This window comes from Bifidobacterium sp. UTCIF-38, from assembly GCF_006454495.1.
Lineage (GTDB): Bacteria > Actinomycetota > Actinomycetes > Actinomycetales > Bifidobacteriaceae > Bifidobacterium > Bifidobacterium callitrichos.
In genome coordinates this window covers 1-57,043 of record NZ_JFAL01000001.1, presented here as the reverse complement: position 1 = coordinate 57,043, position 57,043 = coordinate 1, and the positions used below count along the sequence as shown (strand labels likewise).

General features: G+C 64.5%; 55 protein-coding genes, 3 tRNA genes and 1 riboswitch (1 of these 59 cut by a window edge). Of the genes, 47 read left to right on the top strand and 11 right to left on the bottom strand.

Features of this window, described 5'->3' with window-relative positions:
• The 5 genes from BW11_RS11985 to BW11_RS00260 form a co-directional block, all read left to right on the top strand.
• Positions 1 to 131 carry the final stretch of a lasso peptide biosynthesis B2 protein gene (locus BW11_RS11985; RefSeq protein ID WP_140444248.1) on the top strand. Its footprint begins 298 nt before the window's first position, so 131 of the gene's 429 nt are visible here — the last part of the coding sequence; its start codon lies off the left edge, out of view; its stop codon occupies positions 129 to 131.
• 235 nt (positions 132 to 366) lie between these two features.
• The gene (locus BW11_RS00275; protein WP_140444247.1) at positions 367 to 744 is read left to right on the top strand and encodes a hypothetical protein; all 378 of its coding nucleotides are present in this window, start codon (positions 367 to 369) and stop codon (positions 742 to 744) included.
• A gap of 51 nt (positions 745 to 795) precedes the next feature.
• The gene (locus tag BW11_RS00270) at positions 796 to 1,821 is read left to right on the top strand and encodes an ABC transporter permease (RefSeq protein WP_140444246.1); all 1,026 of its coding nucleotides are present in this window, start codon (positions 796 to 798) and stop codon (positions 1,819 to 1,821) included.
• A complete protein-coding gene (locus BW11_RS00265) occupies positions 1,818 to 2,888 on the top strand; it encodes a hypothetical protein (RefSeq protein WP_140476337.1) in 1,071 nt (356 codons plus the stop codon). The genes BW11_RS00270 and BW11_RS00265 overlap by 4 nt, the downstream gene beginning before the upstream one ends.
• A 14-nt stretch (positions 2,889 to 2,902) precedes the next feature.
• The gene (locus tag BW11_RS00260) at positions 2,903 to 3,577 is read left to right on the top strand and encodes an ABC transporter ATP-binding protein (protein WP_140444244.1); all 675 of its coding nucleotides are present in this window, start codon (positions 2,903 to 2,905) and stop codon (positions 3,575 to 3,577) included.
• A gap of 31 nt (positions 3,578 to 3,608) precedes the next feature.
• Here BW11_RS00260 and BW11_RS00255 read toward each other — a convergent pair whose 3' ends face one another.
• Together BW11_RS00255 and BW11_RS00250 are read right to left on the bottom strand one after the other, a co-directional pair.
• Positions 3,609 to 6,497 carry an ABC transporter permease gene (locus BW11_RS00255; protein WP_140444243.1) on the bottom strand — a complete coding sequence of 963 codons (2,889 nt, stop codon included), beginning with the start codon at positions 6,495 to 6,497 and terminating at the stop codon, positions 3,609 to 3,611.
• Positions 6,494 to 7,360 (bottom strand): ABC transporter ATP-binding protein, encoded by an 867-nt coding sequence (locus BW11_RS00250; RefSeq protein ID WP_140444242.1) that lies wholly within the window; start codon positions 7,358 to 7,360, stop codon positions 6,494 to 6,496. Before BW11_RS00250 ends, BW11_RS00255 begins: the two co-directional genes overlap by 4 nt.
• Positions 7,361 to 7,555: 195 nt before the next feature.
• On the opposite strand from BW11_RS00250, the gene BW11_RS00245 reads away from it, so the two are divergent.
• From BW11_RS00245 to BW11_RS00090, 32 genes are all read left to right on the top strand, one after another.
• Positions 7,556 to 8,590: a tyrosine recombinase XerC gene (locus BW11_RS00245; RefSeq protein ID WP_140444241.1), complete on the top strand. Its 1,035-nt coding sequence runs from the start codon at positions 7,556 to 7,558 to the stop codon at positions 8,588 to 8,590.
• A 364-nt stretch (positions 8,591 to 8,954) separates the two neighbouring features.
• Positions 8,955 to 10,598 (top strand): ABC transporter substrate-binding protein, encoded by a 1,644-nt coding sequence (locus tag BW11_RS00240; protein WP_140444360.1) that lies wholly within the window; start codon positions 8,955 to 8,957, stop codon positions 10,596 to 10,598.
• A 261-nt stretch (positions 10,599 to 10,859) separates the two neighbouring features.
• Positions 10,860 to 11,786 (top strand): ABC transporter permease, encoded by a 927-nt coding sequence (locus tag BW11_RS00235; RefSeq protein WP_043164276.1) that lies wholly within the window; start codon positions 10,860 to 10,862, stop codon positions 11,784 to 11,786.
• Between the two features lie 19 nt (positions 11,787 to 11,805).
• A complete protein-coding gene (locus BW11_RS00230; protein WP_043164274.1) occupies positions 11,806 to 12,774 on the top strand; it encodes an ABC transporter permease in 969 nt (322 codons plus the stop codon).
• A 21-nt stretch (positions 12,775 to 12,795) separates the two neighbouring features.
• On the top strand, positions 12,796 to 14,811 hold the full coding sequence (locus BW11_RS00225; protein ID WP_140444240.1) for an ABC transporter ATP-binding protein: 2,016 nt from the start codon (positions 12,796 to 12,798) through the stop codon (positions 14,809 to 14,811).
• Positions 14,812 to 14,886: 75 nt separating this feature from the next.
• Positions 14,887 to 15,744 (top strand): exodeoxyribonuclease III, encoded by an 858-nt coding sequence (locus tag BW11_RS00220; protein ID WP_140444239.1) that lies wholly within the window; start codon positions 14,887 to 14,889, stop codon positions 15,742 to 15,744.
• A 96-nt stretch (positions 15,745 to 15,840) separates the two neighbouring features.
• On the top strand, positions 15,841 to 16,719 hold the full coding sequence (locus tag BW11_RS00215; RefSeq protein WP_140444238.1) for a DUF3710 domain-containing protein: 879 nt from the start codon (positions 15,841 to 15,843) through the stop codon (positions 16,717 to 16,719).
• 52 nt (positions 16,720 to 16,771) lie between these two features.
• On the top strand, positions 16,772 to 17,485 hold the full coding sequence (locus tag BW11_RS00210) for a DUF3159 domain-containing protein (RefSeq protein WP_140444237.1): 714 nt from the start codon (positions 16,772 to 16,774) through the stop codon (positions 17,483 to 17,485).
• A 24-nt stretch (positions 17,486 to 17,509) separates the two neighbouring features.
• The gene (locus BW11_RS00205) at positions 17,510 to 18,775 is read left to right on the top strand and encodes a class I SAM-dependent RNA methyltransferase (protein ID WP_140444236.1); all 1,266 of its coding nucleotides are present in this window, start codon (positions 17,510 to 17,512) and stop codon (positions 18,773 to 18,775) included.
• Positions 18,772 to 19,338, top strand: a complete 567-nt coding sequence (locus BW11_RS00200) for a hypothetical protein (protein WP_140444235.1) — start codon at positions 18,772 to 18,774, stop codon at positions 19,336 to 19,338. The genes BW11_RS00205 and BW11_RS00200 overlap by 4 nt, the downstream gene beginning before the upstream one ends.
• A gap of 14 nt (positions 19,339 to 19,352) precedes the next feature.
• Positions 19,353 to 21,878, top strand: a complete 2,526-nt coding sequence (locus tag BW11_RS00195) for a cation-translocating P-type ATPase (RefSeq protein WP_140444359.1) — start codon at positions 19,353 to 19,355, stop codon at positions 21,876 to 21,878.
• 121 nt (positions 21,879 to 21,999) lie between these two features.
• A complete protein-coding gene (gene acnA, locus BW11_RS00190) occupies positions 22,000 to 24,717 on the top strand; it encodes an aconitate hydratase AcnA (protein ID WP_140444234.1) in 2,718 nt (905 codons plus the stop codon).
• Between the two features lie 122 nt (positions 24,718 to 24,839).
• Positions 24,840 to 25,802 carry a DNA polymerase III subunit delta gene (holA, locus tag BW11_RS00185; protein WP_181162428.1) on the top strand — a complete coding sequence of 321 codons (963 nt, stop codon included), beginning with the start codon at positions 24,840 to 24,842 and terminating at the stop codon, positions 25,800 to 25,802.
• A gap of 55 nt (positions 25,803 to 25,857) precedes the next feature.
• Positions 25,858 to 26,439, top strand: a complete 582-nt coding sequence (gene tsaE, locus BW11_RS00180) for a tRNA (adenosine(37)-N6)-threonylcarbamoyltransferase complex ATPase subunit type 1 TsaE (protein ID WP_140444230.1) — start codon at positions 25,858 to 25,860, stop codon at positions 26,437 to 26,439.
• Between the two features lie 61 nt (positions 26,440 to 26,500).
• Positions 26,501 to 27,358 (top strand): tRNA (adenosine(37)-N6)-threonylcarbamoyltransferase complex dimerization subunit type 1 TsaB, encoded by an 858-nt coding sequence (tsaB, locus tag BW11_RS00175; RefSeq protein WP_140444229.1) that lies wholly within the window; start codon positions 26,501 to 26,503, stop codon positions 27,356 to 27,358.
• On the top strand, positions 27,355 to 27,939 hold the full coding sequence (gene rimI, locus BW11_RS00170; protein ID WP_373453029.1) for a ribosomal protein S18-alanine N-acetyltransferase: 585 nt from the start codon (positions 27,355 to 27,357) through the stop codon (positions 27,937 to 27,939). Before tsaB ends, rimI begins: the two co-directional genes overlap by 4 nt.
• A complete protein-coding gene (gene tsaD / locus BW11_RS00165) occupies positions 27,936 to 28,979 on the top strand; it encodes a tRNA (adenosine(37)-N6)-threonylcarbamoyltransferase complex transferase subunit TsaD (protein WP_140444228.1) in 1,044 nt (347 codons plus the stop codon). The genes rimI and tsaD overlap by 4 nt, the downstream gene beginning before the upstream one ends.
• A gap of 98 nt (positions 28,980 to 29,077) precedes the next feature.
• A tRNA-Asn gene (locus BW11_RS00160) sits at positions 29,078 to 29,150 on the top strand.
• Positions 29,151 to 29,195: 45 nt separating this feature from the next.
• Positions 29,196 to 29,268: transfer RNA gene (locus tag BW11_RS00155), tRNA-Asn, on the top strand.
• Positions 29,269 to 29,430: 162 nt separating this feature from the next.
• Positions 29,431 to 29,619 (top strand): hypothetical protein, encoded by a 189-nt coding sequence (locus BW11_RS00150; RefSeq protein ID WP_140444227.1) that lies wholly within the window; start codon positions 29,431 to 29,433, stop codon positions 29,617 to 29,619.
• A 198-nt stretch (positions 29,620 to 29,817) separates the two neighbouring features.
• Positions 29,818 to 31,860: a threonine--tRNA ligase gene (gene thrS, locus BW11_RS00145; protein WP_140444226.1), complete on the top strand. Its 2,043-nt coding sequence runs from the start codon at positions 29,818 to 29,820 to the stop codon at positions 31,858 to 31,860.
• A 149-nt stretch (positions 31,861 to 32,009) separates the two neighbouring features.
• On the top strand, positions 32,010 to 32,765 hold the full coding sequence (locus BW11_RS00140; protein WP_107043201.1) for a YebC/PmpR family DNA-binding transcriptional regulator: 756 nt from the start codon (positions 32,010 to 32,012) through the stop codon (positions 32,763 to 32,765).
• 6 nt (positions 32,766 to 32,771) lie between these two features.
• Positions 32,772 to 33,356 (top strand): crossover junction endodeoxyribonuclease RuvC, encoded by a 585-nt coding sequence (gene ruvC / locus BW11_RS00135; RefSeq protein WP_043164250.1) that lies wholly within the window; start codon positions 32,772 to 32,774, stop codon positions 33,354 to 33,356.
• A 57-nt stretch (positions 33,357 to 33,413) separates the two neighbouring features.
• On the top strand, positions 33,414 to 34,037 hold the full coding sequence (ruvA, locus tag BW11_RS00130) for a Holliday junction branch migration protein RuvA (protein WP_140444225.1): 624 nt from the start codon (positions 33,414 to 33,416) through the stop codon (positions 34,035 to 34,037).
• A 9-nt stretch (positions 34,038 to 34,046) separates the two neighbouring features.
• Entirely contained in the window at positions 34,047 to 35,147 is a 1,101-nt protein-coding gene (gene ruvB / locus BW11_RS00125; RefSeq protein WP_043164244.1) for a Holliday junction branch migration DNA helicase RuvB, read from the top strand.
• A 68-nt stretch (positions 35,148 to 35,215) separates the two neighbouring features.
• The gene (yajC, locus tag BW11_RS00120; RefSeq protein WP_140444224.1) at positions 35,216 to 35,671 is read left to right on the top strand and encodes a preprotein translocase subunit YajC; all 456 of its coding nucleotides are present in this window, start codon (positions 35,216 to 35,218) and stop codon (positions 35,669 to 35,671) included.
• A 2-nt stretch (positions 35,672 to 35,673) separates the two neighbouring features.
• Entirely contained in the window at positions 35,674 to 36,255 is a 582-nt protein-coding gene (locus tag BW11_RS00115; RefSeq protein ID WP_140444223.1) for an adenine phosphoribosyltransferase, read from the top strand.
• 93 nt (positions 36,256 to 36,348) lie between these two features.
• Entirely contained in the window at positions 36,349 to 37,551 is a 1,203-nt protein-coding gene (gene sucC, locus BW11_RS00110; RefSeq protein ID WP_043164240.1) for an ADP-forming succinate--CoA ligase subunit beta, read from the top strand.
• A complete protein-coding gene (sucD, locus tag BW11_RS00105) occupies positions 37,551 to 38,474 on the top strand; it encodes a succinate--CoA ligase subunit alpha (RefSeq protein ID WP_140444222.1) in 924 nt (307 codons plus the stop codon). Before sucC ends, sucD begins: the two co-directional genes overlap by 1 nt.
• Positions 38,471 to 39,958 carry a DUF6350 family protein gene (locus tag BW11_RS00100; protein WP_140444221.1) on the top strand — a complete coding sequence of 496 codons (1,488 nt, stop codon included), beginning with the start codon at positions 38,471 to 38,473 and terminating at the stop codon, positions 39,956 to 39,958. The genes sucD and BW11_RS00100 overlap by 4 nt, the downstream gene beginning before the upstream one ends.
• A complete protein-coding gene (gene purH, locus BW11_RS00095) occupies positions 39,906 to 41,537 on the top strand; it encodes a bifunctional phosphoribosylaminoimidazolecarboxamide formyltransferase/IMP cyclohydrolase (RefSeq protein WP_043164235.1) in 1,632 nt (543 codons plus the stop codon). Before BW11_RS00100 ends, purH begins: the two co-directional genes overlap by 53 nt.
• A gap of 24 nt (positions 41,538 to 41,561) precedes the next feature.
• Positions 41,562 to 41,843 carry a DUF3017 domain-containing protein gene (locus BW11_RS00090; RefSeq protein WP_140444220.1) on the top strand — a complete coding sequence of 94 codons (282 nt, stop codon included), beginning with the start codon at positions 41,562 to 41,564 and terminating at the stop codon, positions 41,841 to 41,843.
• On the opposite strand, the gene BW11_RS00085 is transcribed toward BW11_RS00090, so the two are convergent.
• Positions 41,763 to 42,734 carry an MIP/aquaporin family protein gene (locus BW11_RS00085; protein WP_140444219.1) on the bottom strand — a complete coding sequence of 324 codons (972 nt, stop codon included), beginning with the start codon at positions 42,732 to 42,734 and terminating at the stop codon, positions 41,763 to 41,765. The two genes, BW11_RS00090 and BW11_RS00085, sit on opposite strands and share 81 nt — an antisense overlap.
• 160 nt (positions 42,735 to 42,894) lie before the next feature.
• On the opposite strand from BW11_RS00085, the gene BW11_RS00080 reads away from it, so the two are divergent.
• The 3 genes from BW11_RS00080 to BW11_RS00070 all read left to right on the top strand — a co-directional run bounded on the left by BW11_RS00080 (position 42,895) and on the right by BW11_RS00070 (position 46,704).
• Positions 42,895 to 43,668, top strand: coding sequence for a pseudouridine synthase (locus tag BW11_RS00080; protein WP_107043192.1), 774 nt, complete (start codon positions 42,895 to 42,897; stop codon positions 43,666 to 43,668).
• Positions 43,665 to 45,803 carry a bifunctional cytidylate kinase/GTPase Der gene (der, locus tag BW11_RS00075; RefSeq protein WP_140444218.1) on the top strand — a complete coding sequence of 713 codons (2,139 nt, stop codon included), beginning with the start codon at positions 43,665 to 43,667 and terminating at the stop codon, positions 45,801 to 45,803. The genes BW11_RS00080 and der overlap by 4 nt, the downstream gene beginning before the upstream one ends.
• A gap of 827 nt (positions 45,804 to 46,630) precedes the next feature.
• Positions 46,631 to 46,704, top strand: a tRNA-Pro gene (locus tag BW11_RS00070).
• Positions 46,705 to 47,000: 296 nt separating this feature from the next.
• Here BW11_RS00070 and BW11_RS11705 read toward each other — a convergent pair.
• From BW11_RS11705 to BW11_RS00055, 5 genes are read right to left on the bottom strand one after another with little or no spacing between them, the layout of a single operon-like run.
• A complete protein-coding gene (locus BW11_RS11705; protein ID WP_258184397.1) occupies positions 47,001 to 47,759 on the bottom strand; it encodes a hypothetical protein in 759 nt (252 codons plus the stop codon).
• On the bottom strand, positions 47,756 to 47,887 hold the full coding sequence (locus BW11_RS11700) for a hypothetical protein (RefSeq protein WP_258175505.1): 132 nt from the start codon (positions 47,885 to 47,887) through the stop codon (positions 47,756 to 47,758). Before BW11_RS11700 ends, BW11_RS11705 begins: the two co-directional genes overlap by 4 nt.
• The gene (locus BW11_RS11450) at positions 47,880 to 48,287 is read right to left on the bottom strand and encodes a hypothetical protein (RefSeq protein ID WP_181162427.1); all 408 of its coding nucleotides are present in this window, start codon (positions 48,285 to 48,287) and stop codon (positions 47,880 to 47,882) included. The genes BW11_RS11700 and BW11_RS11450 overlap by 8 nt, the downstream gene beginning before the upstream one ends.
• Positions 48,284 to 48,700, bottom strand: a complete 417-nt coding sequence (locus BW11_RS11445; protein WP_181162426.1) for a hypothetical protein — start codon at positions 48,698 to 48,700, stop codon at positions 48,284 to 48,286. Before BW11_RS11445 ends, BW11_RS11450 begins: the two co-directional genes overlap by 4 nt.
• Positions 48,693 to 50,528: a bifunctional DNA primase/polymerase gene (locus BW11_RS00055; RefSeq protein WP_140444217.1), complete on the bottom strand. Its 1,836-nt coding sequence runs from the start codon at positions 50,526 to 50,528 to the stop codon at positions 48,693 to 48,695. The genes BW11_RS11445 and BW11_RS00055 overlap by 8 nt, the downstream gene beginning before the upstream one ends.
• 61 nt (positions 50,529 to 50,589) lie before the next feature.
• Here BW11_RS00055 and BW11_RS00050 point away from each other — a divergent pair, with 61 nt between their 5' ends.
• Positions 50,590 to 50,808, top strand: a complete 219-nt coding sequence (locus BW11_RS00050) for a hypothetical protein (protein WP_140444216.1) — start codon at positions 50,590 to 50,592, stop codon at positions 50,806 to 50,808.
• A gap of 296 nt (positions 50,809 to 51,104) precedes the next feature.
• Here the strand turns inward: BW11_RS00050 and BW11_RS00045 are convergent, their stop codons facing one another.
• Positions 51,105 to 51,920 (bottom strand): PhzF family phenazine biosynthesis protein, encoded by an 816-nt coding sequence (locus BW11_RS00045; RefSeq protein ID WP_140444215.1) that lies wholly within the window; start codon positions 51,918 to 51,920, stop codon positions 51,105 to 51,107.
• A gap of 356 nt (positions 51,921 to 52,276) precedes the next feature.
• Between BW11_RS00045 and BW11_RS00040 the strand changes: the two genes are divergently transcribed.
• The 6 genes from BW11_RS00040 to BW11_RS00015 all read left to right on the top strand — a co-directional run bounded on the left by BW11_RS00040 (position 52,277) and on the right by BW11_RS00015 (position 55,851).
• A complete protein-coding gene (locus BW11_RS00040) occupies positions 52,277 to 52,615 on the top strand; it encodes a multidrug efflux SMR transporter (RefSeq protein ID WP_140444214.1) in 339 nt (112 codons plus the stop codon).
• A 329-nt stretch (positions 52,616 to 52,944) separates the two neighbouring features.
• On the top strand, positions 52,945 to 53,145 hold the full coding sequence (locus tag BW11_RS00035) for an antitoxin VbhA family protein (RefSeq protein ID WP_140444213.1): 201 nt from the start codon (positions 52,945 to 52,947) through the stop codon (positions 53,143 to 53,145).
• Positions 53,146 to 53,299: 154 nt separating this feature from the next.
• Complete coding sequence (locus tag BW11_RS00030; RefSeq protein WP_140444212.1) at positions 53,300 to 53,788, top strand: Fic family protein; 489 nt, start codon at positions 53,300 to 53,302, stop codon at positions 53,786 to 53,788.
• 287 nt (positions 53,789 to 54,075) lie between these two features.
• A riboswitch (guanidine-III (ykkC-III) riboswitch) is annotated at positions 54,076 to 54,136 on the top strand.
• Positions 54,134 to 54,472, top strand: coding sequence for a multidrug efflux SMR transporter (locus BW11_RS00025; RefSeq protein ID WP_308810420.1), 339 nt, complete (start codon positions 54,134 to 54,136; stop codon positions 54,470 to 54,472). (Overlaps the previous riboswitch by 3 nt.)
• Positions 54,473 to 54,591: 119 nt before the next feature.
• Positions 54,592 to 55,380, top strand: a complete 789-nt coding sequence (locus tag BW11_RS00020; RefSeq protein ID WP_140444211.1) for a class I SAM-dependent methyltransferase — start codon at positions 54,592 to 54,594, stop codon at positions 55,378 to 55,380.
• Positions 55,381 to 55,542: 162 nt separating this feature from the next.
• A complete protein-coding gene (locus BW11_RS00015; RefSeq protein ID WP_140444210.1) occupies positions 55,543 to 55,851 on the top strand; it encodes a type II toxin-antitoxin system RelB/DinJ family antitoxin in 309 nt (102 codons plus the stop codon).
• A 15-nt stretch (positions 55,852 to 55,866) separates the two neighbouring features.
• On the opposite strand, the gene BW11_RS00010 is transcribed toward BW11_RS00015, so the two are convergent.
• Together BW11_RS00010 and BW11_RS00005 are read right to left on the bottom strand one after the other, a co-directional pair.
• Positions 55,867 to 56,496, bottom strand: coding sequence for a hypothetical protein (locus tag BW11_RS00010; RefSeq protein WP_140444209.1), 630 nt, complete (start codon positions 56,494 to 56,496; stop codon positions 55,867 to 55,869).
• Between the two features lie 42 nt (positions 56,497 to 56,538).
• Positions 56,539 to 56,925, bottom strand: coding sequence for a DUF488 domain-containing protein (locus tag BW11_RS00005; RefSeq protein WP_140444208.1), 387 nt, complete (start codon positions 56,923 to 56,925; stop codon positions 56,539 to 56,541).
• Positions 56,926 to 57,043 lie beyond the last annotated feature (118 nt).

Sequence of the window (57,043 nt, the reverse complement as noted above, 5' to 3'; positions counted from 1 at the left end):
CCGGATTCACCGACCGACCCTTCCGTGCGCACGCCTGGGTCGAAGTCAGCGGCACACCCATCGGAGAACCTGATGCCATCGGACAATACACCATCACTAGGACTAGTTCCGCACGAAAAGAGACGCGATGACTGTCAACAACCGAGACAGCGCGGTGGTTCCCCATACAATCCAAAAGTCATAGCTGCTTGTTGCCATCTCTAGATGTCAATTACTCCTTTTCTGATTGTTTCTCTCCCGCTGGAGTAGAAGACTAGTTCTTGCGGGATGAAGTCATAGGACTTCGACATCCAGCAGAAAGGAAAGCAATTATCATCTATTTTTTACGTCTTTATACATTTCAATTTTTCCAGCAAAGGAGTAATCATGAATGTTCGAAAGAAATTTATGGCAATTGTCCTTGCGACAATTCTGGGCATGGCTAGCATCGTATTGTCTTCTACTGCTTTTGCCGGAGGTCCGAATTATGGTCGCACATGGGAAAGCAGTATTGGCGGCATCAAGGTGAATGGCTACGTACAGATTCAGGCCTCCTATAATGATAACGGGCGTCACGCGCGTCTTGGATATCAGCGCTTCACCCGACAGGCTGGCCCCCGCCTAGATACCGGGCGGCTGTATACATCATCTGCTTCCTATTCAGGAGACACTCGGGTTCGAAGCAGGACGGACTCCGTCTGGGATTCCGTATTGTGGGGTGATAAGTACGTTACGCACTATTACTGGGGTGTTGAATACTTCTAACGCATTTCTTATTGCTCCCATCTAGAAATACTGTGATTGGAAAGATATTGAATGCTAAAAAATACCCACCATTTAAAGTTTTCTTCTACATCCATTTGCGCAATATCGCTGCTGTTGGGTGTGTTGTCTTCGTTTCTTGCTTGGGCTGTGTACTGGAGCGTTCTTGATTGGCGTGGCTCGCAATGGGGCATGTCCGATGCGAAGACGCAACTGGTGCTGACCGCCTCGGCGGATGCCAGGCGTAACGACGGGAGAAATCTTGAGGCGGCGCGTGATCTGGCCACGTATCTTTCTGATCACGGTATTTCCCTGTTGGAGAGTTCTGTGGGGGACGGCTGGCCGGCGATTGTGTTCCAGTCGTCGGGCTCCTCCATCGAATGGGCTAGGACTCTTCCGCGGGGATGCCGGGATATGGACAATCGCATGGCATGTCTGATCGAGTCGTCGTTCTCGTCCGGGCAATGGCGCGAACACGGGGATGTCCCGCTGCTGCCCGTGGGGTTTGCCGTCGGCGGTGTCGTCAAGGTTCCAGGCGTGAATGTCGGAGACAACCTGCAGTACGTGCTCCCGTTGGGGGCGATTCCGCTGTTTCCCGGCAACGTGTACGTGAATACGAGTGATCCGCAGCAGCTTCGGGATATCTCGGATCTGTTCGCGCGGTGCGGCATGGATGTAACGAGGCCGCAAGCGCAGTCGTTGTGGTCGTCCCTTGCCGGTGATTCCTTTGTGGGTATCACCTTGCTGTTCCTTGTATTGGCGTTGGTCTGCGCCTACGTGTGTATGACGACGACGGAGACGGCAAGGAAAACTGACCTACATGTCAGACGGCTATTCGGCGCCACCAGAAGACAGGTATGGGCAGGACGGGTGCGCGGGGCAGTCGTTCCGATCGTGGCTGGAGTGCTGGCTGGAACCGCATTGAGCGCTGTTCTCATCATCCTAGTGTCGGGCAGGACCGGCATCGGCCCGTCTGCAGCGTTCTCCGCTGCCTTTATCGGCGGGACGGTCATGACGGTGATCGTGATGGCCTTGGCCGAGTGGCTTGGCATACGATCGAATGATGAGGTGGAACGATGATCCATGAGCTGATAATTGGAGTCCGTATGGGATTGAGACGATGGGGATCGATTCTTGGCATCACGCTTCTCGTCGTTTTCGCGGGAAGCGTGTTCACGATGACGCTCAGCGACGTGCTGACCGAGTCCAGCGTGATCGGCGGCGAGGCTCGTCTCCGGGCCGCCGACGCGGTCACATTCTCCCCGCAATATCTCCTGCAATCCCCGAGTAAGGCGAATCCCCAGGTGACGAGCGACTTGCAGGACATGCTGGAACAGGGCAGGGCATATTCCGCGATCATCAACAACGTCGAAATCGACAATCCTGGTTTCGCCAACGGCATACCGGCCATCGTCCTGATGGGCAACATCGATGACATGTTTCCGCAATTGGGCCTGTGTTCCCACGCACCCTGCGCGTCCATCGGTTACCAAGTGGACAAGATGCAGGTGCCTGACAGCGTGCACATCGCCGGAATCGACATCAAGGTATCCGGCACGTTGCCGGCCTCCGCCTCCATATTCGACCCGAACACCGCCGGCGTCAATCTGGACCGGTATCTTATCATCCGGCTCGGCCCCGGTTCGCTGACACAGCTCGATGACATGGAGCTCGAAGAGGCGATGGCCAAGACGGTCATGTTCAACCCATCCCGGACCCGGATCAGCGAGTTCATCACAGGATGCCGCGACGCCGGCCTGATACTCGTGCCGCACCAATTGAACACGGAGCAACCCCAACGCGACAAGGACCTCATCGTGCGTGCGCTGATGTACCTGCTCGGACTGTCCGCCTTCCTCGCGCTCACCGTCATCGTGATCATCCAGACATTGTCCGTGACCCTCGCGCGGGAGCGGTCGGCGATGCTCGTCCGCCGACTCTACGGCGCCACCGCCGCGGGCGAGACGGTCCGCGTCGCCGGGCTCATCCTTATCATGCTGCTGCCCGCCGCCTCGGCACTGGCATGCTTCCAGCTGATAGGAGAACCGGTGGCCACCGCATCCCGGACGATGATCGCGGTCATCCTCGTCATGGCAGCCCTGGTCTGGACGATAGCTGCACGACGCGCAACTACACACATCCAATGAAAGAAGCACCGACCATGCCACAGACGACCATAGACGCCCGAAATCTGACCAAACGATACGCCGACGGGCAGGCGCAGCTCCTTGCCGTACACGACATATCCCTGCAGGCCGCGCCCGGGGAGTCGATAGCCATCATGGGACCATCCGGATGCGGCAAATCCACTCTGTTGCGCATGATCGGACTGTCCATGAAACCCACCTCCGGCTCCCTGTTCCTGCAAGGACGCCCGGCACCGGAAAGTGACGCGAATCGTTCCTCATGGCGCAACCGAATGTTCGGCTTCATCCCGCAGGACTACGCGATCCTCGAAGACGAGCCCGCATGGGCCAACGTCGCCATCCCTATGGAATACGCAAACCCCAGGATCAGACGAGCCGAACGCAGACAACGCGCCACGACGGCACTGGAACAGGTAGGGCTCGCCAGCAAGGCGCAGCACATGCCCGGCCAACTGTCCGGCGGCGAAAGGCAACGCATCGCCATCGCTAGGGCGACCGTGATGCACCCAGCCATCATCATTGCCGACGAACCCACGGCGGCACTCGACACGCACACCGCCGACATCATCATGACCATGCTCCTTGCACAATGTCAGCAAGGCATCACACTCATCCTCGCCACGCACGACCTGCGAGTCGCGGCACAATGCGACACCACCCTCACCATGCGAGACGGCGCATTCCTCTAAAGGTTTCACATGTTCCTCGTGCGACGCCTCGTCAGTCCGTGGCGACGGCGTCGAGGACGGGGACCTTCAGCGCGCGGCGGGCCGGTGGCAGCGCGGCGATGACGCCCACGACGATCGACAATGCGAGGAACACGCCCAGCTGGTCCCACGGCACCGCGAGTCGCTCCAAGCCGTTGGACTGGTACACCCGCTGGATGACCGCGCCTGCGCCGACGCCGACCACAAGCCCCAGCAGCGTGCCGAGCACGGCGATCAGTGACGCCTCGATCGCCAGCATGCCGCGCACCTGGCCGCGCGACGTGCCGATCGCCCGCAGCAGGCCGATCTCGCGCGTGCGCTCGGACACGCTCAACGCGAGCGTGTTCACGATGCCGAACACCGCGATCACGATCGACAGGGCGAGCAGCGCGTACAGGATGATGAGGATCTGGTCGACCATCGAGCTCATCGACGACTTGAACTCGTCGCGGTCCTGCACGGTGATCACGTAGAACGGCTTGACCGCCTTGACGAGCCGCTCCTTGACCGCGGCCACGTCCGCGTCGGAGTCGGCGTTGATGAACAGCATGATCGTGAACATCGTATAGTCGTTGGCGAGCTTGTCGGCCAGCGAGTCGTTCATGAGCACCATCGAACGGTAGACGGAGTTCTCGATGATAGCCCCGACCTTGACGTCTCGATGCGTTTCCTCGGTCTTCGTCTTGACGAGCGTCGACGGGTCGACATGCTGCGCGTCCTCGGCGGCCTGCTGCGCCTCGGCCGCCTTGGCCTGCGCGCCCGCACGGTCGCCCGCGGCGAGCAGACGCTGCGCCTCGGTCTGCAATCCGGCGATCTTCTGCTGGACCTGCGCCTGATAGTCGGCCTGCGCCTTGGCGGTCGCCTCCTCGTCGACCACGACCTGTTTGCCATTGACCCGGACCGTGTCGCCGACCTTCCAGCCGTTGTCCTGCGCCACGGTGAGCCCGACGACGAGTTCACCATCACGCAGAGCCCTGTCCGCGTCACCCGAGTTGGTGACGGGCGCGAACACCTTCGCGAACAGCGACGGCTGTTCGGCGAACGTCATCGCCTGCGTCTTGTCGTCTCCCGTGCCATACGTCACGCCCATGAGCATGCGGCTCTTCGACACCGAGCCCACGTCTTCGGTGTCCTCGATCGCGGTGACCGCGTCATCCGGGATGCGGCCCGACGACGCGGACATCGCGGTGAAATCGGACTTCAGACCGGTGTCGACGATGCCCGCGACCGACGCCTTCGCCGACGAGGCGACCACGCCGAGGCAGCTGACGATCGCGACGCCCACGAACAGGGCCGCCGCCGTGTTCGCCGTGCGGCGCTTCTGTCTTGCCAGATTGCGCGTGGCGAGACGCCCGGTCACAGGGAATACGTGCGAGGGAATCCAGCCGAGCACCGCGCCCACCGGGCCGACCAGCGCCGGGGCGAGCACGATCACGCCGATGACGATGAGCCCGGCGCCGATGCCGAGCGGCCAACCGGTCCCGTACCGGGAGGCCAGATCGTTGAGGAACGCGACCGGGGTCGGGTCGCCGTCGTCGCCTGCCGCGGCGATCGCCACGCAGAACACCCACGAGATGACGCCCAGCGCGATCATCACCAATCCCGCCACGCCGCGCGGCCATACCGGCTTCTCCGGGTTCACGGTCTCGTTCATCGCCTGGATCGGCGGGGCCATCGCCGCGCGCCGGGCCGGCAGGGCGGCACCGACGAGCGTGACCAGAATGCCCACCACGAGCCCCGCGAGCATGTCGGTGACGCTCGGGGTGGCGGCGCCGCTCATCGGCGTGCCCATGCGCGCCATGCCGGCGACGATCAGCTTCACCATGCCCCAGCCGAGTCCGATGCCGGCCGCCGAGCCGACCACGCCCAGCAGCAGCGCCTGCACGATCACCGTGGAGAACACCTGCGCGGGGGAGGCACCCACCGAGCGCAGCAGCGCGTAGCCGCGCATCGACTCGCGCACGATCATCGAGAACGTGTTCGCGATGATGAACGAGCCGACGAACAGGGCGATCACCGCGAAGATCAGGATCAGCGGCTGGATGAAGCCGAGCTGGTCCTTGATGGCCTTGGAATATTCGTCGCGCAGCTGATCGCCGGTCACGGCGGTCGCCTTGGAGCCGGCGGGCAGCGCCTTATTGATGCGATCCGCGAGCTCCCGCTGCTGTTCGTCGCTCAGCGGCGCGCCGCCGTTCGCCGAACCGTACACGCCGATGTACTGCGCGGTGCCGATCTCACCGGTCTTCTCCTGATACAGGGATTTCGCCACATCGGGCGCGAGTCCGATGATGATCGCGCCCGCCTGCGATGAGTCCGTGTCGAACACGCCGACGACCTTCACATTCTTCGGGCCCGACGGGTAGACGAGCTTCGTCGTGTCGCCGACCTTGAGTCCGGCCGTCTCGGCGGCGAACGCGTGCAGGGCGATCTCGCCGTCGTTCCCCGCCCAACGGCCTTGAGTCAGATGCGCGGAACGCCATGTGCCCTTCGCCAGGCCGATGCCCATCGTCGGCGAACCCATCGTGGAGACCGCGTTGCCGTCCTTCCTGACCAGCACCAGCGAACCCGACACCGAATACGTGACCTCTGCGGTCTTCACGCCGTCCACCGCGGCGACGTCGTCGACCAGCGCGTCGTCGATGTCGTTGTACGTCTTGAGAGACGAGCCGGACGAGTCGGATGAGGATGATTGGTCGGACGATTCGTCCTTCTTCTCCACGGTGCCACGCACGTACACGTCGTGGTCGGTGTTCGATCCCATCATCTGGTCGACCTGATCGTTCATCATCTCGCGGAAGCAGAACGAGCCGACGACGAAGGACACGCCCAATGCGATCGCGATGATCGACATCACGAACCGGGGGAGATGCGCGCGTGCGTCACGCAGGCCGATGCGGATCATGCGCGATCCTCCGTGCCGGTCGCGACATCGTCGGATGCGCCAGCCGCGTCCTCGTCGCCCTCCGTGGCGAACACGTCGAGGATCTCCTCATAGCTGGGGTGCTTCAGATCGCGGGTGATGCGACCGTCGGCGAGCACGAGCACGCGATCCGCGTACGAGGCGGCGCGCGGGTCATGCGTGACCATCACGATGGTCTGCCCGTACTCGCGCACGGAGTCCTTGAGGAAGCCCAGCACCTCCCTGCTGGAACGCGAATCGAGATTGCCGGTCGGCTCGTCGGCGAAGATCACCGCCGGACGGGCCATGATCGCGCGGGCGCACGCGACGCGCTGCTGCTGTCCGCCGGAGAGCTGACTTGGCCGGTGCGTGAGCCTCGGTCGCAGGCCGACCACGTCCACCACCTTGTCGAACCACGCCCGGTCGATCGGACGCTTCGCGATCTGCAACGGCAGCAGGATGTTCTCCTCGGCCGTGAGCGTCGGCACCAGATTGAACGACTGGAAGATGAAGCCGATCTGCTCACGCCTCAGCTTCGTCAGCTGACGCTGGTTCATCGACGAGACCTCAAGCCCCTCGACGACCACCTTGCCCGAGGTCGGCTGGTCGAGACCGGCCATGCAGTGCATCAGCGTCGACTTGCCCGAGCCGGACGGGCCCATGATCGCGGTCATCTCGCCGCGCGCGAACTCGACGTTCACGTGGTCGAGCGCCACGACCTGCGAGTCGCGCTCGCCGTACGTCTTCGTCAGGTCGATCGCACGGGCCACGACGGTGTCGTCGGAGGCGGGGCTGACGTCGCGGCCGGACGCCCCCGTCTGCGATCCGCGTTCCGTCTGCGCCGTAGCGGATGCGGGTCGGATCATCCCCGATCCCGTCACCGTTCTCGCGCCCCGTCGCCCCGTTGCCTTCGTCGCTTTCGCCGCATGCCGTGCCATGGTGTCTTCGCCTTCCTCAGTGCCCGCTTGTTGCCCGGGTTCCCCTGTTGTCCGAACGGTTATAGTCTAACTGACCGGTATCTGACCGGACCGGTGCCGTAATCACTGCGGAAAGGGGCAAGCATGGGTGTTGATGACCGTTTTCCCGATGCCGGATCCGACGGGCACGGCCTCGAAGATCGCCTGAACGCCTACGCCACCTTCCTCAAGGCGAACAAGGGACTGAGCGCCAATACGCTCAGAGCGTATCTGACCGATGTGGGCGAGTGCCTGCATGTCCTTACCCTGCGTGGGATGAACGACCTCAGGGAGATCACGCCGGACGATCTGCGCAGCTGGATGGCCCACGAGTCGCGCACCCACGCCCGTTCCAGCATGGCGCGCAAGGTCGTCGCCGTCCGCTCGTTCTTCTCCTGGGCCTATGACCACGGCGTGACCGCGACCGACCCCGCCGCCGCTCTCGCGACGCCGAAGATCCCCGCCGTGCTGCCCACGGTGCTCACCGAGGCGCAGGCCGCGCGGATGATGGACGACGCTGACGCCGAGGCGCAGGGGCGGGATCCGACGACTCGTACGGGGGAGTCGGAAACGGTGGAGAGGGACGGTCGTCCGCCCGCCGTGCGACTGCGGGACGCCGCGATGCTTGAGACCCTGTACGCGACGGGCATCCGCGTCGCCGAACTCGTCGGCCTCGATGTGGGCGACGTCGATTTCTCCAACCGCACCATGCGCGTCACCGGCAAGGGAAATAAACAACGTGTCGTCCCCTTCGGCGCTCCAGCCGCCCGGGCGCTCATCCGCTGGATCGAGGAGGGGCGCCCGCAGGTCCTGCATGGATCCGATGACGGCGCACATATCGACGAGCCGCGTGCCGGCGATACGCGAACCGCCCTCTTCCTCGGCGTGCGCGGTGGCCGCATCAACCAGCGGACCGTCCGCGAGGTGGTCCACAGGGAGTCGCGAAGGGCGGGCGTTCCAGATATTGGACCTCATGCGTTGAGACATTCCGCGGCCACCCATCTGCTCGACGGGGGAGCGGACCTGCGTGAGGTCCAGGAGATGCTGGGCCACGCCTCCCTCAAGACCACGCAGCGCTACACCCACGTCTCCATAGAGCAACTCAAAGCCCGCTACATCCAAGCATTTCCAAGGGCTTAAAGCCCCCGCGCTTCCGGTTTGCATCAACGGATTCCATCATCCCAAGCGGCGTGATATCCGCAGGATGCGATGCCCGACCGTAGGCTTGGCCGAACGGCCTTGAGTGTGTCGGGCATCGCATATTGCGGGAGCAGACCCACCCCCGAAATCCCTCTGTTAACGCAAACACCCCAGTCTGTATTCACAGAATATCCATAATTTGGTAACGTGCTGTCTCCAGAACGCGGCACAATGGACCGCGATCAGCAAGGGGGTGGTACGCGGAGCGATCCGTGCACGACCCCCTTGCACATTACGGCGCGTTTCCGGCGCGCCAAGCGGATGCGAACCACGCATCCGCAGGATGAACAGGAGAACATCAATGATGAAGAAGAAAGCCTTCGCGATCGCCGCGGCCGTGTGCGCCGTCGCGACCCTGGTGGCCGGCTGCGGCTCCTCGAGCAACAGCAGCTCCACGTCGAGCGCCAAGAGCGGCGCGAACGTGCTCAACGTCTACGCCTCCGAGCCTCAGAACCCGCTGATCCCGGGCAACACCAACGAGACCGGCGGCGGCAAGCCGGGCGACCTGCTGTTCGCCCGCCTCGTCTCCTTCGACGCCAAGGGCAACGCCTCCAACGAGGTCGCCGAGTCCATCACGCCGAACGATGACGCCACCCAGTACACCATCAAGCTCAAGGACGGCTGGAAGTTCACCGACGGCACCGACGTGACCGCCGAGTCCTTCACCAAGGCCTGGAGCTACACCGCCAACGCGAAGAACGCCCAGAAGGGCACCTCCTTCTTCTCCACCATCAAGGGCTACTCCGATCTGCAGAACGCCGACTCCCTCAAGGGCGACGAGCAGCTCTCCGGCCTGAAGGTCGTGGACGACAAGACCTTCACCGTCGACATGTCCCAGCCGGACGCCACCTTCCCGATCAAGGTCGGCTACCTGGCGTTCGCCCCGCTGCCGGAGTCCTTCTACAAGGATCCGAAGGCCTTCGGCGAGGCCCCGGTCGGCAACGGCCCGTACAAGTTCTCCAAGTGGGATCACAACAAGGAGATCGACCTCGTCAAGAACCCCGACTACAAGGGCAATGACGTGCCGAAGAACGACGGCATCAACTTCAAGATCTACACGTCCGACACCTCCGCCTACGCCGACATCCAGTCCGGCAACCTCGACGTGATGGAGTCCGTCCCGGCCTCCGCCACCAAGACCTTCCAGAAGAACCCGAAGGTCCAGGCCTACAACAAGGCCGGCTCCGTCTCCCAGACCTTCACTATCCCGTCCAACCTCGAGCACTTCCAGACCAACACCGAGGAGGGCCAGCTGCGTCGTCAGGCCATCTCCATGGCCATCAACCGCGAGCAGCTCACCGAGAAGGTCCTCGGCGGCATCGCCACCCCGGCCGTTGACTTCACCTCCCCGCTCACCCCGGGCTACTCCGACTCCCTCAAGGGCTCCGAGAACCTCAAGTTCAACGCCACCAAGGCCAAGGAGCTGTGGGCCAAGGCCGACGCCATCTCCAAGTACGACGGCCAGCTGACCTTCTCCTACAACGCCGACGGCGGCGCCAAGCCGATCTACGACGCCATCGTCAACCAGCTCAAGAACAACCTGGGCATCGACGTCGCCACCAACCCGATGCCGACGTTCCAGGAGTTCCGTGACGCCGTCACCAACCGCCAGATCAAGGGTGCCTTCCGCACCGGCTGGCAGCCGGACTACCCGTCCCCGGAGAACTACCTGTTCCAGCTGTACGCCTCCGCCGCGGCCGACGGCAACGGCTCCAACGACGGCGACTACAAGAACGCCGACTTCGACAAGCTGATGAACGAGGCCTACGCCGCCAAGTCCACCGAGGACGCCAACAAGCTCTATCAGCAGTCCCAGGAGATCCTGCTCCAGCAGCTGCCGGCCATCCCGCTGTACTACTCCAACGCCGACGGCGTCGCCGCGACCGGTGTCAAGGGCTTCGAGATGAACTGGCAGAACCTGCCGGTCTACGAGGAGCTCTCCAAGTGAGCGTGACGCTCGCCTGACCTGATTCCCAACGGAATCGTAAAAAGGGTCGGAATCCGCAAGGGTTCCGGCCCTTTTGCTATATCCGTACCGTTCCGTTTTAAGCTCCGATTCACCTTCGTGAAACATTCGTGTCAACCCGTAGGGTAAACTTACGGGGTACTTAGCGACCGGCTGGGCGCTTTTGGCATGCCTTCCCGCACAACGGCGCGGCGAGTCAGGGCGATTCAAGAGACCGGTCCGAAAGAATTCAAGGAGAAACCGATGGGTAAATATCTTCTGCGACGCATTCTGCAGATGATCCCCGTGGTTCTCGGTGCGACCCTGTTGGTCTACGCTCTCGTCTTCGCGCTGCCGGGCGACCCGGTCAAGGCGATGTTCGGAGACAAGCCGGTCAACGAGGCGGTCGCAGCCCAGATCCGCGCCGAATACAACCTCGACAAGCCGTTCATCATCCAGTACCTGCTGTTCCTCAAGAACGCGTTCACGCTGAACTTCGGCAACACCTTCGCCGGCCAGCCGGTCATCGACGAGATCGGCCGCGCCTTCCCGGTCACCATCAAGCTCGCCCTGATGGCCTTCTGCTTCGAGGCGGTCTTCGGCGTGGTCTTCGGCATCATCTCTGGCCTCAAGAAGGGCAAGTGGTACGACTCGGTGATCCTCATCGTCTCCCTGCTGCTCATCTCCGTGCCGACCTTCGTCACCGGCTTCGCGGGCCAGTACTTCCTGGGCATCCAGTGGAGCCTCATCCCCGTGACCGCCAGCGCCGACGCCACGTTCACCGAGCTGATCTTCCCCGCGATGGTGCTGGGTTCGGTCTCGATGGCGTACATCATCCGACTGACCCGCTCCGAGATCTCCTCGAACATCGCTTTGGACTACGTGCGCACCGCGCGCGCCAAGGGCATGTCGAACGGCTCCGTGATGGTCCGTCACGTGCTGCGCAACTCCCTGATCCCCGTCGTCACGTACCTCGGCCAGGATCTCGGCGCCCTGATGGGCGGCGCGATGATCACCGAACAGATCTTCAACATCCACGGCGTCGGCTTCCTGACCTACCAGTCGATCCTCAAGGGCGAAGGCAACCTCGTGGTCTCCATCGTCACGCTGCTGCTGCTGGTCTTCGTGATCTGCAACCTGCTCGTCGACCTGCTGTACGCGGCACTCGACCCGCGCATCCGTTACGAGTGACAGGGAGGAGATTCATATCATGACCGACAACAACCAGAACCTCTCCTACGAGCCGTTGCCCGGACAGGAGCGCTACGTCGCCCCGCTTGACGAGACGCCGCTGCAGGACGTCGACAAGGTCGACGAATCCGCCCCGGCCTCGAGCATGTGGTCCGACGCGTGGCGCACGCTGCGCAAGAACCCGCTGTTCATCGTCTCCGGCATCCTCATCGTCTTCATCATCTTCATCGCGCTCTTCCCGGGCGTGTTCACGAAGATCGATCCGAAGTACTGCAATCTCGACAACTCGCTGGCCGAACCGGAGGCCGGGCATCCGTTCGGCTATGACTTCCAGGGCTGCGACGTGTTCGCCCGCACCATCTACGGCACGCGCACCTCGCTGTCCGTGGGCCTGCTGACCACGATCATCGTCGTCGTCATCGGCACGCTGATCGGCGCGGTCGCCGGCTTCTTCGGCGGCTGGGTCGATGCGGTTCTGAGCCGCATCATCGACATCTTCTACTCGATCCCGTTCCTGCTGGGCGCGATCGTGGTCCTGCAGATGTTCCGCACCTCCTCCTCCATCTGGAAGGTCGTCTTCGTCCTCGCCCTCTTCGGCTGGGTGTCCACCGCGCGTATCGCCCGCGGTTCGGTGATGGAGGCGAAGAACCTCGAGTTCAACACCGCCTCGACCGCCCTCGGCTCGACCCCGATGAGGAACCTGTTCAGACACATCATCCCCAACGCCCTGGCTCCGATCATCGTCATCGGCACCACGTCCCTCGGCTCGTTCATCGTCTCCGAGGCCACGCTGAGCTTCCTCGGCCTCGGTCTGCCGACCACGGTCGTCAGCTGGGGTGGCGACATCTCCCAGGCGCAGGTCAACCTGATGACCAACCCGATGGTGCTGTTCTATCCGTCCGTCGCCCTGGCCATCACCGTCCTGAGCTTCATCATGATGGGCGACGCCGTCAAGGACGCGCTCGACCCGAAGAGCCGTACGGCCTGAGTGTGAGGTAGGCAAAACAACATGGAAAACACGAACGACGCCAAGATCGTCGAAATGCAGAAGGCACAGGGCCCTCTGCTCGAGGTCAAGAACCTCGCGATCGACTTCACCACCGATGAGAAGAAGGCCGTGCACGCCGTACGCGACGCCTCCTTCTCCGTCTACCCCGGCCAGTGGGTGGCCATCGTGGGCGAGTCCGGCTCCGGCAAGTCCACCTCCGCCATGGCCGTGCTCGGCCTGCTGCCCGGCACCGGCCATGTGGTCGGCGGCTCCATCAAGCTCGACGGCAAGGAGCTCACGGGCCTCAAGCCCAAGGACTTCGACAAGCTGCGCGGCGACAAGATGGGCCTCGTGCCCCAGGACCCGATGAGCAACCTGAACCCGGTGTACCGCATCGGCACGCAGGTCAAGGAGGCGCTCAAGGCCAACAACATGGACGTGGCGCACGAGAAGCGCTCCGCCCTCGCCAAGGCGCTGGCCGACGAGGACTCCGCCGTCGAGCTCAAGGGCAACGAGGACGAGACCTTCATCGGCTCCGCCGAGCTGCCCGCCCTGATGGATGCGGCCAAGGCCGCCCTCACCGATGCCGGCGTCACCGGCGAGGCCGCCGAGAAGGCGATCAAGTACTTCGAGGGCGAATGGGTGCCCGGCTCCGAGACCCGCTGGCGCGTCGCCAACGACCTCATCAAGGCCGGCGTGAACGACGACAAGGCGTGGTCCATCGCCAAGGCCCACGTCACCGGCTCCACGATGGACGACCGCATCGCGGGCCTGCTGTCCGAGGCGGGCCTGCCCGACGCGGCCACCCGTGCCCGCCAGTACCCGCACGAGTTCTCCGGCGGCATGCGCCAGCGCGCGCTCATCGCCATCGGCCTGGCCTGCCGTCCCGATCTGCTCATCGCCGACGAGCCGACCTCCGCGCTCGACGTGACCGTGCAGAAGAAGATCCTCGACCACCTGCACATGCTCACCGACTCGCTCGGCACCGCCGTGCTGTTCATCACCCACGATCTGGGTCTCGCCGCCGAGCGCGCCCAGCACATCGTCGTGATGTACAAGGGCCAGGTCGTCGAATCCGGCCCGTCGCTCGAGGTGCTCCAGCACCCGCAGCACCCGTACACCAAGCGTCTGGTCGCGGCAGCCCCGTCGCTCGCCTCCCAGCGCATCATCTCCGCGCACAAGCGCGGCGAGGACACGGACGCGCTGCTCGAGCACCATGTGGTCGGCGAGGCCAAGCTCGAGAAGAGCGAGAACGTCATCACCGTCGAGCATCTGACCAAGGAGTTCAAGCTCCCGCGCACCAAGGAGATGTTCAAGGCCGTCGACGACGTGTCCTTCTCGCTCAAGCGCGGCTCCACGCTCGCGATCGTGGGCGAGTCCGGCTCCGGCAAGTCGACCGTCGCCAACATGATCCTGAAGCTTCTCGAGCCCACGGGCGGCAAGGCCCTCTACGAGGGCGAGGACATCTCGACGTTCACCGGCGCCAAGCTCCTCGAGTTCCGCCGCCACGTGCAGCCGGTCTTCCAGAACCCGTACGGTTCGCTCGACCCGATGTACTCGATCTACCGTTCGATCGAGGAGCCGTTGCGCATCCACAAGATCGGTGACGCCAAGAGCCGCACCAAGCGCGTGCGCGAGCTGCTCGACATGGTCGAGCTGCCCGAGTCCGTGATGACCCGCTACCCGAACGAGCTGTCCGGCGGCCAGCGCCAGCGCATCGCCATCGCGCGAGCCATGGCCCTGAGCCCGGACGTCATCGTGTGCGACGAGGCGGTCTCCGCCCTCGACGTGCTCGTGCAGGACCAGGTGCTGAGGCTCCTGAACGACCTGCAGGCCGAGAAGGGACTGAGCTACCTGTTCATCACGCACGATCTTGCGGTCGTCCGCCAGATCGCCGACGAGGTCGTCGTCATGCAGCACGGCAGGCTCGTCGAGCACGCCACCACCGACGAGGTGTTCAACCACCCGCAGAAGCAGTACACGCGCGATCTGCTCGACGCCATCCCCGGCGGCAAGCTCCAGCTCGGCCTCGACTGATAGGGGCTCCGAGCCTCCCTGCGAAAGCCCCCGTCCCACTGCGGACGGGGGCTTTCGCGTTGTATAGTAAGCCGCATGATCACGATCACCACTTCGAACCTGAACGGCATCCGCGCGGCCAAGCGCAAGGGTGTCGAGACATGGGCCGGTCGTAATACGCCCGACGTCTGGTGCATGCAGGAGGTGCGCGCCCCGCAGGACGAGATCGATCCGATCCTCGACTCGTTCGCCTTCGAATACGCGACCCATGGCCGCATCAACGACCCCGGCGACCTCAACCGCATGAACGAGGTGTGCCGCGTCAAGGGACGTGCCGGAGTGGGACTGCTGAGCACCCTGCCCGTCACGCAACGCCGATACGGCCTTCCCGGACTCGACGAGGACGTCGACTCGGGCCGCTGGATCGAGGCGGACGTCGTCACGCCGCAGGGGTATACGATCACCGTCGCGAGCGTGTACGTGCACGCCGGCAACGCCGACGATCCGGTGAAGATGGCGCAGAAGTACCGGTTCCTCGACGCGATGCTCATACGCATGGGCGAACTGCGTGACGAGGCGGCGCGCGGCGGGCATCAGGCCGTGCTGTGCGGCGACTTCAACATCGCGCACACGCCGCTCGACATCAAGAACGCCAAGGCCAACGAGAAGCACGCCGGATTCCTGCCCGCCGAACGCGCCTACGTGGACAGGTGGCTGGGGGAGCTGGAGTTCGTCGACGTGATGCGCGACCTCGCCGGCGACATCCAAGGCCCGTACACGTGGTGGAGCCAGCGCGGACGCGCCTTCGACAACAACGTCGGCTGGCGTATCGACTACCAGTTCGCCACCCCGGAGCTCGCCGAGAGCGCACGGGGATTCGTCATCGACAAGGCACCCACCTACGATCTGCGCTGGTCCGACCATGCGCCCCTCACCGTCACCTACGACGTGTGAAGCCGGCGTGAAGCGGGCGTCCAGCCAGTTCCAAGCCGAGGTGCTAGGCTTGGCAGGGTTGCAATCGTCAGACACGACACTGTGAAATGAGGAACCATGGGACTGTTCGGATTCGGCAAGAAGAAGGATAAGGCGGAGAAGAAGGCCGCCGAGACCGAGGACGAGGACGCCAAGGCCGCTGCCGCCGCCAACGCCGCCGCCAAGGCCGACAGCGAAACCGCCGAAAAGACCGCCGCAGAGGCGCTGCCCGAGGCCAATGAGGAGTACGTGGGACGCGGCGAGGACCGCGGCCCGTGGGACGTCAACGACGAGGACGTGCCCGACTACGACGACTATCTCGACCTCGGCGCCTACTACCTGCCGTTCATGCAGAACATCGAGCTGAGAATCAAGGCCAACCGCGCCACGCGCGCCATCCTCGGCTCCACCATCACCTACCAGCACTCCAGCCTCGAGATCGAGGCGTACGCCGCGCCGAAGACGCTCGGCCTGTGGGAGGACTGGAGGAGCGACTTCCTCGAGGCCAACAAGAACGCCTCCGCCGACAAGGGCGTGTTCGGCACCGAGATCAAGCTGCCGGTCGAGGTCAAGGCCGGCAGGACCGTCATCACCCGCATCGTCGGCGTCGACGGCCCGCGCTGGATGCTGCGTGGCATCTTCTCCGGCGTGGCCGCCACCGACCCGGATGCCGAGGAGACCAAGGCCTTGAACGAGTTCTTCTCCAAGATCGTCGTCGAACGCGGCGAGGAGCCGCTCGCCCCGCGCGACCTCATCCCGATGCACCCGCCGGTCAGCCCGGCCGAGCGCAAGGCCGCCAAGGAGGCCGCCGAGAACGCCGACGGCGCCGAGGCGCAGAACGGCAAGGATCATCTCAAGGACGTCCCCACCCGTCCGAACGGACCGCTGAGCCAGGACCAGCAGACGGAGGTCAAGACCACGCTCTCGCGCGGCCCCATGTTCTCCGAAGTCCGCTGAAGCCGCCTTCCGAATCCACCCAAGGTCACGCAAGGAAGGAATCGTCACGGATTTGGCCGCACCGAACGCTGAACAGAAGAAACGCACCGGACTGGGCGCCCTCGCCTCGGCCGGTGCGGATGAGGACTTCTCCGTCATCGACGCGATCGGCGGGCCGCGCGGCGTCGTCGAATCGATGCTGCCGGGCGTGTTGTTCGTCGTCATGTTCGTGGCGACGAACAACCTCAACCTGACCGTCGCCGTCTCCGCGGCGCTGGCCGTGATCCAGGTCATCGTCCGTCTCATCCAACGCCAGTCGGTGATGGGTGCGCTGAGCGGTCTCATCGCCGTAGGCATCTGCCTGATCTGGGCGTGGAAAAGCCATGAGGCCCGCAACTACTACATGTTCGGGTTCCTCACCAACACCGGGTACGCGGCGCTGCTCGCCATCTCACTGGTGGTCCGCGTGCCCGGTCTCGGCCTCGTCATCGAATTCATCCGACAGTTGCCCACCGAACGATTCGGAGCATGGTTCCATGACTGGATGAACGACAAGCCGCTCAAGCGCGCGTACATGATCATCACCGCGCTGTGGATGGGCCTGTTTCTGGCGCGTTTGGCGGTGCAGGTGCCGTTGTATCTGACCGATCATGTGGCGGCGCTGGGCGTGGCGCGTCTGATCATGGGCATCCCGTTCTGGGCGCTCGCCATCTGGGTGAGCTATCTCATCATCGCCACCCCTCTGCACCGCCACAAGGCCGCCGCCAAGGTCAAAGCCGATAACTGAAGTCACAACCCGTAAAAGGAATCCATGGAAGCTGAAGTCCGCATCGAACGATACGCCGATCAGGGCCGTTGCGTGGCCCACATCGACGGCCGCGTCGTCTTCGTCCGCTTCGCCCTGCCCGGCGAACTCGTACGCATCGTGCTCGACGAGCCGCACGACCGGGACGAACGGTTCTGGACCGCGGAGGTCGTCGAGGTCATCGAGGCGAGCGAGGACCGCGTCAGCCCCGCATGGCCGCTCGCCGGACCACTCGCCATGGGTGGCGGCGTCGGCGGAGCGGATCTCGTCCACGTCTCCCTGCCCGGGCAGCTTCGATGGAAGGCCGTGACCGTCAGCGAGCAGATGAGCCGCCTCGGCCATGTCGACGTCACCGTGCCGATCGAACGCATGGACGGCGACGAGGCGCTCGGCGGACTGCACTGGCGAACCCGTATCGAGATGATCGCCGACGACGAGGGACGTCCGTCGATGCGCCGCCGTGGATCCCACACGCGCGTGCCCATCGACACGATGCCGCTCGCCACGAACGGTCTGCTCGACGTGGCGGCCGCCACCGGCGTGTGGGACGGCGGATTCACGCCCGGCGCGCAGATCCGCCTGTCCGTGCCCGAACCGCGCACCGACGCGCCGCGCGGCGACAACTACGCCGTTCTCGTCGACGGCGATCTCACCCACGGCAATCCGACCCTCACCGAACAGGTCACCGTCGCCGGCATCACCTTCACGTACGAGGTCGACGCCAACGGCTTCTGGCAGATCCACCGCCAGGCGCCCGTAGGACTGGCGAACCACGTCATCGACCTGACCCGCGGCGAGCTCGATGGCGCGGACTGCGCCGTCATCTGGGACCTCTACTCCGGCTCCGGCCTATTCACCTTGCCACTGGCGACGCTCACCACCGACCGCACGCGCGTGTTCAGCGTCGAAGGCGGACGCATCGCCGTCAAGAGCCAGCAGCGAAACCTGCGCGCACTGGGCCTCAACGACGTGGACGCCCGCTGCGGCGACGTCGCGAGGACCCTTGCGCACGTGCCCGCGAACTTCGCCCACCCCGACGTGGTCGTCCTCGACCCGCCGCGCGCCGGCGCGCACGCCAAGGTCTGCCGGCAGATCGCCGAGGCCGGCCCGCGATCCGTCATCTACATCGCCTGCGACCCGACCAGCCTCGCGCGCGACACCGGCACGCTGACCTCGCTCGGCTACACGCTCGCCGACATCCGCGCCTACGACATCTACCCGATGACCCACCACGTCGAGACCGTGGCCCTGTTCCGCAAGGACGAGGCGTGATCGCGCGGCGTCTTGCCGGACTTGTGGCCTGCGCCGCGGCGTGCCTCGCACTGACCGCCTGCACGCCGGCCGGCAAGGCCGTCGGCGACACGCAGACCAAGCAACCCGAGGTCGCGCACGTCGGCATCCAACGCAACGAGGCGAGGATCGCGCTCGTCGGATCGCCGACGGCCGCCGCGGACAGGCCGGTCCTCGACGCGATGGGCGACGTCGACATCCAGACCGTCTACGTCTCCTCGAAGGATGCCAAGGATCCCGATGCCGTGATGCGTCAGGGCGTGCGCGACATGGTCGACCGCGTCGTCAACCTCATCGTGATCTCCGACCTCGATGTCTCGGTCGATCCTTCCGGCTGGGATGACGCGCTGCGCGCCGCACGCGAGGCCGGCATCCCGGTCGCCTTGCTCAATCCGAAGCGCGCCCCCGACGACGCCACGCTCTACGCGGCCGCCTTCGTGCTCAACGACCGGGCCGCCGACGCCGTGAGAATCGACGACGCGATGATGACGGTGCTCAACGACGAGCCGCACGAGCGTCAGATCGTCGTCACAACGATAAGGTAAGCAGCATGAGTGAAATGCCGAAGATCGATGAGACCGGGCTGAGCGCCGACGAGGTGGCGCAGCGGGTGGCGGCGGGGGCCGTCAACCGGGTCAAGGATTCGACGTCGCGGTCGGTCAAGGACATCGTGCGAGCCAACGTGTTCACGCTGTTCAACGGGATCATCCTCGCCGCTATGGTCATGGTCCTCGCCACAGGATCGTGGAAGGACGCGGTCTTCGGCTTCGTGATCATCATCAACACGGGCATCGGCATCGTCACCGAGCTGAAGGCGAAGCGCACGCTCGACAGGCTCTCCATCCTCGTCGCCTCCGACTATCTCGTGCGCCGTGACGGGCGGGACGTCGAGATCGCGCACGACGGGATCGTCATGGACGATCTTGTGTGGATCCGCTCCGGCGAGCAGGTGCCCGCCGACGCCGAGATCGTCTCCAGCTGGGGGCTGGAGGTCGACGAGTCGATGCTGACCGGCGAATCGCGCACCGTGCGCAAGAAGCCGGGCGACGACGTGTATTCCGGGTCCACGGCCGTGTCGGGACTGGCGCTCGTGAAGGTCACCGCCGTGGGGGAGCACTCCTATGCGGCGACGCTCACCGCGAAGGCCAAGGTGTACCGCAAGACCGTGTCCGACCTCAACAAGGGCATCAACACGATCCTCAAGTTCATGACGTTCCTCGTGGTGCCCCTGTGCGTGCTGCTCATCCTCTCGCAGCTGCGTGCCGTCGGCGGATGGTCCGAGGCGCTTGCGACCGGCCAGTGGCGTCAGGCGGTGGTCTCCGCTGTCGCCGGCGTCGTCGGCATGATCCCCGAGGGACTCGTGCTGCTCACCTCGCTCAACTTCGCGGTCGCCGCGATGCGGCTCGCACGCCACGAGACCCTCGTCCAGGAACTCGAATCGGTGGAGACGCTGGCTCGCGTCGACTGCCTGAACCTCGACAAGACCGGTACGATCACCGACGGCGGCATCGCCTTCGAGAAAATCGTCATGCTGGGTGGTGCGAACGGGAACGGGAACGAGTCCGGAAACGACACCGAACGCGAGGCCGCGCAGGCGCTGTACGACCTCGCGAACGAGGAGCAGCCCAACGGCACCGGTCGGGCCGTGCTCGCCGGGCTGGGGGAGCGCGGGTACGGGCCCGGCGAGGTCGCCCGTCGCGTGCCGTTCTCGTCGGCGCGCAAGTGGAGCGCCATCGTGCGCGCCGGTGCCGGGAACGACAGCGGCATCACCGCCGGACATGAGGCGCAGACCTGGTACATGGGCGCGCCCGAGGTGGTCCTCGCCGGCCTCGACGACGAAGGTGCGGCCCACGCCGCGATCCTCGAACAGGTCAACACGTACGCCGGCCAGGGCAGCCGCGTGCTGCTCATCGCCCGCGCGCACGAAACCGGCGTGAACGCCGAGACCGCACGGTCCGACGCCGACGAACCCACGCTTGACCCGCACGCCGAGCCGGTCGCGCTCGTCCTGTGCTCCGAACGCATCCGCCCGGATGCCGAGAGGACCCTCGCATGGTTCCGCGAACAGGGCGTGCGCTGCCGCATCATCTCCGGAGACAACCCCGTCACCGTCGGAGCCATCGCCCGCAGGGTGCGGCTGACCGGGGATCGGGAGCCGGTGACGGTGGACGCGCGCGAACTGCCCGACGATCCGGCCGAACTCGGCCGCCTCATCGAGGACATCGACGTGATCGGCCGCGTGCTGCCCGACCAGAAGAAGCTCATCGTCGACGCGCTTCACGAGCGCGACTACACGGTCGCGATGACCGGCGACGGCGTCAACGACGCGCTCGCCATCAAGCAGGCCGATCTCGGCATCGCGATGGGCAACGCGGCGCCCGCCACCAAGGCCGTCGCGCAGGTCGTGCTCGTCGACTCGAAGTTCAGCCATCTGCCCGACGTGGTCGCCCGCGGCCGGCAGGTCATGGCCAACATGGAACGCGTCGCCGGACTCTTCCTCGTCAAGACCGTCTACTCGGCGCTGATCTCCCTCGGCGTGGTCCTCACGCAGATCCCGTACCCGTATCTGCCCCGGCACATCACCTACATCGGCGCGCTCACGATCGGCGTGCCCGCGTTCATCCTCGCCCTCGCGCCGAACACGAGGAAGTACATCCCCGGATTCCTCGGCCGCGTCGTGCGCTTCGCGCTGCCGGGCGGCATCGCCACCGGCCTGTCCGTGCTCATCGCCGCATGGACGCTGCCCGCGATCATGGGCTGGGACGTGACCGACGCCGCCGACCTCGCACGTCTGCGCGCCACCGAGGCGATCATCCTGTTCGTCATGGGCGTGTTCGTGCTCGCCCGCGTTGCCCGGCCGCTCACCGGCTGGCGCGGCCTCATGGTCCTCGTCTTCGCCGCGGCCGGCGTGATCGGCATGCTCATCCCGTTCGTCGCACGGTTCTTCGCCCTCATCATCCCCACCGGATCCACGCTCGTCGCCACGCTGATCGCCCTGATCGGATCCGCGTTCATCTTCGCGATCTGCCTGTTCGCCGTGCCGGCGGCCACCCACGCGATCCTCGAACGCCGGCTCCACCGCTAGGGCGAAGCGCGAATTGTCTCACCTTTCAAGCCGACACGCCAGAGGAAAAGTAACGTACCCGTACCATTCGAAGTGGATAATCAACGGCAAACAGCAGCCGACCAATGATTTCGGAGGAAGTATGTCCGTACGTGACGACCAGCTGTCGACCCTACAGGTCGGCGGCAAGGACTTCGACTATTACAACATCGCCGATCTGAAGGGGATCGACCACCTGCCCTACTCGCTCAAGGTGCTGGTGGAGAACCTCGTGCGCAACATCGACGGCGCCAACATCACCGACGAGCACGTGCGCGCACTGCTTGACTGGGATCCGAACGCCCAGCCCAGCCACGAGATCCAGTTCACCCCCTCGCGAGTCGTCATGCAGGACTTCACCGGCGTGCCGTGCATCGTCGACCTCGCCACCATGCGCGACGCGGTCAAGGACCTCGGCGGCGACCCCGAGGTCATCAACCCGCAGGTCCAGTCCGACATGGTCATCGACCACTCCGTGCAGATCGACAAGTACGCGCTCGCCGACGCCGTCGAGCAGAACATGGACATCGAATACCAGCGCAACGGCGAACGCTACCAGTTCCTGCGCTGGGGTCAGCAGGCGTTCCGCAACTTCCGCGTCGTGCCGCCGGGGACCGGCATCATCCACCAGGTCAACATCGAATACCTCGCCAAGGTCATCATGACCAAGTCGGCCGAGGCCTCCGGACTCAACGACGGCCGCGAGCTCGCCTACCTCGACTCCTGCGTCGGCACCGACTCGCACACCACCACCGAAAACGGCCTCGGCGTGCTCGGCTGGGGCGTCGGCGGCATCGAGGCCGAGGCCGCCATGCTCGGCCAGCCGATCTCCATGCTCGTGCCGCGCGTCGTCGGCTTCAAGCTCACCGGATCCATCCCCGAGGGCGTCACCGCCACCGACGTGGTCCTGACCATCACCGACATGCTGCGCCAGCACGGCGTGGTCGGCAAGTTCGTCGAGTTCTACGGCGAGGGCATCGCCTCCGTGCCGCTCGCCAACCGCGCCACCATCGGCAACATGAGCCCCGAGTTCGGCTCCACCTGCGGCATCTTCCCGATCGACGACGTGACCCTCGACTACCTGCGCCTGACCGGCCGCTCCGAGAGCCAAGTCGCGCTCGTCGAGGCCTACGCCAAGGCCAACAAGCTGTGGGGCGACGCCAAGGACCCGAACTACGTCGAACCCGAATACTCCGAGTACATGGAGCTCGACTTGGGCGACGTCGTGCCGTCCATCGCCGGCCCGAAGCGTCCGCAGGACCGCATCAAGCTGTCCGAATCGAAGCAGGTGTTCGAGGACACGCTGCCCGCCTACGAGACCGACAGGACCGTCAAGGAGTCCGTGCCCGTCTCCACGTCCTTCCGCGGCGACTTCGACCTCGACAACGGTGACGTGGCCATCGCCTCCATCACCTCGTGCACCAACACGTCCAACCCGTCCGTGATGATCGCCGCCGGCCTCATCGCCCGCAACGCGCACGCCAAGGGCTTCGCCCCGAAGCCCTGGGTCAAGACCTCGCTCGCCCCGGGCTCGCAGGTCGTCGCCGACTACCTCAAGGCCGCGGGCCTGCAGGACGACCTCGACGCGCTCGGCTACCAGCTCGTCGGCTTCGGCTGCGCCACCTGCATCGGCAACTCCGGCCCGCTGCTGCCCGAGATCTCTCAGGCCATCAACGCCAACGACCTGACCGTCACCGCCGTGCTGAGCGGCAACCGCAACTTCGAAGGCCGCATCAGCCCCGACGTCAAGATGAACTACCTCGCCTCGCCGCCGCTCGTCATCGCGTACGCGCTCGCCGGCACGATGGACTTCGACTTCGAGTCCCAGCCGCTCGGCCAGGACAAGGACGGCAACGACGTGTACCTCAAGGACATCTGGCCGACCAACGAGGAGGTCGCCGCCGTGGTCAACGGCACCGTCAGCCGCGAGATGTTCCTCAAGGACTACGCCTCCGTGTTCGAGGGCGACCGCCGCTGGAAGGGCCTCGACGTGCCCGAGGGCGAACTGTTCGCATGGGATCCGAAGTCCACGTACGTGCGCCGTCAGACGTTCTTCGACGGCATGAAGTCCACGCCGGATCCGGTCCAGGACATCCACGGCGCCCGCGTGCTCGCCCTGCTCGGCGACTCCGTGACCACCGATCACATCTCTCCGGCCGGCGCGTTCAAGGCGTCCAGCCCCGCCGGCAAGTACCTGACCGAGCGTGGCGTCGAACCGCGCAACTTCAACTCCTACGGTTCGCGTCGAGGCAACCACGAGATCATGGTGCGCGGCACGTTCGGCAACATCCGCCTGCGCAACCAGCTGCTCGCCTCCGTGGGCGAGGAGGTCACGCCCGGCGGCTTCACCTACGACTTCACCACCGGCAAGCCGTCGACGATCTTCGACGCCTCCCTGAACTACAAGGCCGCGGGCACGCCGCTCGTGGTCCTCGCCGGCAAGGAGTACGGCACCGGCTCCTCGCGCGACTGGGCCGCCAAGGGCACGCTGATGCTCGGCGTGAAGGCCGTCATCACCGAGAGCTTCGAGCGCATCCACCGCTCCAACCTGATCGGCATGGGCGTGCTCCCGCTGCAGTTCCCCGAAGGCGAGTCGTACACGTCGCTCGGCCTCGACGGCACCGAGACCTACGACATCGCCGGCATCGACGAGCTCAACACGGGCGTCACCCCGAAGACGGTGCACGTCACCGCCACGCACAAGGACGGTTCGACCACCGAGTTCGACGCGGTCGTGCGCATCGACACCCCCGGTGAGGCCGACTACTACCGCAATGGCGGCATCCTGCAGTACGTGCTGAGGAACCTCATGCGCAAGTGATTGCCGCATTCGTCGCGCAAGTCATGACGGGCCGTGGCCGATCGGAGCATTCCGCTGCGATCGGCCACGGCCCGTCCCGTCTTCCGCGCCCGTTGTCCAACGGGTGTGGGGTGATGGAGATCATGGCAACAAAGGCAGGAGACGCGCTCGTGCGTGTGGTGTTCGGCGGAGACGCCTACCTCAACGCGCGTACCGCACGCGAACTATGCGATGAGGCGCTCAAGACCCGACCGGATGCGGATCTCATCGAGATCGACGCGGCATCGGCCGACCGATACGCCTTCGACGAGGCGGTGAGCCCCTCGCTGCTGGCCGACACCGCGGTCGTGCGGGTGGACAATCTGCAATCCGCCGACGAAAGGCTCGGCGAGGCGATCCTCGCCTACCTCAAGGAGTCGGCGGACGACCCGAACGCGAGCCGCGTCATCTGCCGTCACGAGGGCGGACAGAAGGGCAAGCGTCTGATCGACCAGCTGGTGCGGGCCGGAGCGGTGAAGGACGAGGTGCCCGACCTCAAGAAGCCGGAGGCGAAGCTCAACTTCGTCATGTCCCGCTTCGAACGGCTCGGCCGCCGCGTCGAACCGCTCGCCGCCCAGCAGCTCGTGGACGTGCTCGGCGATCGCACCGGGGAACTCGATGCGATGTGCGGACAGCTGTGCTTCGACTTCGACGACGATCCGATCGGATTGGACCGCGTCAACCAGTATCTGACCGACAACCCGCAGGTCACCGGATTCGCCGTCGCCGACGCGGCGCTGGCCGGCCGCACCGCCGACGCGATCGTCATGATGCGTTCGGCCGTCGAACAGGGCACGGCCCCGATCGCGCTGATCGGCGCGCTTGCGGCGAAGCTGCGCACCGTGGCCAAGGCGTCGGCCGTCAAGACCGGTGCGATCTCCGCGGCCGAGGCCGGCATGCCTGGCTGGATGCTGCAGAAGGTCCGTCTGGGCGGATGGACGTCGCAGGGACTGGCCACCTGCATACGGATGCTCGCATGGGCCGACGAGCAGAGCAAGACCAGCGGCGGCGATCCGATGTACGCGCTCGAGCGCAGCATCGAGACGATCGCGACGAAGGGACGATAGAACGATCGATGGGACGGCTGATAGAACGGCCGATAGGACGATGGAGGAGGACGAAATGATCAACGGGAACGGAACCATCCGCATCGAAGTGCCCACCGGCGAGGATATGCAGCAATTGGGCCGCCGCATCGCCGGGCGGGTCCGCGGCGGTGACGTGCTGCTCCTGTCCGGACCGCTGGGCGCCGGCAAGACGACGCTCGCACAGGGATTCGGCGAGGGGCTCGGTATCGGCGAGCCGATCGTCTCGCCCACGTTCACCATCGCCCGCGAACTCGACGGACGATTCGCCGATGGCGGCCCCGCCCATCTGGTGCACGTCGACGCCTACCGTCTCGGCGGCGCCGACTACGCGCCCGGCCAGGCGGCCGTCGACCGGCTCCTCGACGAGCTCGAATCGCTGGGACTCGACGAGGAGCTGGAGGACACCGACGACGACACCGTCATCCTCATGGAATGGGGCGAGCAGATGGTCGCGGCGCTCGCGCCCGAACGGTTGGAGATCCACATCGCCCGTCCGCTGGCCGATGCCGACGGCGGGACGGCCGCCTACGGGCCGGACGGCGAACTCACCGGCGACGGCACGCGTATCGTCACGCTCGTGCCTGTCGGCCCCCGCTGGGCTGACTTCACGCTGTGACGCGCGCGACGCGGCCGGGTGTACACTCGCTAGAGGCTTTTTCCGATCGTAGGGAGGTTTCATGGGCTGCACACTGGTGATCGACACGTCATACGGTTCGACCGTGGGCGTCGTGGGGCATGAGCCGATCATCGAAACCGATTCGCGCACCCATGTCGAACGGCTCCAGCCCAACATCGCCCGTGCGGTCGGCGAGGCGGGACTGAGCCCCGCCGACATCGACACCGTCATCGTGGGCACCGGTCCCGCACCGTTCACCGGACTGCGCGCCGGCATCGTCGCCGCCAAGGCCATCGCGTTCGCCACCGGCGCCACGCTCATCGGGCAGAACATCCTCGACGTGCAGGGCGAGATGATGGCGGCCGAATCCGCGCAATCCGCGCAACCTGTGCAATCCGCACAGGAGCGGGATCGTCACGTCACCCTGTGCGTCAACGACGCGCGACGCAAGCAACTGTACTTCTGCCTCAACCACGGATCCATCAGTCTGCCCGACCCCCAGGCGGCGGACAGGCGCTGGATCGCCATGGACATCGACTACCCCGAACGCATCGTCGAACGCGTCAACGCGGCCGTGACCGAGCATGCCGAACGCGACGGCATCGACTACGTCGTCGACGTGGCAGGACACGGCGCCGCCAAATACGCCGCCGCATGGCAGGGGATCGAGCGCCTCGGGGACGTGACCGACCGGTCCGTGCTGGACCTCGGCGCCAGAGGACTCGACATATTCGCCGCGACCGCATCGGGCCGCACCGCGCGCGGCGACGCGCAGCCGCCCGTCGAACCGCTCTACCTGCGCCGACCCGACGCCGAGATCCCCGCGCCGTTGAAGCACGTGCTCGGCCATGAGGGCGCCACGCGCGCGGACGGGATCAAGTCCGGATCCAAGACCAAGGAGGAAGGTCCGCAGGCATGACGCAGCCGATGCAATCGACGCAGGCCGGACTGTCCGGACTGCGCATCACGCCGATCGACGAACTCGACCGCGACGTCGTCGTCGGGGCCGTCGCGCGACTCGAACGCGAACTGTTCGGCCGCGGCGCATGGAGCGAGAACATGGTGCGCGAGGAACTGGACGCCCCCGCCCGCACCTACTACGTCTGCGTGGACGACACCTCCGCCATCGTCGGATACGCGGGCTTCTGGTACGACGGCGACGACGCGGAGCTCATGACCATCGGCGTCTCGAGCGCATACCAGCGTCGAGGCATCGCCGCGAAGCTGCTGGCCACGCTCATCGACGAGGCGCGAGAACAGGGCGCCGCACGCATGCTGCTCGAAGTGCGCATCGACAACGACCCCGCACTCGCGCTCTACGAACGATTCGGCTTCACGCGCATGGGACTGCGCAAACGCTACTACCAGCCCGGCAACATCGACGCGTACACCATGGCTCTGGACCTCGCCCCGCGAGTGATCGGATTCGCGGGCTCCGGAACGGTCGACGGCAGGGAGCAGGGCAAGGAACACAAGGAACGGGAGGAAGACAAACGATGAGCGAACCCATCGTGCTCGGCATCGAATCGACCTGCGACGAAACGGCGGTCGCCATCGTTCGGGGACGCACGCTGCTGTCCAACGTGGTCGCCTCCTCGATGGAGGAACACGCGCGATACGGCGGCGTCATCCCCGAGATCGCCTCGCGCGCGCACGCCGAGGCGTTCGTGCCATGCGTATCCAAGGCGCTCGCCGACGCCGGCCTGGAACTGTCCGATGTGGATGCGATCGCCGTATCCGCCGGCCCCGGTCTCGCCGGATGTCTCGCCGTGGGCGTCTCCGGCGCGAAGGCTCTCGCATGGTCCGCGAACAAGCCGATCTACGGCATCAACCACGTGATCGGGCACATCGCGGTCACGCAGCTGCAGTTCGGCCCGTTCCCCGACGACACGCTCGCCCTGATCGTCTCCGGCGGCCACACGTCGCTGCTCCACGTCGAGGACGTGGCGCGCCGCATCGACGTGGTCGGCACGACGCTCGACGACGCGGCGGGGGAGTGCTTCGACAAGGTCGCCCGCCTGCTGGGCTTCCCCTACCCGGGAGGTCCGCATATCGACCGTCACGCCCAGCAGGGCGATCCGCACGCCATCAAGGTGCCGCAGGGCCTGACCCATGGGCAGGCCGGCGCAAGGCACCCCTACGACTTCAGCTTCTCCGGCGTCAAGACCGCCGTGGCCCGCTGGGTGGAGGGGGAGCAGGCCGCAGGCCGCGAGATCCCCGTCGACGACGTGTGCGCCTCGCTCGCCGATTCGGTGGCCACGGTGCTGGCGAGGAAGGCGATGCGCGGCTGTCGCCAATACGATTCGAAGACGCTGATCGTCGGCGGCGGATTCTCCGCGAACTCGCAGCTGCGTGCGAAGCTGCTGGAATTCGGACGCAGCAACGGCATCGAGGTGCGCATCCCCGAGCTGAAGCTGTGCACCGACAATGGTGCGATGGTCGCCATGCTCGGCGTGAACCTCGTCGAGGCGGATGTCAGGCCCAGCGCCCCCGATTTCCCCATCGACTCCGCAATGCCCCTGACCAGGATCTCGATGTAGGTGCATTCGGTGTAGACACGCCGAATTTGACGTTTCCACTGGCCTCACGGTAAAGTACACGTCTTGTGCGAACGGGAGAGATCCTGTGAGCAAGCCATTCCTGCGTAGCTCAGTTGGCAGAGCATCCGACTGTTAATCGGACGGTCGCTGGTTCAAGCCCAGCCGCAGGAGCTCCTTCGGTCGAGTCGAGAGACTCGGGTGGAGAAAACTGAATATTCCTGCGTAGCTCAGTTGGCAGAGCATCCGACTGTTAATCGGACGGTCGCTGGTTCAAGCCCAGCCGCAGGAGCCCAACAAGCCGTCGGCGCATCGCCGGCGGCTTTTCTGTGTGTGTTCGGATGCATCGGAGCCTTTGCCGCAACCTCTCCGCGTGTTCCGGACGGCGCGTCGCGCGAGTCGACGCTAGCATCACAGGTAACGAACAAGAGATTACGGCAAGGAGGCCGGGATCATGGACGTCAGAATCATGAGGATAGAGCGTGGCGTGTTCTCCGTGCTCCACGACGGAGCGGGAGCGGGCACGGTGCGCAAGCAGCGTTTCGGACTGAGGCGCATGTGGCTGGCCGATGGGGCCAACGGCGCGCAGGGCGTGTTCCCCTCGAAGAAGGTCGCAGCGCAATGGCTGGTGCAGCGCGCCTGAGCCGGCGATGAACCCAATGAACCGATGATGAACCGGCCTCGAATGGGCCGTGAACCATGCATGGCCGGTTTCGTCAATCCGTTCGATACTCGAACGCGGCTTGCGTATGTCGCCGATCGTGCCTATCGTGTCCACTGTTGATCACACAGTCCAGGCCTGCCCATTAGTAACGCGGGCCCCGATAGCAAAGGACACATCATGGCGCAAAGCTCCATCTCCATCACAGTCAACGGCGAGGCGAAGGAGGTGGAAGCTACCACCACCGGCGTCGAGCTCTTCGCGGACGACAAGGACATCATCGCGGTGCGCCTGAACGGCGAACTGCGCGACCTGTACACCCCGCTCGCTGACGGCGACACGGTCGAATCCGTCACGCTCGACTCCGAGGACGGCCTCGGCATCATGCGTCACTCCGCGACGCACGTCATGGCCCAGGCCGTGCAGGAACTGTTCCCGAACGCCAAGCTCGGCGTCGGCCCGATCATCAAGGACGGCTTCTACTACGACTTCCAGGTCGACCAGCCCTTCACGCCGGACGATCTGAAGAACATCGAGAAGCACATGCAGCGCATCATCAAGTCCTCCCAGTCGTTCCGCCGCCGCGTGACGACCGAGGAGGAGGCGCTCGCGGAGGAGGCCGATCAGCCGTTCAAGATCGAGCTCATCAAGGACAAGGAGGCGCATCTCGACCCCTCCACGGCCACCGAGATCTCCGGCAAGGAACTGAGCTTCTACGACAACGTCGACCGTGACGGCAACGTCGTGTGGAAGGACCTGTGCCGCGGACCGCACCTGCCGAACACCCGCTTCATCAAGGCGTTCAAGATCGAGCGCTCCGCCGCCGCCTACTGGCGTGGCAACGAGAAGAACCCGACCATGCAGCGCATCTACGGCACCGCATGGGCCACCAAGGAGGATCTCAAGGCCTACCAGACGCGTCTTGAGGAGGCCGCCAAGCGCGACCACCGCAAGCTCGGCGCCGAGATGGACCTGTTCTCCTTCCCGGAGGAGATCGGACCGGGTCTGGCCGTCTTCCACCCGAAGGGCGCGGCCGTCATCAACGCGATGGAGGACTACTCCCGCGAGATGCACCGCAAGTACCACTACAGCTTCGTGCAGACCCCGCACATCACCAAGGGCGGCCTGTACGAGACCTCCGGCCACCTGCACTGGTACAAGGACTCCATGTACCCGGCGATGCGCCTTGACGAGGAGCGCGACGCCGACGGCAACATCACCAAGCAGGGCTTCGACTACTACCTCAAGCCGATGAACTGCCCGATGCACAACCTCATCTTCAAGTCCCGCCAGCGCTCCTACAAGGAGCTGCCGCTGCGCCTGTTCGAGTTCGGCACCGTGTACCGCTACGAGAAGTCCGGCGAGGTCCATGGTCTGACCCGCGTGCGCGGCCTTACTCAGGACGACTCCCACATCTACTGCACCCGAGAGCAGATGAAGGGCGAGCTGACCAACCTGCTGACCTTCGTCCTGAAGGTCCTCAAGGACTTCGGCCTGAGCGACTTCTACCTCGAGCTGTCCACCAAGGACGAGCACAAGTACGTCGGCAGCGACGAGATCTGGGAGGAGGCGACCAACACGCTCGCCGAGGTCGCCAAGGACTCCGGTCTGACCCTCGTGGCCGATCCGGGCGGCGCCGCGTTCTACGGCCCGAAGATCTCCGTGCAGGCCCGTGACGCGATCGGCCGCACTTGGCAGGTGTCGACCATCCAGCTCGACTTCAACCTGCCCGAGCGCTTCCAGCTCGAGTACATCGCGGCCGACGGCACCCACCAGCGTCCGGTGATGATCCACCGCGCGCTGTTCGGTTCCATCGAGCGCTTCTTCGCCGTGCTGCTCGAGCACTACGCCGGCGCGTTCCCGGCGTGGCTCGCCCCGGTGCAGGTGCTTGGCGTGCCGGTCGCGGACGAGTTCGCCCCGCACCTCGCCGGCTTCGTCAAGAGCCTCGAGGACGAGATGGTCCGCTGCGAGATCGACTACTCCGACGACCGCTTCGGCAAGAAGATCCGCAACGCCTCCAAGTCCAAGGCGCCGTTCATCCTCATCGTCGGCGAGGAGGACATGAACAACAACGCGGTGAGCTTCCGCTTCCGCGACGGCAGCCAGCTCAACGGCGTGCCGGTCGACGAGGCGCGCGCGAAGATCCTCGAGGTCATCAAGAAGCGCGTTCAGGTCAACTCGGCCGACGACTTCAAGGCTGCGACCGAGGATACCGAGGAGTGAGACACTCCGAGCGGTTCTGATACGAGCCGCGGGGCGGTTTCCGACCGGCTTCGTCCGATCGACGACATTGATCGGACGAAGCCGATTGTCGGCTAACCGCCCTACAATCGTTTCGTTTGTCCATTATCCGTCAACCTGCTAGGAGCATTATGTCAGGTCATTCCAAGTGGGCGACCACCAAGCACAAGAAGGCCGCCATCGACGCCAAGCGCGGCAAGCTCTTCGCCAAGCTCATCAAGAACATCGAGATCGCGGCCCGTATGGGCGGTGGCGATCCGGACGGCAACCCGTCCCTCTACGACGCCGTGTACAAGGCCAAGAAGGCCTCCATGCCGGCCGACAACATCAAGCGCGCCATCAAGCGCGGCTCCGGTGAGGAAGCCGGCGGCGCCAACTACGAGGACATCGTCTACGAGGGCTACGCCCCCGCCGGCGTCGGCCTCATCATCGAGTGCCTGACCGACAACCGCAACCGCGCGGCCGCCGAGGTCCGTTCCACCCTGACCAAGGGCAACGGCTCCCTGGCCACCTCCGGCTCCGTGTCCTTCAACTTCGAGCGCAAGGGCCAGATCGAGGTCCCGTCCGAGGGCGTCGACTTCGACGACCTGTTCGAGAAGGCCGGCGACGCCGGTGCCGAGGACGTCGTCGACGATGGTGACGTGTTCACCGTCGTGACCGACCCGTCCGACCTGCACACCGTCCGCAAGGCCCTGCAGGACGCCGGTTTCGACTACGATTCCGCCGATATGGTCATGCGCCCGAAGAACGAGGTCGAGCTGACCCTCGACGATGCGCGCAAGGTCTCCAAGCTCATCGACAACCTCGATGATCTGGACGATGTGCAGAACATCTACTCCAACTGGACCGCCTCCGACGAGGTCATGGAACAGCTTGACGAGGAGTAATCCGAGGTGATCATCCTTGGCGTCGATCCCGGGCTCACACGCTGCGGGGTCGGCGTGATCGAAGCCGGCGCACACCGCCGGCTTTCGTTTATTCACGTCGACGTCGTGCGTTCGTCGCCCGATGTGTCGCAGGATCTGCGTCTGCTCTCCATCTACAACGGGCTGGTCGACAAGATCGAGACCTACGCTCCGGACGCCGTGTCGATCGAGCGCGTGTTCGCCCAGTCGAACCGCAACACCGTGCTCGGCACCGCGCAGGCCGCGGGACTGGCCATGCTCGCCGCCGCGCAGCGCAACATCCCGGTGGCGCTGCACACGCCGACCGAGGCGAAGCTCGCGATCACCGGCAACGGCCAGGCGCAGAAAATACAGGTCGAGCGCATGGTCACGCGCATCCTCAACCTCAACAGGATGCCCACGCCCGCCGATGCGGCCGATGCGCTCGCGCTGGCGATCTGCCACGCCCTGCGTCCCGCGGGCGCGCTGCAGGGAGGGGAGCGCGAGGAGCATCTGACGCCCGCGCAGCGGCAGTGGGCCGATGCCGCCAAGAAGGCGACGAAGCGCCATATCAACGCCGACCGCGGCATGTGATGCCCGCGTGCGATACCGTGTGATACACTGTCGAACAGTTGTTCGATAGGAGGTGTCGTGATCGGTTCGTTACGCGGCATGGTCGATGCGGTGGATGCCTCGGCCATGCTCATCGAGGTCGGGGGAGTCGGCTACGAGGTGCGCATGCCCTCGGCCGACCTCTCCCGTGTCCATGGCGGCATGGAGACGAGGGTCTACACCTATCTCAACGTCTCGCAGGACGCGATCACGCTGTACGGGTTCCTCGAGCCCGCGGCGAAGCGCACGTTCCTGCAGCTGATCAAGGTCAACGGCATCGGACCGAAGGTGGCGCTGTCGCTGCTCTCGACGCTCAACCCCACCCAGCTCGCCCGCGCGATCGCCGACAACGACGCCGCCGCCCTGTCCAAGGCCCCCGGTCTCGGCAGGAAGGGCGCGCAGAAGATCATCCTCGAGCTCAAGGGGTCCATCGATCTGGAGGCTCTGGAGGAGAACGGCGCCTCCGTGACGACCGCCGGAGTCGAGGACAAGGGAGCCGCGCAGGTCATCGAGGGCCTCATGTCCCTTGGCTGGCGTGAACAGGACGCCGAATACGCGGTGCATGCCGCCTGCGAGGACAATGGCATCACCACGCCGATCGCCGAAGCGGACGTGCCCAGAGTGCTGCGTCTGGCCCTCGCCTCGCTGGACAGAGGGCGGTGATAGACGGACATGAACGAACCGTACATCAGCGCCGAACTCGCCCAGCCGCAGGGCAACGAGAACATCGGGGCGAACGAGGAGTCGCTGCGCATGGTCTCCTCCCAGCCGCTCGGCAACGAGCCGGTCAGCGACGAGGAGCTGCGCCCCCACGCCCTCGCCGGATTCATCGGCCAGCCCCGTCTCAAGGCCCAGCTCCAGCTGTTCCTCGACGCGGCGCGCAAGCGCGAGGTACCGCCGGACCACATTCTGCTCGCCGGCCCTCCGGGCCTCGGCAAGACCACGTTGGCGATGATCGTAGCCAACGAGCTCGGCGTGCCGATCCGCATCACCTCCGGTCCCGCCATCCAGCACGCCGGCGACCTCGCCTCGATCCTGAGCTCGCTGGACGCGGGGGAGGTGCTGTTCGTCGACGAGGTGCATCGTCTGCCGCGTGCGGCCGAGGAGCTGCTGTACATCGCGATGGAGGACTTCCGCGTCGACGTGATGGTCGGCAAGGGGCCGGGCGCCTCGTCGATCCCGCTCACGCTGCCGCGCTTCACGATGATCGGTGCCACCACGCGCGAGGGCATGCTGCCCTCGCCGTTGCGCGCCCGATTCGGCTTCACCGCCCACCTCGACTTCTATCCGGTGGAGGAGCTGGAGAAGCTCGTCGAGCGCTCGTCGGGAGTGCTCGGCATCGTTCTGGACGAGGGGTCATCCCACGAGCTCGCGCTGCGTTCCCGTGGCACGCCGCGTATCGCCAACCGTCTGCTGCGCCGCGTGCGCGACTGGGCGATCGTCCATGATCTGCCGTCCGTCGGCCCCGATGACGTCAGGGAGGCGCTGTCCCTCTACCAGATCGACGCCGAGGGTCTCGACCGGTTGGACATCGCGGTGCTCAACGCCATCGTCAGGAACTTCAACGGCGGTCCGGTGGGTCTCAACACCCTTGCGGCCATGGTCGGCGAGGAGTCGGAGACCGTGGAGACCGTGTGCGAGCCGTATCTGGTGCGCGAGGGATTCCTCATCCGCACGCCCAAGGGCCGCGTCGCCACCGACAAGGCGTGGAGGCATCTCGGCATACGGCCGGATGCCGATGCGGACGGGAACGATGTCAGCAAGCTTTTCTAAACTTTATATTTTGGATTAGTCGTTATTCGGATTAGTCATTGTTTCCCGACCGGAAGGAAATCATCGTCATGGATTCCAGTTTTATCTTCATCATCATGCTCGTCGTCGTCATGGGCGGCATGATGTGGTGGCAGCAGAAGAAGGCCAAGGAACAGCAGCAGAAGGTCAAGGACTTCCGCTCCAGCCTCCAGCCGGGTACCGAGATCATCACCATCGGCCAGATCATCGGCAAGGTCGTCTCCGTCGACGAGCAGTATGAGGAGGTCGTCATCGACTCCGAAGGCAGCAAGCTCCGCGTCGGCTTCAACGCGATCTCCCGCGAATACGTGCGCCCCGCCTACGTCTCCGATGACGAGGTGGACGAGAACGGCAACCCGATCGCCGAGAACGATGCCGTCGAGTCCGGCGTCACGTCCGATGCCGAGTCCGACGCCGCCCAGGTGAACGTCGAGGACTCCGTCGCGGCGAACAACGCCGAGGCCGGCACGGACAACGCCGCGAACGCGGACAAGGAAGCCAAGTGATCATGGCCGGCAGCGACATCGTCATCAAGGACCTCGCCAAGGTCGGTCAGAGCGACGCCGAGTACCTCGTCTCCCTGATCCGTTCCATTCCCGGCTTCCCGAAGGAAGGCATCATCTTCCGTGACTTCATGCCGGTTCTGGCCGATGCCAGGGGCCTCGACGTGCTGATGCACGCACTCGAGGCGGCCCTGCCGCTGCCGGCCGACGAGTTCGACTCCATCGCCGGACTCGAATCGCGTGGCTTCCTGTTCGGCCCCGCTCTCGCCCATCATCTGGGCAAGGGGTTCATCGCCATCCGCAAGGCGGGTAAGCTTCCGCCCGAGACGATCGGCGAATCCTACGATCTGGAGTACGGCACCGCCAGCGTCGAGATCGAGACTACGGCCGTCAAGCCCGGCGAACGCGTGCTCATCGTCGATGACCTCATCGCCACCGGCGGCACCGCCAAGGCCGGTGCCGACCTCATCGAGAAGGCGGGCGGCACGATCGCGGGCTTCAGCTTCGTGATGGCGCTCGACGGGCTCGACGGGCTCGACAAGCTCGGCGAGGTCCCCGTCAGCACGCTCATCTCCATGCCGGCCTGAGTCGAGGCCGACGATCCGTGGGTCCGTCGTTTGGAAGGCAAACGGCGGACCCACGGGTAATCAATCGACAATCACACGCAACGGAAAAGAGCAATGGATCTTTACGAATATCAGGCGCGCGAACTGCTCGAGGAGCAGGGTATCCCCACGCCGAAGGCCATCTACGCACAGAACTCGCATGAGGTGGCCGAAGCCGCCGAACAGCTTGGATACCCCTGCGTCGTCAAGGCGCAGGTCAAGATCGGCCATCGTGGTCAGGCCGGAGGCGTCAAACTCGCCAAGACCCGCGACGAGGCCATTCTCGATTCCGAGGCCATCCTGCCGATGACCATCCACAAGCACAAGGTCAACGGCGTGCTCGTCGCCGAGGGCAAGAACATCCTCCATGAATACTACGTGTCGATCTCCGTGGACCGTACCTCGCGCGACTACGACGTCCTCGCCACCGCCAACGGAGGCACCGAGGTCGAGGAGATCGCCCGCGAGCACCCTGAATCGGTCAAGCGCCTGCACATCGAGGCGCTCGACGACTTCGATCTCGAGGCCGCCACCAGGATGGCCGAGAGCATCGGCTTCTACCACGCCGACGTCGATCAGGCGGCACAGATCCTGCTCAAGATGTGGAAGTGCTTCAAGGAGAACGACGCCACGCTCGTCGAGATCAACCCGCTCGCCAAGATCGGCGATCCGGACGACGAGTCCTCGAAGAGCCTGTGCGCGCTTGACGCCAAGATCTCCCTTGACGACAACGCCGCGTTCCGCCACGACGGCTGGAAGCGCTTCGCCGATCCGATGGCCAACGACGAGTTCGAACGCCGCGCCAAGGAGCACGGCCTGCACTACGTGCATCTCAAGGGCCAGGTCGGCGTGATCGGCAACGGCGCGGGTCTCGTGATGAGCTCCCTTGACGCCGTCTCCGGCGCCGGCGAGGAACAGGGCACCGGCATCAAGCCGGCCAACTTCCTCGACATCGGCGGCGGTGCCTCGGCCGAGGTCATGGCCGCCAGCCTCGAGATCGTGCTGTCCGATCCGCAGGTCGAGTCGGTGTTCATCAACGTGTACGGCGGCATCACCTCCTGCGAGCAGGTCGCCAAGGGCATCCTCGAGGCGGTCGAGACGCTCGGCGGCACCAAGCCGATCGTCGTGCGCTTCGACGGCAACGCCGCTGCTGAGGGTCTCGCCCTCCTCGCCGAATCGAACACCCCGAACGTGCATGTCGCCCAGACCATGGAGGAGGCGGCAAGCGAGGCCGCACGCATCGCGGCCAACGCGCAGAAGACCAAGGAGACCAACTGATGGTGCTGTTCATTGAAGACGACGCTCCCGTCATCGTGCAGGGCATGACCGGTCATCAGGGCATGACCCACACCGCCCGCATGCTCAAGGCGGGCACCAACATCGTCGGCGGCGTCAACGCCCGCAAGGCGGGTCTTGACGTCACGTTCCCGGCCGCCAAGGACGGCGAGGACGCCACGATCCACGTGTACGGCTCCTGCGCCGAGGCCCGCGAGGCCACCGGTGCCACCGCATCCGTCGTGTTCGTGCCGCCGCGCTTCGCCAAGGACGCTGTGGTCGAGGCCATCGAGGCCGGCATCAAGCTCATCGTCGTCATCACCGAAGGCATTCCGGTCGCCGATTCCGCCTACTTCGTCGAGCTCGCGCTGCAGCACGGCGCACGCGTGGTCGGTCCCAACTGCCCCGGGCTCATGACCCTGGCCTCGTCCGAGCACACGCACGGCGTCAACCTCGGCATCATTCCCGACGGCATCGTCTGCCGCGGTCCGCTGGGTCTCGTCTCCAAGTCCGGCACGCTCACCTACCAGCTGATGGGGGAGCTGTCCGACATCGGCTTCACCGCGTGCCTCGGCGCCGGCGGCGATCCGATCGTCGGCACCACGCTGCTCGAGGCGCTGCAGGCCTTCGAGGCTGATCCGAACACGAAGGCCGTCATGATGATCGGCGAGATCGGCGGCAACGCCGAACAGGACGCCGCACAGTGGGCCGCCGAGCACATGACCAAGCCGGTCGTCGCCTACATCGCGGGCTTCACCGCCCCCGAAGGCAAGCAGATGGGCCACGCCGGCGCCATCGTCTCCGGCGGCAAGGGCACCGCGAAGGACAAGAAGGAAGCGCTTGAAGCCGTCGGCATCCGCGTCGGGCGCACGCCAGGCCAGGCCGCCGATATCATGCGTGAGGTGCTTGCGGGTCTCGATCAGTGAAACTGAAATCACGATATCTCGCCATCGTCATCAAGGGCGCCGTCGCCTCCCTCGGGGCGATGGCGCTTTATGCGATCTCGCTCGGCTGCTTCATCGCGCTGATGCTGCTGGTCATCTCGATGGAGGAGGGCGGCGAGAACCTGCCCACATCCGCCGTTCCGCTGACCCAGGCCGTCATCCTGCTCAGCCAGGGCGTAGGTTTTTCCCTCGGCACGGTACGCGTCGGCATCACGCCCCTGCTCCTGACCATTCTGCTGATCGCGCTCATCGCGCAATGCGCACGCAAGGCGGGGGGAAACATCATCAACTGGGCGGTGGGTCTCGGCATATGGATCGTGCTCGACCTCATGTGCGCCAACGGCACGTCCATCGAACTCGAGGATCCGCCGCTGACCATCATCGCCAAGGCCGCGGCGATCTGGACGGTCGGATACCTGCTGGGTGCGCTGCCGGGATCGCGGCTCATGTCCGACGCGCGTACCGCGTTCAGGGAACGTGTCGGCGCGCGGGCCTACGACGCCGTGGCGCTTGCATTGCTGCTCGTCGCCGCCATGTTCGTCGTGGCATGCGTCGCCGGACTCGTCGTCGTGATCGTATGGATCACACGCGACTGGCAGGGCATGGCGCTCCTGTTCGACATGGACGGCATGGAGAACGGCTCGCGCATCCTCACCACGATTGCCTCGTGCGCGTGGCTGCCCAACCTCATGGTCTGGGCGTTCTCGTGGCTGCTGGGCGCCGGATTCCACATCGGCGATCTCGGCGTCTTCACCATGTGGGCGGGACAGTCCGCGGGGCTGCCGCCGCTGCCGGTATTCGGCCTGATGCCGGAAGGGGTGGGCGACGACCGCATCCGTCTGATCCTGCAATGCGTCATCCCCGCCATCTACGCGGTCCTCGCCCTGCTCGCCATGCTGCTGCCCGGCCCGATGAAGGTCAGACCGGTCGCATTCGGCGACGCCGACGGACTGAAGCGTCTGATCATCACGATGCTGTGCCATGCCGGCGTGCTCGTCGCCGCGGCCGCGGCCACGATCGGACTGTCGGCCGCAGGCTTCGCACTGTCGAATGGCCCACTCGGCCACCAGCGACTCGCCCATGTGGGCGTTGACGTCGTCCCCTCGACGGCGGCGGTGGCCCGCGCGCTCGGATTCGGACTGACGAGCGCATGGCTCGTCGTCACCGTAGTGTTGGCGGCCGTCTACGGGATACACTGGATTGTCGAGCATCACACCGACCATTCGCCGCGCACGGAACATGCCGAGCGGACGTCCGACGGGGATCCGGGCCGTGTGCAGCCCGTCAGGGCCGCAGACGAGCGTCGTGCCGTCCGCGTGGCCGAAGGCAAGGCGGGCAAGACGCCGAAGGCCGGCAGAGTCGTGCGTTCGGCGCCAAACGTGAAGCGTGAACAACCATCAAAGGAGGAACACGATGACAACAACCAATCGTCCGATCAGGAGGGCACTGGTCTCCGTCTTCCATAAGGAAGGCATCGAAGTGCTCGCCGAGGCCTTCATCAAGGCCGGCGTCGAGGTCGTATCCACCGGTTCGACCGCCAAGCGTCTGGCCGAGCTTGGCGTGCCCGTCACCGAAGTGAGCGAAGTCACCGGGTTCCCCGAGTGCCTCGACGGCCGCGTCAAGACCCTCGACCCGCACATCCACGCCGGCATTCTCGCCGACATGACCAACCCTGACCACGCCGCCCAGCTGGAGAAGTTCGGCATCAAGCCGTTCGATCTGGTCGTCGTGAACCTGTACCCGTTCGCCGACACCGTGCGCTCCGGCGCCGATGAGGCCGCCACCATCGAGAAGATCGACATCGGCGGCCCGTCCATGGTGCGCGGCGCCGCGAAGAACAGCGCCACCGTCGCGATCATCACCGATCCGGCCGACTACGCGCTGGTCGCCGAGCGCATCTCGAACGGAGAGGGCTTCTCCCTGGAGGAGCGCCGCTGGCTGGCCGGCAAGGCGTTCGCCCACACCGCCGCCTACGACGCGACGATCAACGAGTGGACCGCCAAGCACTGGCCCAAGCCCGCCACCATCGTCGAAACCGATCACGACGACGAGGACCATCCGGTCAACGACGCCAAGTTCCCGGCCGCATTCACCCGCACCTGGGATCGCGCGCACACGCTGCGCTACGGCGAGAACTCCCACCAGCAGGCCGCCCTGTACCTCGATCCGCTGGACCGCAACGGCTTCGCGCACGCCGAACAGCTCGGCGGCAAGCCGATGAGCTACAACAACTACGTCGACGCCGACGCCGCATGGCGCGCAGTGTGGGATATGGCGCCGTCCATCGCGGTCGCCGTGGTCAAGCACAACAACCCGTGCGGTCTCGCCATCGGAGCCACCGCGGCCGAGGCCCACAGGAAGGCCCACGCCTGTGATCCGGTGAGCGCCTACGGCGGCGTCATCGCATGCAACAGCACCGTCACCCTTGAAATGGCCGAAAGCGTGCGTCCGATCTTCACCGAGGTCATCGTCGCCCCGGCCTACGAGCCCGAGGCGCTGGAGCTGCTCCAGACCAAGAAGAAGAACCTGCGCATCCTCAAGGTGGCCGAGCCGCCGAAGGGCCACACGCAGTTCCGTCAGATCGACGGCGGCCTGCTCGTGCAGGACATGGACCTCATCAACGCCACCGGCGACGATCCGGACGCGTGGAAGCTCGTCTCCGGCGAACCCGCCGACGAGGCCACGCTGAAGGATCTCGTGTTCGCATGGCGCGCCATCCGCTGCGTCAAGTCCAACGCCATCCTGCTCGCGCACGATCAGGCCACGGTCGGCATCGGCATGGGCCAGGTCAACCGCGTGGACTCCTGCCATCTGGCCGTCGAGCGTGCGAACACGCTGGCGGACGGCGCCGACCGCGCCACCGGTTCCGTGGCCGCCTCCGACGCGTTCTTCCCGTTCGCCGACGGCGCCGAGACCCTGATGGACGCCGGCGTCAAGGCCATCGTCCAGCCCGGTGGTTCCATCCGCGACGAGGAGGTCATCGAGGCCGCGAAGAAGGCCGGCGTGACGATGTACCTGACCGGAACCCGTCACTTCTTCCACTGATCGAGCGATCGGGTCGATAAGTCCATGAAGAATCATCCCTATGTCTCCGAGGACCACGAGGGCAAGCCGTGGTTCGAATGGTGCGTCGCCGTGGCGGTGATCGCCTCCGGCGTGATCGCGGTCCTCGGATACACGATGGCCGCCACGGTGCTGATCTCCGTGACGGCCATCGGTACGGGGCTGCTGCGCATGATCATGCGCGAACGCAGCCCATGGAAGGTGAGGTCAGTGGCGTTCGACACCACCATCGGCATCTGCCTTGGCGTCGGACTGCTGGTCCTCTACTTCTCCGGCTACTTCCTGTGACGCCTCGGAAGCTCCGGCCGTCTCGAACGGTTCCTGGGCGTTGCCATAGGAGGCATCGGCCGTCGGCTCCTTCCCGGAGTCGGCGGCCTCGTCGTATCCGCCGATCTGCGCGGGGTCATCGCCCGCGGCCTTCGGCGTGTGCACCATCTGCATGACGATCATCGCCAGCGCGACCAGCGCCGCCGCGAGGATCGGGCACACCCAGAACACCCACAGCTGGCTCAGCGGCTCCACCGACAGACCCTGGTTCTGCGAGGCCACGGCGATGCCGGTGGCACGGGCGGGATTGAGCGCAGCACCGGTGATCGGGAAGGCCACGGCGGTGGCGAACGTGTAGGCGACGGCCGTCGCCAGCGCATAGCGGGACTTGTCATAGTTCGCCATCGCGACGCCCACGACCACCACGCCGGCCACGACCTCGACCGCGATCGCCTGCGTGATGGAGACGTTCAGACCGTACTGGTTGAGCGTCGTGTAGGCGACGGAACCCTTGTCGAAGCCGTTGACCGCGGTGGTCAGCCACTGCGAGATCGTCACCGTGCTGGAGGTGGGCAGCAGGAACCTGACCAGCAGACCGGCGAGCACGGCGCCGAGCGTCTGGAAGACGATGTACAGGACGCCGTCCACGAGCTTCGTTCTACCGGTGAGCATGGCCGCCACCGTCACCGCCGGGTTGAAGTGGCCGCCGGAGACCCAGCCGAGCGCGTACACCGCGGCGGCGTAGGTCAGACCGGTGCCGATCGCGATATAGGCGAGATTGGCGGAGAAGACCACCGTGCCGAACGTGCTGAACACGTAGATGGCGAAGCAGATGAGGAAGGTGCCGGCCAGCTCGGCCCCCACCCGAAGCGGCCACGGCTGTTCCTTCGTAACGTTGTCCTGTGATGTCATATCAATCCTTCGATCATTGCGATACTTCGTTCCGCTCCGGGGCAGACCCCGCGGAACGCTGCCAGTCTAGCAGTGCCGCGCGTCGTCGGGCCGGTTTGGACCGGAGGTCACGATACACTATCAGATTTGGAAATACACCTAAGGCCACGTTGGGAGAACGATGCCAAACGCATATTCCCGCGCCAGAAAGGCGCATGAAGACAATCAGGAAGGCATTCGCCTTCAGAAGCTGCTCGCTCAGGCCGGATTCGGTTCCCGCCGCAAGTGCGAGCTCATGATCACCGAAGGCCGAGTCGAAGTGGACGGGGAGCTCGTCACCGAACTCGGCACCCGCGTCGATCCCACGCACCAGCAGGTCCGCGTCGACGGATCCCGCGTGCGCATCAACAACAACCACATCACGCTTGCGCTCAACAAGCCGAAGAGGGTCCTGTCCGCCATGGAGGATCCGAAGGGCCGCTACACGCTGCGCGACATCGTCGGCGACAAGTACGAGCGCATCTTCCACATGGGCCGTCTGGATTACGATTCGGAGGGCCTCATCCTCATGACGAACGACGGCGAGCTGAGCCAGCACGTCATGCACCCCAAGTACGAGGTCGAGAAGACCTACGTCGCCACCCTCGAGGGCAAGATCTCCGGCACCGTGTGCCGCCGTCTCGTCACCACCGGCGTGCAGCTGGACGACGGATGGATCAAACTCGACCACTGCGCGATCATCGACTCGAGCCGTGACGCCACGATCGTCAAGGTCGTGCTGCACTCCGGCAAGAACCGCATCGTGCGCCGAATCTTCGGTTCGATCGGCTTCCCGGTCAAGCGTCTGGTGCGCACCCAGATCGGTCCGATCAAGCTCGGTGAGCTCAAGTCCGGTTCCTACCGCGTGCTGAGCCAGGCCGAGGTCCGTTCCCTGGCCAAGGAGGTCGGCCTGTGATCCGCGTCGCCATCGACGGGCCCGCCGGCGTCGGCAAATCCTCGACGTCGAAGGCGCTGGCCAAGTACTACGGCTTCGCCTACCTCGACACGGGCGCGATGTACCGCGCCTGCGCATGGTGGTGTCTGAAGAAGGGCATCGATCTCGATGTCGACGAGCCCGATGAGCGGGTCGTCACCGAGACGGTCGGCGAGTTCTTCACCGGCGACCACTTCGACATCTCCGTCGATCCGGACCATCCGTCCGTGAGCGCCGACGGCGAGGACATCTCCGAGGCGATCCGCTCCTCCGAGGTCTCCACGCACGTCTCCAAGGTGTCGGGCATCATCCCGGTGCGCAACGTGCTCATCGCCGCCCAGCGCGCCTACATCGCCCGCGAGGAGTCCAAGGACTCCTTCTCCGGCGGTCTCGGCATCGTCGCGGAGGGCCGTGACATCACCACGGTCGTCGCCCCCGATGCCGAGGTGCGCGTTCTGCTGACCGCCCGCGAGGAGGTCCGTCAGGCCCGCCGCACCGGCCAGTCCGTGGGCGCCGCCGGAGTCGGCGCGGAGGATGTCGCGGCCCGCGATCGTATCGACGCGAAGACCACGAGCTTCCTGACCGCCGCGGACGGCGTCACCACCATCGACAACTCGGACATGACCTTCGAGCAGACCCTCGACACGCTCGTCGGGCTCGTCGACGACGCCATCGAGGAGCAGGAGTACGAGCAGTACGCCGCCAACCTCGAAGGCTACGATCTGGACGAGGGAGACGAGGCGCTGATCGAGCATGACGGCATCGTCTCCGCCTCCTCGAGCCAGCCCGGCACCAAGCAGGTCGGCGTGCTCGCCATCGTCGGACGTCCGAACGTGGGCAAGTCGTCGCTGGTCAACCGCATCCTCGGCAAGCGTGTCGCCGTCGTCGAGGACACGCCGGGCGTCACCCGCGACCGCGTCAGCTACGACGCCGAATGGGCCGGCACCGACTTCAAGCTCGTCGACACCGGCGGCTGGGAGGTCGACGTCGAGGGCATCGATTCGGCCATCGCCTCGCAGGCCGAGGTCGCCGTGCATCTCGCCGACGCCGTCGTGCTCGTCGTCGACGGGCAGGTCGGCCTGACCGATACGGACGAACGCATCGTCAGGATGCTGCGCGCCTCCGGCAAGCCGGTCACGCTCGCCGTCAACAAGATCGACGACCGTGAAAGCGAGTACCTGACCGCCGAATTCTGGAAGCTCGGTCTGGGCGAGCCCCACTCGATCTCCGCCATGCACGGCAGGGGAGTGGGCGATCTGCTCGATGAGGCGCTCGACAGCCTGAGGAAGGCGCAGAAGACCTCCGGTTTCCTCACGCCGTACGGTCTGCGCCGCGTGGCGCTGGTGGGTCGTCCGAACGTGGGCAAGTCGTCGCTGCTCAACCAGCTCGCGCACGAGGAGCGTTCCGTCGTCAACGATCTGGCGGGCACCACGCGCGATCCGGTCGACGAGGTCATCGACATCGACGGCGAGGACTGGCTGTTCATCGACACGGCCGGCATCAAGCGCCGCCAGCACAAGCTGCAGGGTGCCGAATACTATTCGTCGCTGCGCACGCAGGCCGCCATCGAACGCTCCGAGCTCGCGCTCGTCCTGTTCGACGCGTCCGTGCCGATCTCCGATCAGGATTTGAAGGTCATGAGCTCCGCCGTGGACGCGGGACGCGCCATCGTCCTCGTATTCAACAAATGGGATGCGATGGACGAGTTCGACAAGCAGCGTCTCGAACGTCTGTGGGCCACCGAGTTCGACCGCGTCACCTGGGCGCAGCGCGTGAATCTGTCCGCCAAGACCGGCTGGCACACCAACCGTCTGGCCAAGGCCATGCGCGAGGCGCTCGAATCGTGGGACAAGCGCATTCCGACCGGCAAGCTCAACGCGTTCCTCGGCCAGCTGCAGTCCGCCCACCCGCACCCGCTGCGCGGTGGCAAGCAGCCGCGCATCCTGTTTGCCACGCAGGCCTCGACGCGTCCGCCGCGCTTCGTGATCTTCGCCACCGGCTTCCTCGAGCACGGCTACCGCCGCTACATCGAACGCTCGCTGCGCGAGGAGTTCGGTTTCGAGGGCACGCCGATCCAGATCTCGGTGAACATCCGCGAGAAGAAGAAGCGCAAGTAGCTTATGTGGCTTATGTAGCTTATGCGGCTCACGTGGCTCACGTAGCGGGGACCTATCTCACTGTGTCAGTCGCTGTGCCAGCGCAACAAGTTCCCGAAATCACCCTTGGTTTCGGGAACTTGTTGCGCTGGCCGATTCTCACTTATTCTCGGTCCGTTCTCAGCCGCTCTCATCGCAACAATATTCTCATCGCAACAGTATCCAGAGCACAGGGTCGATTTCCGGAATTTGTTGCACGGACTTCGTCTCAGCGCAACAATCTCGCGAGATTCTCCTTGAGTTCCGGAGTATGTTGCGCTGACGTCGACTTAGCGCATCATATTTCGAAACTTAGGGGGATCGTTTCGGTATATGTGTAGCTGGGGCTTGGCGTGCTGAACGCCTGATTCCATCGTCGGCCATGTTGCGATCCGCCGTGTTGCGATCGACCTCATGGTCGATGACGCAAGATATGGCGGACAATGATCATGCAGTAACGAAGGTAGTGGGTATCTCCCCTTGGCGTTTACGGATCGATCGGTGACAGCGATGCCTGATCGGGAGATGAGCTCGACACCCGCGGGGAACACGCCGAGTTGCGTTCCTGAAAGTTTCTGGTAAATTAATCGACTGTTGCAAAACGCAGCATCGGACCATAGCGCAGTTTGGTAGCGCACTTGACTGGGGGTCAAGGGGTTACTCAGTCATACTGAGTGACACTTGACCGGATGTCAGCTACCAGTAGGGCTAAGGGCCTACGCTGAAAAGCGGATAATTTAAGATGGACACAACTGGACACAATGTAATACGGTTCCTCGGACACGGATTGCTCCTTTTGTGTTGGTTTTCGGACCATAGCGCAGTTTGGTAGCGCACTTGACTGGGGGTCAAGGGGTCGCGGGTTCAAATCCCGCTGGTCCGACTAGAAAGCCCGGAATTTCAACGATTCCGGGCTTTTTGTATTCTGCGACACGCCGTGTTCTCGGCGTTCTGGACACGTTTTCGGACACAACTCGGGACACAACCGGACACACCCCTACCCCGACACGCCTCATACCATGGGCATGTCTCCAAACGACTGGGAAATTGCTCCCGACCTATCCCCAAGGCTTGCCCACACTTCCTTCACACGTTTTTTGTCCATGCCTTCGATCTGAACCACCGCAAATGCCCCGATCTCCTGAGCGTGGAGTACGGGACATTTGCCGTATATCGGATTCATTGCGCGCGTTCGCGGATGAGGGGCACGATGCTGCTGAGCGGGATGCGTCCGTGCCTGTCCGGTGTGAGTCTTCCTTGCCGTGTCCATGAGCGGATGGTGGACGCGGGCAGTCGGAAGCCGGCCTTGGCGCATTGGTCGCTCAGTTGCTTGGGTGTGCCCTTCTTCTCCGATTTGGCGAGTCGGTCGAGGAGCCGGTCGGGCACGTAGGTGCGGTTCACCTCGGCGCCGCAGGAGCGGCATGCGCCCATGTGGGCGCGCGGTTCGCCCCAGACGATGCCGTTCGGGCAGAAGGGGCAAGCGCCGTAGGCGACTTGTGCCATGGGTGGATCCACGGCGCGGTTGACCTTGCCTGCCATGTCAACGATGTCGCGCCACCATGAGCGGGCGTCGGACGCGTCGAGCAGTGGCCGGTCGTCGTTGAGGATGCCGTATATGAGCGCCGGAATGCTTGCCGTGCGTCGGATGGCGGCGGGCAGCCGGCATTGCAGGGCGGCCAGCCGGATCAGCTCCTCGGTCTCCCGATAGAGTTCCCACGCGTGTTCCTGGATGGGAAGGACGGCATGGGCGGATTGCGTGCGGATGCCGCTGCGGTCCGGTGCCGTTGTGCTGGCCTGTCGGTTGGCGATGAGCAGCAGTGCGGGCGTGTCCGATGCGATCAGGGTCATCGCGTCGCGGAACCGTTGAACGCAGTCGCGGCACACCTTGCGGCGTCGCGCGGCGGGATTGCCGTCGTGGTTTACGCAACGCCCGTTCATGGTCGTGCCGCCTTCACGCCGGGGTGCTGGTGGAGCTGTTGCCGGTCGTCGGTGGTCCAGCCGCATGAGCACCACCAGCGGAATCCCGTGCTGGAGTATTCGGTGATGATCTGGTGTTGTTCACGCATGGTCGGTCTCCGTCTTGTCGGCGTAGCGGACGTGTTCCTGCATGAGGCCCAGTGACGTGTAGTCGTGGCCGCACGAGCAGATGAACACCGTGCCCTGTTTGGCGGTGTCCACGAGACGGTGCGTCATCAGCGGTCGTGGCGATTGGTATGAGGCTACGGGCATGGGCGTGGCTTTCTCTTCGAGATGGGCGAGGAACTGTCGGGTGCTGCGGGTCTTGTATCCGCACGTGCATTCGCGCGTGGTGCCGGCCGCGGTGCCGAACCCGCTGACGGCCGCCGGTTGGCGCAGGAACTGGATGGCCGCGGGATACGCGCGGCGCAGCCGGTGGTGCGTGGTCTCCGGCAGACGGACGACGCGGGGGCGGGGTCGTGTGTGGCGTTTGGGGTGGATGATGCTCATAAGGGTCGTCTCCAGAGTTCGGTGAACAGTCGGACGTCCTCGTCCGACAAATGGATGCCGGGATCCCAGCGTGAGACTGGTTTCCGTCTGATTGGTGTGAATGGTTTGAGGCTGATGGGCGTGCGGTGGCATTCGTGGACGGCGAGGTATTGGCCGTCCGGGCTGATGCCTCGCGCGCCGCACGGGTTCTGCAGGGTGAGCAGTCCGGCGGTGTATTGGTGGATGCGGGTGAACGGCCGTTCGAGGATGATCGCGGTGGTGAGGTCCTTCGCGTCGAGTATGCCGGGATCGTATGTTTCCCATACGGGTCCCTGCTCGTCCGCGGCCACCCATTCCCGGCAGCCTGTGCATCGTCTGGCTTTCAGTCGGCCGGTGCATAGGTGTGTGAGCCATGATGGTTTGCGTCTAGGCATGACGGTCTCCCAGTTGTCGGGTGATGCTGCGCCATATGGTCTCCAGTTCCGTGTCCTGCAATCCGCTGGCGTGACCACGCGCATACAGGTCGTCGCGGATCCGGGCGGCGTTGTCGGGGTGGTTGGCGAGCCGTCCGTACGCCCACCGGTGCAGCGTGTCGTTGCGGGATCCGGGGGCGATCGGGGTCATGTCGGGCTCGTTCCTGACGCTTTTGCCGGCCATGCGGGTGGACCGGTATCGGGTGCGCATCATCACCGGCCGCGCCCCGTCCGGCTGCATCGTCGCGGGAGTCTCGCCGTCCACGTAGCCGTGCTCTCTGAGCCATGCGACCATGACGGGCGGCATGAGGGGCGGTTGCCCGTCTGGCAGGTCGAGCAGCCGGTATGTGCCGCCGTCGTCCAACACCGAGCCGGCGCCGATGACGTAGCCCTTGCCCTCGCAGCGGATGTCCACCGGCTTGCCGGTCAGGTGCACGCCGTTCTTGAGCTTGCCTTTCAATTCGTCGGGGATGAGGTAGTAGGCGTGCACGCTGGCGAGTCCATGCTTCTCGCCGGTGGGCGTGGATACGAGGTAGGTGCGTGGGAACGCGCTGCCGCCGTACGGGCCGATCTCACGGTTGAACACGTCCCAGCCCGTGGGCGCGTCCGCGAGCACGCGTCCGTTCTTGTCCTTGGCGACGTCGAGGTCGATGACCGCCGTGCCGACGGCGGGGATGACCGCGTACGCATTGCCGTTGGGCGTGCGCGTGGATCCGGCGGGCAGGTCCTTCGTCTTCTGCCAGTCGTAGGACTTCTTGCCGTCCGTGACGGTGGCGTAGTTGACCGGGTAGCCGGCTTCGCCGGGCGTGACCGTGGCTTCGCCCTCGATGGGCTGCGGTGGCGTGGGCGTGGTCTCGTTGATGGCCTGGTTGATGTCGTGTTCGCTCTTGGCCCGGTAGACGGCGAAGATCCTCTCGTCGGCGACGACGAGCACGCGCGCGACCTTGCCTTCGACGCGCTTGCACGTGGATTCGAGGCCGAGCTTGGTCACGGAGTTGCGGTGCGTGGCCGACGACGCGTAGTAGGGGTTGTCGCCGCTGACCGCGTACCCCTGCACGATGATCTGGTCAACGATCCACTGCTCATGCTCCGAGAGGTCGTCTCCGGATCCGATGGCCACGTCGTCCCACGGCTTGTCCGAGCGTTCCCACAGGCGGCAGGATGCCATGAGGAACGGCACGGCCCCGTGCTCGGCGCGGAAGGCCAGCAGTTCTTTGAACTCCGCTTCGGCGCGGTTGTCGCGCATGCGGACGAACACGCGGCGGCGTTTCAACGCCTCGGTGTTGGCCATGATCACGGGATTGTTCGACGCGATGATGAACGTGGCCTTGTTGCGGAAGCTGACCGTGTTCTCCTGAATGCGGCGGGCGGCCATCATGTCGCCGGTGCCGATCTTCTTCAAGAGCGTGGCCTGTTCCAGGGTGATGATGTCGGCGTCCTCGTCGTACGCCCACAGAGCTCCGATGAGTTTGAGCATCTCCTGATCGGTCGCGAACCCGCCCGCGCCCTTCGCGCCGCCCAGCAGGGTCTTCGCGTTCACCGCCGTGCTCAAGCCGGGGAACGACCGGTTCAACGCACCCAGCAGGATGCCCTTGCCGTTGCCGCCGCCACCATAGAGCACGTAGAACAGATGCTTGTACGCCTCCAGCAAGGGCGTGGCGAACATGCGGCCCAGATTCTGGGCGGAGTGTTCGTCGGCGGTCACGAACCTGAGGAACCGGCCCGCCTCGGCCACCAGCCCGTCATCGTACTCCTCGGACAGGCTCACCTCGAACGGGTCGTCGAACAACGGCTGGTCGGGCGTGACACGACGCTGCCCGGCTGCGCCATTTCAGCCATGCCGCCCGGCTATGCTGCCCGGCCGCGCCCCGGCGGTGCCGCTCAACGCATTTTTCGGCGGTTTTGGCGTTGAGCGGCACGACGATGCGTCATTGCCGCCTTGCCGTCTTTTTGACACATTGTCAAAACGGCTGTTTTCCAACGATTCTGCAATAACCGGTATCGCGGGGGCCGCTCCTGCCGCCGCCTTGTCTGCCGTTCAACGTGAAAAATCGCCAAAATCACGTTGAGCGGCACGGTTTGCTGCCGCTCAACGAACATCAACCGATTGACATGCGCTGAGCGGCAGACTCATCGCGCATCCATCCCCGATTCGCCCCGATCGCCGTGTTGATCGGACGTTATGTGGTGAGCAATGCGGGTTTTCGCGGTGGATCCTATGGGATCGGACGCAATGGGCTCGGACCGGACTGGACGCTCAGGCCGGATTCCATTTCGTCCTCTTCTCGTTGTTCCGGCTTGTTTCCATATCGATTTGACGATGTAGAGGCTCACGTGGACTGTATGCGGACATTGTGGTACGCGATCATTCGGGCAGGATCTCGCCGACGGAGAACAGCGCCGCACTTCCGCCGAGGCTGACACGCCCGTCATTCACCGTCGCTTGGATGACACCACCGCGTGCGGATGCCTGATAGGCAGTGAGTGTGGCCTTGCCGAGTCTCTTGCTCCAATAGGGCAGGATGTGGCAGTGTCCGGAACCGCAAACCGGGTCTTCAGGCACGTTGAGTTTCGGAGCGAACGAGCGGGAGATGCAGTCGAATCCCGTGCCGGGCTTCCCTGCGGCCGTGATATTGGCCAGTAGACCGGGCAGTTCGGTCAGGGCTGCCGAGTCGGGCTTGAGCTCGCGCACGGTCTGCTCGTTCTCCATCACGCATAGCAGGTCACGGCCGAGCCATGCCTCAAGAGGTCGTGCCCCCAGCGCCTGCTCCATCGCATCGGTAACGGGTGTGGGCTTGAGATCGTATGCGGGGAAATCCATCGAGAGGACTTCGCCCGTGGTTCTGCGGTCGTTGTCGGGGCCGTTTTGACGTGTTACGGTCAGCATGCCGCTCATCGTCCGGAACCGGACCTCGCCGGCCTCGGGCTCGACGAACCGCAGTATCACGTACGCGGAGGCGAGTGTCGCATGCCCGCACAGATCGATCTCGCCTCCTGGCGTGAACCAGCGCAGGCACCATCCATCCGGCTCATGCACGATGAACGCGGTCTCGGAGAACCGGTTTTCCATCGCGATGTTCGCCATCAGCTCGTCTGATGGCCACGACTCAGGCAAGCACACCGCCGCCGGATTGCCTTTGAACACCCGATCCGTGAACGCATCCACCACATACTGTTTCATATCTTGTCCGGTTCCCTTATTCCTTATCCGATTGCGCCAAGTTTATTCCGGGAGCTCGAACTTGGGGTGAGCTGAGACAGGCTGTGCTGACCACTATCGACGTGGCTGTCGTGCGACTGGCCGACGTCACCGGGATTCGTCCTGTCGTCGGCGCAACGGCTTTTTGCCGATTTCTCGGGCACATCCGGGTCTGGCGCAAGTCGGACGGCCGAAGTTTTGCTTCGCGTCATGTCGGCGTCATGCTGGCGTCATGCTGGCATCGCGAGGAGCGTACTTGTCCAGCGCGGGATGCTAGCTTGTGGCCGATTCGACCGATTCAGCCGAATCGGAGCATGATCGCAAGAAGGGGGATGAGTATGGCGTTGACATGGTTGATGCTGTTCGGGGCTATTTTCTGTGAGGTGGCGGCCACGTTGTCGCTGCGCGCCTCGGAGGGGCTCAGCAGAGTCGCGTGGGTGATTCCCGTGGTGCTGGGGTATGGTGTCTGCTTCTTCCTGCTCGCGAAGGTCCTGGATCGCGGCATGCCGACCGCGCTCGCTTATGGCGTGTGGTCGTGCGTCGGCATCATCGCCACCGCGATCATCGCGCATTTCGCCTTCCGTGATCCGTTGAACTGGCGTATGTGGCTGGGCATGGCGATCATGATCGTCGGTATCATCGTGCTGCAGTGGGGCAGCCACACCGCCGTTCGCTGAGCGGGACGGGCAAGACCTTCGATATCACGAATCGTCGGCGGATCGGCTGGCGCTCCGCATGTTAGTGGTTTGCCATCGTGTCTGCGGCTTAGACACGACTCAGACACGATGGCCCCCGAGAGCAGCCAAATAATCAGCAATCAACGAATTTCGACAAGAATTCAGAAACGGCGTAAAATCAATCGTAACGAGATTGACGAAGTTTAGTCGGACCAACGAAATACCCCTCCAACCAACAAGGGGTCGCGGGTTCAAATCCCGCTGGTCCGATTGGACAAAGCCCGCGATCTTCAGGATTCTGGGCCTTTTGTTTTAGTCGGAGGGTTGATATGGATCGTAAGCGTGCAGTCGAAGAAGCCATCCACTCCGGCGAGATGGAAGGCGCCTACGTATCGGACGAGTTCCGTAATGACGCGAATGAATTTGCGCAGGGCGGCATGAGCATTGAACAGCTCATGCAACGCGCATGGCGTCGCAACAACCACGGAGCCGGCATGGATGCACATGCCGGAGAATCTCATGCCGGCTGATTTCGTTGACCCGTACATTGATTCGAAGACTGGCATACTCGCCAATATTCCGGGAGCTCGAACTTGGGATGAGCTGAGACAGGCTGAGGGCGAATTGGTCGGAACGCGCATGTTGCAGCTTTTCGCCGATCCGCCAATGGTCTGATACGGAAGCTTGGACGAGCTCAAGGTCATACACCATCTACTGTTTCAGGACGTTTACGCATGGGCCGGCCATATCCGGACCGTGGAAATCCGCAAGAATGTTGAGGGGTCTCAATTCTTCCTGCCTTCCACCAATATCGGGATGGGCGTGGCATGGTCGCAAGGCGAGCTCAAACGCGACCGCATGCTCAAAGGCATGGATCTCGTCACTTTTGCGGAGCGCCTTGCCTACCATTACGACAACTACAACTTCGTTCACCCATTCCGCGAAGGCAACGGACGGACGCAACGTGTCATGTGGACGATGCTCTGCCACTCTGCCGGATACGATCTCGACTGGCGGCAGGTCGGCGGCGATGAAAACGATAATGCCAGCCGTATGGCCGCCGAGGACAGAGATTATTCCGCATTGATTTCTATCTTCATGCGTATAGCTCATCCCTGTGATCCGAGTCGGCCGTTCAATATGGAACGTATCCCGGCTGGACACCTTGGGTGATGATGCTCTCGTGGTGTTGGAGCGATTCGCGGTGACGGAATGAATACCGTCAGGTGCGGGCTGATGAGACACTCGTGGCGGCAAGGCAATCGACCCGTATGAATCGTACGGGATTCGTCCTGTCGTCGGTGCAGCGGCATTTTGCCGATTTTCTCGGGTTCATCCGGATCCTGCGCAGGTCGGCGGCCGAAGTTTTGCTTCGCGTCATGTCGGCGTCATGTCGGCATTGCGAGGGCGTACTTGTCCAGCGGGGAGTAAGGTCGAGCTGTGCGCGTGCTACCCTGAAGCCAGAGCCGTACGTGGCTCCCGGACGATGGACAAGTACCCGGTTTGACAAGACTTGCCATGACCATGAGGAGCGTGATGGCTGTGTCTTGGCTCGTTCTCATTCTTTCCGGCATATGCGAATCGGTATGGGCGATCGCACTTGATCGTTCCGCGGGATTCTCCCGGATCATTCCCACGGTAGTATTCGCGGTCGGTCTTGCCGTCAGCATGGGTGGGCTTGCATACGCGATGAAGCACATACCGATCGGCACCTCGTATGCGATCTGGGTCGGCATCGGGGCGGCGATCACCGCGGCATACGGCATGATCAGCGGGGAGGAGACCGTCTCGCTGGTGCGTATCCTCCTCATCGGTGGACTGGTCGCTTGTGCCATAGGGCTGAAGCTCATCGACTGACATACGCGAGGATTGCCGGTCGACCGTCGTACGCTATATATGCTGGTACGACGTCAGCCGTAGAAGGCATCGCAAGGCGGGCGGCGGGGCAAGACCTTTTTCGGAAAGGATGGTTCGCGATGATCGTTGACGGGCGCATCGATGACGGCACGCCGTTCGACTGGGGGAGGGTGTCGGCCGATTACGCGAAGTACCGTGACATCTACCCGCCGGAGTTCTACCGGATGATCCTCGATCGAGGCCTGTGCCGGGACGGTCAGCATGTGCTCGATCTCGGCACCGGCACCGGGGTGCTGCCGCGCAACATGGCCCGCTACGGCGCCACATGGGTCGGCACCGACATCTCCGCCGAACAGATCGGACAGGCCCGACGCCTGTCCGCTGGCATGGACGGCATCGAATACCGAGTGTCCTCGGCTGAGGACGTCGATTTTCCGGATGCCTCGTTTGATGTGGTCACCGCATGCCAGTGCTTCTGGTATTTCGACCATGAGACCGTGTGCAATAAGCTGCATCGCCTGCTCAAGCCGGGTGGCCGGCTCCTCGTTCTGGTCATGGAGTGGCTGCCGTTCGAGGACGGGATCGCCGGTGCGAGCGAGCGACTCGTCCTCAAGTACAGCCCGCATTGGAGCGGGGCGGGGGAGCGCATGCATCCGATCGACGTTCCGGCCTGCTACGCAGCTTCAGGTTTCGAACTCGTCCATCATGAGGAGCGCAAGCTGGAGGTGCCGTTCACCAGGGAGGGTTGGAATGGCCGAATGAAGGCGTGCCGTGGCATCGGCGCGTCGCTCGACCCGGAGCATGTCGCCGCATGGGAGCGGGAGCACATGGCCATGCTCGAACGCATCGCCCCGGAGCGGTTTGATGTGCTGCACTACGCCGCTCTGGCCGAACTGAAGCGACTCTGAAGTCTGGAAGCCCGAAGGTTGGGGCTGATGCGCCGCCTGCCGGATCGCGATCCGGACGATGCGTCCGGTTCAAGTCGGTTGCAGGGTAGTATGACGACGATATATTGATCTACCTAGTATATGTACAATAGATATAGATAGTTTATCTGCTGGGAGGTTGATATGGCTAAGCTGGTTATGAATGTTGATGACGATATCAAGGAGCGTGCTGCCGCCCTCTATGAGTCCATGGGCATGAACCTGACCACTGCTGTGAACATGTTCCTGCGCCAGTCGCTGGTGGAAGACGGCGTGCCGTTCAGACCACGTCGTTACGAGGGCGTCCGGCTGGCTCCCACCGAGGACACACGTAAGGCGATGGTGGAGGCGGAAGCCAAGGAACTCGGATTGATCCCGGACGATGCGGTGGAGTGTCGGCCTGAAGACGAGATACGCGATCATCTGCATCATCTCAGGGAGCGTGCGCGGTGAGCTGTGCGATAGCGCTCAGTCGTGGTTCATGACGGTCAGCACGGTGCGGCGGATCATGCTCAGCGGGTGGTCGGGGAAGCGTGCGTCCCATGCGATGTCATCGGACAGGTCGCGTAGCACGACGCTTGTGATTGTCGGATCGTACGGGTCGGCGGCCCAGCCGTTGCCGTCCTTGTCGATGCGATGATGCCGTTTCGCGTGATCGCGCACGTACTTCTCGCGTACGCCGGTCATGCCCGCCTCCTCGGCGGCCACCGTGAGCTCCAGGATGGTGTCGTCGAATCGCACGTCCATGGTCAGGTTGTAGGTCAGATGGTGCCCGAGCGTCTGGTCGGGTTCGATAGCCTTGATGATCTTCCAGATCGCGTCGTGCCCGGCGTTCGTGGCGCCCAGCCCGACCTCGACGAGTCCCTGCGCATCGGTCAGCTCGGCATGTGCGCCATCGACGACCCTGCGTCCGTCTCCGAACGGCATGGCGTCCGATGCATCGATCGGACGGGCCTCGAGAATGGCGACGCCCTGCCCGGTCTGTGCGGAGTAGGTCGAAAGCCGTAGCGGGTCATCCGTTCCGGAATCGACCGGCGTGAACATGTCGGGGATGACGAGTCGGAGGTCGGCGACCTCGATGGCGATCGTGTGACGCATATGGGTTCCTTTCGAAAGACGTCGTTCCATTAGTATGCGACATTATGCGTCGCGAGTCTTGGCCTCGGTTGTACGCTCATCCATGTAGTCGCGCAGCACGGCTGCGTGGTTGACGTCGGGGTCCTTGGCCGCGTACAGGAGCGTGACCTTCCCATGCGTCAGGATGATGCGTCGCAGCTCGTCCACCGTCTCCTCGTTGGCGTCCAGTTCAGCGCGATAGCGGTTCGCGAAATCCGTGAACCGCGCCGGATCGTGGCCGAACCACTTGCGCAGGTCGTTTGAGGGCGCGATTCCTTTCATCCACAGATCGAGCGCGGCCCGTTCCTTCGTCATGCCTCGTGGCCACAACCGGTCCACGAGGATCCGGTATCCGTCCTGTGAATCCGGTTCGTCATAGACGCGTTTGATGCTGATGCTGTTGAAGCTCACGTCCTCATGATCGTTCCGCGGTCTCGGTTTGTCAACGAAATGTCATGCGGGTCATGCCATGAGGTGCCGAGATGTATTTTTACGGGGTTGTCAGTTGTTATGGTTTTTACGGCTATTC

Bases quoted from the DNA above. Each gene is read 5' to 3' on its own strand.
- thrS (WP_140444226.1), top strand. From the start codon at position 29,818: ATGGCGCAAAGCTCCATCTCCATCACAGTCAACGGCGAGGCGAAGGAG.
- BW11_RS00115 (WP_140444223.1), top strand. From the start codon at position 35,674: ATGGCCGGCAGCGACATCGTCATCAAGGACCTCGCCAAGGTCGGTCAG.
- purH (WP_043164235.1), top strand. From the start codon at position 39,906: ATGACAACAACCAATCGTCCGATCAGGAGGGCACTGGTCTCCGTCTTC.
- BW11_RS00275 (WP_140444247.1), top strand. From the start codon at position 367: ATGAATGTTCGAAAGAAATTTATGGCAATTGTCCTTGCGACAATTCTG.
- BW11_RS00215 (WP_140444238.1), top strand. From the start codon at position 15,841: ATGGGACTGTTCGGATTCGGCAAGAAGAAGGATAAGGCGGAGAAGAAG.
- BW11_RS00195 (WP_140444359.1), top strand. From the start codon at position 19,353: ATGCCGAAGATCGATGAGACCGGGCTGAGCGCCGACGAGGTGGCGCAG.
- BW11_RS00220 (WP_140444239.1), top strand. From the start codon at position 14,887: ATGATCACGATCACCACTTCGAACCTGAACGGCATCCGCGCGGCCAAG.
- BW11_RS00270 (WP_140444246.1), top strand. From the start codon at position 796: ATGCTAAAAAATACCCACCATTTAAAGTTTTCTTCTACATCCATTTGC.
- BW11_RS00025 (WP_308810420.1), top strand. From the start codon at position 54,134: ATGACCATGAGGAGCGTGATGGCTGTGTCTTGGCTCGTTCTCATTCTT.
- tsaE (WP_140444230.1), top strand. From the start codon at position 25,858: ATGATCAACGGGAACGGAACCATCCGCATCGAAGTGCCCACCGGCGAG.
- BW11_RS11705 (WP_258184397.1), bottom strand. From the start codon at position 47,759: ATGAACGGGCGTTGCGTAAACCACGACGGCAATCCCGCCGCGCGACGC.
- tsaD (WP_140444228.1), top strand. From the start codon at position 27,936: ATGAGCGAACCCATCGTGCTCGGCATCGAATCGACCTGCGACGAAACG.
- BW11_RS00265 (WP_140476337.1), top strand. From the start codon at position 1,818: ATGATCCATGAGCTGATAATTGGAGTCCGTATGGGATTGAGACGATGG.
- BW11_RS00040 (WP_140444214.1), top strand. From the start codon at position 52,277: ATGGCGTTGACATGGTTGATGCTGTTCGGGGCTATTTTCTGTGAGGTG.
- BW11_RS11445 (WP_181162426.1), bottom strand. From the start codon at position 48,700: ATGCCTAGACGCAAACCATCATGGCTCACACACCTATGCACCGGCCGA.
- rimI (WP_373453029.1), top strand. From the start codon at position 27,355: ATGACGCAGCCGATGCAATCGACGCAGGCCGGACTGTCCGGACTGCGC.
- BW11_RS00045 (WP_140444215.1), bottom strand. From the start codon at position 51,920: ATGAAACAGTATGTGGTGGATGCGTTCACGGATCGGGTGTTCAAAGGC.
- BW11_RS00250 (WP_140444242.1), bottom strand. From the start codon at position 7,360: ATGATCCGACCCGCATCCGCTACGGCGCAGACGGAACGCGGATCGCAG.
- sucD (WP_140444222.1), top strand. From the start codon at position 37,551: ATGGTGCTGTTCATTGAAGACGACGCTCCCGTCATCGTGCAGGGCATG.
- BW11_RS11700 (WP_258175505.1), bottom strand. From the start codon at position 47,887: ATGCGTGAACAACACCAGATCATCACCGAATACTCCAGCACGGGATTC.
- BW11_RS00090 (WP_140444220.1), top strand. From the start codon at position 41,562: ATGAAGAATCATCCCTATGTCTCCGAGGACCACGAGGGCAAGCCGTGG.
- holA (WP_181162428.1), top strand. From the start codon at position 24,840: ATGGCAACAAAGGCAGGAGACGCGCTCGTGCGTGTGGTGTTCGGCGGA.
- BW11_RS00225 (WP_140444240.1), top strand. From the start codon at position 12,796: ATGGAAAACACGAACGACGCCAAGATCGTCGAAATGCAGAAGGCACAG.
- BW11_RS00085 (WP_140444219.1), bottom strand. From the start codon at position 42,734: ATGACATCACAGGACAACGTTACGAAGGAACAGCCGTGGCCGCTTCGG.
- BW11_RS00150 (WP_140444227.1), top strand. From the start codon at position 29,431: ATGGACGTCAGAATCATGAGGATAGAGCGTGGCGTGTTCTCCGTGCTC.
- yajC (WP_140444224.1), top strand. From the start codon at position 35,216: ATGGATTCCAGTTTTATCTTCATCATCATGCTCGTCGTCGTCATGGGC.
- BW11_RS00235 (WP_043164276.1), top strand. From the start codon at position 10,860: ATGGGTAAATATCTTCTGCGACGCATTCTGCAGATGATCCCCGTGGTT.
- BW11_RS00245 (WP_140444241.1), top strand. From the start codon at position 7,556: ATGGGTGTTGATGACCGTTTTCCCGATGCCGGATCCGACGGGCACGGC.
- BW11_RS00255 (WP_140444243.1), bottom strand. From the start codon at position 6,497: ATGATCCGCATCGGCCTGCGTGACGCACGCGCGCATCTCCCCCGGTTC.
- BW11_RS00010 (WP_140444209.1), bottom strand. From the start codon at position 56,496: ATGCGTCACACGATCGCCATCGAGGTCGCCGACCTCCGACTCGTCATC.
- ruvB (WP_043164244.1), top strand. From the start codon at position 34,047: ATGAACGAACCGTACATCAGCGCCGAACTCGCCCAGCCGCAGGGCAAC.
- sucC (WP_043164240.1), top strand. From the start codon at position 36,349: ATGGATCTTTACGAATATCAGGCGCGCGAACTGCTCGAGGAGCAGGGT.
- BW11_RS00230 (WP_043164274.1), top strand. From the start codon at position 11,806: ATGACCGACAACAACCAGAACCTCTCCTACGAGCCGTTGCCCGGACAG.
- tsaB (WP_140444229.1), top strand. From the start codon at position 26,501: ATGGGCTGCACACTGGTGATCGACACGTCATACGGTTCGACCGTGGGC.
- BW11_RS00050 (WP_140444216.1), top strand. From the start codon at position 50,590: ATGCTGCCCGGCCGCGCCCCGGCGGTGCCGCTCAACGCATTTTTCGGC.
- BW11_RS00080 (WP_107043192.1), top strand. From the start codon at position 42,895: ATGCCAAACGCATATTCCCGCGCCAGAAAGGCGCATGAAGACAATCAG.
- BW11_RS00020 (WP_140444211.1), top strand. From the start codon at position 54,592: ATGATCGTTGACGGGCGCATCGATGACGGCACGCCGTTCGACTGGGGG.
- BW11_RS00035 (WP_140444213.1), top strand. From the start codon at position 52,945: ATGGATCGTAAGCGTGCAGTCGAAGAAGCCATCCACTCCGGCGAGATG.
- BW11_RS00240 (WP_140444360.1), top strand. From the start codon at position 8,955: ATGAAGAAGAAAGCCTTCGCGATCGCCGCGGCCGTGTGCGCCGTCGCG.
- BW11_RS00260 (WP_140444244.1), top strand. From the start codon at position 2,903: ATGCCACAGACGACCATAGACGCCCGAAATCTGACCAAACGATACGCC.
- BW11_RS00015 (WP_140444210.1), top strand. From the start codon at position 55,543: ATGGCTAAGCTGGTTATGAATGTTGATGACGATATCAAGGAGCGTGCT.
- BW11_RS11450 (WP_181162427.1), bottom strand. From the start codon at position 48,287: ATGAGCATCATCCACCCCAAACGCCACACACGACCCCGCCCCCGCGTC.
- BW11_RS00205 (WP_140444236.1), top strand. From the start codon at position 17,510: ATGGAAGCTGAAGTCCGCATCGAACGATACGCCGATCAGGGCCGTTGC.
- BW11_RS00140 (WP_107043201.1), top strand. From the start codon at position 32,010: ATGTCAGGTCATTCCAAGTGGGCGACCACCAAGCACAAGAAGGCCGCC.
- acnA (WP_140444234.1), top strand. From the start codon at position 22,000: ATGTCCGTACGTGACGACCAGCTGTCGACCCTACAGGTCGGCGGCAAG.